The sequence below is a fragment of the Carnobacterium sp. genome (genome assembly GCF_040274945.1).
Classification (GTDB): domain Bacteria; phylum Bacillota; class Bacilli; order Lactobacillales; family Carnobacteriaceae; genus Carnobacterium_B.
Map to the genome: position 1 here is coordinate 173,015 of NZ_JBEMAR010000004.1, position 57,671 is coordinate 230,685.

51 protein-coding genes and 1 riboswitch (2 of these 52 running past the window's edge) are annotated in these 57,671 nt (G+C 34.5%); of the genes, 29 read left to right on the top strand and 22 right to left on the bottom strand.

Annotation, left to right across the window (positions count from 1 at the left end):
* From ABS916_RS05995 to ABS916_RS06015, 5 genes are all read right to left on the bottom strand, one after another.
* Window positions 1–694, bottom strand: partial view of an amino acid ABC transporter ATP-binding protein gene (locus ABS916_RS05995; protein WP_350451026.1) — the 5' portion only. 38 nt of this gene lie to the left of the window's left edge; only the first 694 of its 732 coding nucleotides appear in the window; the start codon lies at window positions 692–694; its stop codon lies off the left edge, out of view.
* Entirely contained in the window at window positions 687–2,144 is a 1,458-nt protein-coding gene (locus ABS916_RS06000; protein WP_350451027.1) for an amino acid ABC transporter substrate-binding protein/permease, read from the bottom strand. The genes ABS916_RS05995 and ABS916_RS06000 overlap by 8 nt, the downstream gene beginning before the upstream one ends.
* 188 nt (window positions 2,145–2,332) lie before the next feature.
* The gene (locus tag ABS916_RS06005) at window positions 2,333–2,890 is read right to left on the bottom strand and encodes a 3'-5' exonuclease (RefSeq protein WP_350451028.1); all 558 of its coding nucleotides are present in this window, start codon (window positions 2,888–2,890) and stop codon (window positions 2,333–2,335) included.
* Between the two features lie 126 nt (window positions 2,891–3,016).
* Window positions 3,017–5,653, bottom strand: coding sequence for a cation-translocating P-type ATPase (locus ABS916_RS06010; protein WP_350451029.1), 2,637 nt, complete (start codon window positions 5,651–5,653; stop codon window positions 3,017–3,019).
* 512 nt (window positions 5,654–6,165) lie between these two features.
* Complete coding sequence (locus tag ABS916_RS06015; protein ID WP_035020127.1) at window positions 6,166–6,927, bottom strand: exodeoxyribonuclease III; 762 nt, start codon at window positions 6,925–6,927, stop codon at window positions 6,166–6,168.
* A gap of 115 nt (window positions 6,928–7,042) precedes the next feature.
* On the opposite strand from ABS916_RS06015, the gene ABS916_RS06020 reads away from it, so the two are divergent.
* The 11 genes from ABS916_RS06020 to ABS916_RS06070 all read left to right on the top strand — a co-directional run bounded on the left by ABS916_RS06020 (window position 7,043) and on the right by ABS916_RS06070 (window position 18,699).
* Complete coding sequence (locus ABS916_RS06020) at window positions 7,043–7,975, top strand: Gfo/Idh/MocA family protein (RefSeq protein ID WP_350451030.1); 933 nt, start codon at window positions 7,043–7,045, stop codon at window positions 7,973–7,975.
* A 140-nt stretch (window positions 7,976–8,115) separates the two neighbouring features.
* Window positions 8,116–9,495, top strand: a complete 1,380-nt coding sequence (locus tag ABS916_RS06025) for a TrkH family potassium uptake protein (protein ID WP_350451031.1) — start codon at window positions 8,116–8,118, stop codon at window positions 9,493–9,495.
* Window positions 9,496–9,507: 12 nt separating this feature from the next.
* On the top strand, window positions 9,508–10,179 hold the full coding sequence (locus tag ABS916_RS06030) for a potassium channel family protein (protein WP_350451032.1): 672 nt from the start codon (window positions 9,508–9,510) through the stop codon (window positions 10,177–10,179).
* A gap of 230 nt (window positions 10,180–10,409) precedes the next feature.
* Window positions 10,410–11,348: a UDP-N-acetylmuramate dehydrogenase gene (murB, locus tag ABS916_RS06035; protein ID WP_350451033.1), complete on the top strand. Its 939-nt coding sequence runs from the start codon at window positions 10,410–10,412 to the stop codon at window positions 11,346–11,348.
* A gap of 178 nt (window positions 11,349–11,526) precedes the next feature.
* Window positions 11,527–12,069, top strand: coding sequence for a helix-turn-helix domain-containing protein (locus ABS916_RS06040; protein ID WP_350451034.1), 543 nt, complete (start codon window positions 11,527–11,529; stop codon window positions 12,067–12,069).
* Between the two features lie 72 nt (window positions 12,070–12,141).
* The gene (locus tag ABS916_RS06045) at window positions 12,142–13,236 is read left to right on the top strand and encodes an ABC transporter ATP-binding protein (protein ID WP_350451035.1); all 1,095 of its coding nucleotides are present in this window, start codon (window positions 12,142–12,144) and stop codon (window positions 13,234–13,236) included.
* A gap of 10 nt (window positions 13,237–13,246) precedes the next feature.
* Window positions 13,247–14,062 (top strand): ABC transporter permease, encoded by an 816-nt coding sequence (locus ABS916_RS06050; RefSeq protein ID WP_089976234.1) that lies wholly within the window; start codon window positions 13,247–13,249, stop codon window positions 14,060–14,062.
* Window positions 14,059–14,892: an ABC transporter permease gene (locus ABS916_RS06055; RefSeq protein WP_350451036.1), complete on the top strand. Its 834-nt coding sequence runs from the start codon at window positions 14,059–14,061 to the stop codon at window positions 14,890–14,892. Before ABS916_RS06050 ends, ABS916_RS06055 begins: the two co-directional genes overlap by 4 nt.
* Window positions 14,889–15,962, top strand: coding sequence for an ABC transporter substrate-binding protein (locus ABS916_RS06060; RefSeq protein ID WP_350451037.1), 1,074 nt, complete (start codon window positions 14,889–14,891; stop codon window positions 15,960–15,962). The genes ABS916_RS06055 and ABS916_RS06060 overlap by 4 nt, the downstream gene beginning before the upstream one ends.
* 617 nt (window positions 15,963–16,579) lie before the next feature.
* Window positions 16,580–17,251, top strand: a complete 672-nt coding sequence (gene rpiA, locus ABS916_RS06065; protein ID WP_350451038.1) for a ribose-5-phosphate isomerase RpiA — start codon at window positions 16,580–16,582, stop codon at window positions 17,249–17,251.
* A 146-nt stretch (window positions 17,252–17,397) separates the two neighbouring features.
* Window positions 17,398–18,699, top strand: a complete 1,302-nt coding sequence (locus ABS916_RS06070) for a pyrimidine-nucleoside phosphorylase (protein WP_350451039.1) — start codon at window positions 17,398–17,400, stop codon at window positions 18,697–18,699.
* Between the two features lie 43 nt (window positions 18,700–18,742).
* Here ABS916_RS06070 and ABS916_RS06075 read toward each other — a convergent pair whose 3' ends face one another.
* Complete coding sequence (locus ABS916_RS06075) at window positions 18,743–18,952, bottom strand: hypothetical protein (RefSeq protein ID WP_035020107.1); 210 nt, start codon at window positions 18,950–18,952, stop codon at window positions 18,743–18,745.
* Window positions 18,953–19,131: 179 nt separating this feature from the next.
* On the opposite strand from ABS916_RS06075, the gene ABS916_RS06080 reads away from it, so the two are divergent.
* From ABS916_RS06080 to ABS916_RS06090, 3 genes are all read left to right on the top strand, one after another.
* Entirely contained in the window at window positions 19,132–19,851 is a 720-nt protein-coding gene (locus tag ABS916_RS06080; protein ID WP_350451040.1) for an AzlC family ABC transporter permease, read from the top strand.
* The gene (locus ABS916_RS06085; protein ID WP_350451041.1) at window positions 19,844–20,167 is read left to right on the top strand and encodes an AzlD domain-containing protein; all 324 of its coding nucleotides are present in this window, start codon (window positions 19,844–19,846) and stop codon (window positions 20,165–20,167) included. Before ABS916_RS06080 ends, ABS916_RS06085 begins: the two co-directional genes overlap by 8 nt.
* 105 nt (window positions 20,168–20,272) lie before the next feature.
* On the top strand, window positions 20,273–21,058 hold the full coding sequence (locus tag ABS916_RS06090; protein ID WP_350451042.1) for a GNAT family N-acetyltransferase: 786 nt from the start codon (window positions 20,273–20,275) through the stop codon (window positions 21,056–21,058).
* 67 nt (window positions 21,059–21,125) lie between these two features.
* Here ABS916_RS06090 and fni read toward each other — a convergent pair whose 3' ends face one another.
* The 6 genes from fni to ABS916_RS06120 are packed head-to-tail and all read right to left on the bottom strand — an operon-like array spanning window position 21,126 to window position 26,967.
* Window positions 21,126–22,196, bottom strand: a complete 1,071-nt coding sequence (gene fni / locus ABS916_RS06095) for a type 2 isopentenyl-diphosphate Delta-isomerase (RefSeq protein ID WP_350451043.1) — start codon at window positions 22,194–22,196, stop codon at window positions 21,126–21,128.
* A 42-nt stretch (window positions 22,197–22,238) separates the two neighbouring features.
* Window positions 22,239–23,315, bottom strand: a complete 1,077-nt coding sequence (locus ABS916_RS06100; protein WP_350451044.1) for a phosphomevalonate kinase — start codon at window positions 23,313–23,315, stop codon at window positions 22,239–22,241.
* 44 nt (window positions 23,316–23,359) lie between these two features.
* Entirely contained in the window at window positions 23,360–24,346 is a 987-nt protein-coding gene (gene mvaD, locus ABS916_RS06105; RefSeq protein ID WP_350451045.1) for a diphosphomevalonate decarboxylase, read from the bottom strand.
* The gene (mvk, locus tag ABS916_RS06110; RefSeq protein WP_350451046.1) at window positions 24,330–25,283 is read right to left on the bottom strand and encodes a mevalonate kinase; all 954 of its coding nucleotides are present in this window, start codon (window positions 25,281–25,283) and stop codon (window positions 24,330–24,332) included. The genes mvaD and mvk overlap by 17 nt, the downstream gene beginning before the upstream one ends.
* 52 nt (window positions 25,284–25,335) lie before the next feature.
* Window positions 25,336–26,694 carry a tripartite tricarboxylate transporter permease gene (locus ABS916_RS06115; protein WP_350451047.1) on the bottom strand — a complete coding sequence of 453 codons (1,359 nt, stop codon included), beginning with the start codon at window positions 26,692–26,694 and terminating at the stop codon, window positions 25,336–25,338.
* A gap of 27 nt (window positions 26,695–26,721) precedes the next feature.
* Window positions 26,722–26,967, bottom strand: a complete 246-nt coding sequence (locus ABS916_RS06120; RefSeq protein ID WP_035020090.1) for a hypothetical protein — start codon at window positions 26,965–26,967, stop codon at window positions 26,722–26,724.
* A 217-nt stretch (window positions 26,968–27,184) separates the two neighbouring features.
* Here ABS916_RS06120 and coaA point away from each other — a divergent pair, with 217 nt between their 5' ends.
* The 4 genes from coaA to ABS916_RS06140 all read left to right on the top strand — a co-directional run bounded on the left by coaA (window position 27,185) and on the right by ABS916_RS06140 (window position 32,560).
* Window positions 27,185–28,108, top strand: a complete 924-nt coding sequence (coaA, locus tag ABS916_RS06125) for a type I pantothenate kinase (protein WP_350451048.1) — start codon at window positions 27,185–27,187, stop codon at window positions 28,106–28,108.
* A 115-nt stretch (window positions 28,109–28,223) separates the two neighbouring features.
* Entirely contained in the window at window positions 28,224–29,774 is a 1,551-nt protein-coding gene (gene guaA / locus ABS916_RS06130; protein ID WP_502880586.1) for a glutamine-hydrolyzing GMP synthase, read from the top strand.
* Window positions 29,775–29,941: 167 nt separating this feature from the next.
* Complete coding sequence (locus ABS916_RS06135) at window positions 29,942–31,402, top strand: AAA family ATPase (protein ID WP_350451050.1); 1,461 nt, start codon at window positions 29,942–29,944, stop codon at window positions 31,400–31,402.
* Window positions 31,403–31,405: 3 nt separating this feature from the next.
* On the top strand, window positions 31,406–32,560 hold the full coding sequence (locus ABS916_RS06140; protein ID WP_350451051.1) for an HNH endonuclease signature motif containing protein: 1,155 nt from the start codon (window positions 31,406–31,408) through the stop codon (window positions 32,558–32,560).
* 217 nt (window positions 32,561–32,777) lie between these two features.
* Here the strand turns inward: ABS916_RS06140 and ABS916_RS06145 are convergent, their stop codons facing one another.
* Complete coding sequence (locus ABS916_RS06145; protein WP_350451052.1) at window positions 32,778–37,514, bottom strand: ATP-binding protein; 4,737 nt, start codon at window positions 37,512–37,514, stop codon at window positions 32,778–32,780.
* 615 nt (window positions 37,515–38,129) lie between these two features.
* On the opposite strand from ABS916_RS06145, the gene ABS916_RS06150 reads away from it, so the two are divergent.
* On the top strand, window positions 38,130–39,668 hold the full coding sequence (locus tag ABS916_RS06150) for an ABC-F family ATP-binding cassette domain-containing protein (protein ID WP_350451053.1): 1,539 nt from the start codon (window positions 38,130–38,132) through the stop codon (window positions 39,666–39,668).
* 92 nt (window positions 39,669–39,760) lie between these two features.
* Here ABS916_RS06150 and ABS916_RS06155 read toward each other — a convergent pair whose 3' ends face one another.
* On the bottom strand, window positions 39,761–40,951 hold the full coding sequence (locus ABS916_RS06155; protein ID WP_350451054.1) for an NADH-dependent flavin oxidoreductase: 1,191 nt from the start codon (window positions 40,949–40,951) through the stop codon (window positions 39,761–39,763).
* A gap of 153 nt (window positions 40,952–41,104) precedes the next feature.
* Between ABS916_RS06155 and ABS916_RS06160 the strand changes: the two genes are divergently transcribed.
* Window positions 41,105–41,479 (top strand): winged helix-turn-helix transcriptional regulator, encoded by a 375-nt coding sequence (locus tag ABS916_RS06160; RefSeq protein ID WP_350451074.1) that lies wholly within the window; start codon window positions 41,105–41,107, stop codon window positions 41,477–41,479.
* 98 nt (window positions 41,480–41,577) lie between these two features.
* Here the strand turns inward: ABS916_RS06160 and ABS916_RS06165 are convergent, their stop codons facing one another.
* From ABS916_RS06165 to ndk, 3 genes are all read right to left on the bottom strand, one after another.
* On the bottom strand, window positions 41,578–41,754 hold the full coding sequence (locus tag ABS916_RS06165; protein WP_350451055.1) for a hypothetical protein: 177 nt from the start codon (window positions 41,752–41,754) through the stop codon (window positions 41,578–41,580).
* A 40-nt stretch (window positions 41,755–41,794) separates the two neighbouring features.
* Window positions 41,795–42,229, bottom strand: a complete 435-nt coding sequence (locus ABS916_RS06170) for a hypothetical protein (RefSeq protein ID WP_350451056.1) — start codon at window positions 42,227–42,229, stop codon at window positions 41,795–41,797.
* A 554-nt stretch (window positions 42,230–42,783) separates the two neighbouring features.
* Complete coding sequence (ndk, locus tag ABS916_RS06175) at window positions 42,784–43,185, bottom strand: nucleoside-diphosphate kinase (protein WP_350451057.1); 402 nt, start codon at window positions 43,183–43,185, stop codon at window positions 42,784–42,786.
* A 274-nt stretch (window positions 43,186–43,459) separates the two neighbouring features.
* Here ndk and ABS916_RS06180 point away from each other — a divergent pair, with 274 nt between their 5' ends.
* Window positions 43,460–43,912, top strand: coding sequence for a hypothetical protein (locus ABS916_RS06180; RefSeq protein ID WP_350451058.1), 453 nt, complete (start codon window positions 43,460–43,462; stop codon window positions 43,910–43,912).
* Between the two features lie 49 nt (window positions 43,913–43,961).
* On the opposite strand, the gene gpmA is transcribed toward ABS916_RS06180, so the two are convergent.
* Window positions 43,962–44,648, bottom strand: a complete 687-nt coding sequence (gene gpmA, locus ABS916_RS06185) for a 2,3-diphosphoglycerate-dependent phosphoglycerate mutase (RefSeq protein WP_350451059.1) — start codon at window positions 44,646–44,648, stop codon at window positions 43,962–43,964.
* A 237-nt stretch (window positions 44,649–44,885) separates the two neighbouring features.
* Between gpmA and ABS916_RS06190 the strand changes: the two genes are divergently transcribed.
* The 4 genes from ABS916_RS06190 (at window position 44,886) to ABS916_RS06205 (ending at window position 50,034) form a co-directional block, all read left to right on the top strand.
* Window positions 44,886–45,671 carry a glucose-1-dehydrogenase gene (locus ABS916_RS06190; protein ID WP_350451060.1) on the top strand — a complete coding sequence of 262 codons (786 nt, stop codon included), beginning with the start codon at window positions 44,886–44,888 and terminating at the stop codon, window positions 45,669–45,671.
* A 235-nt stretch (window positions 45,672–45,906) separates the two neighbouring features.
* Window positions 45,907–46,887 carry a glycosyltransferase family 2 protein gene (locus ABS916_RS06195; protein WP_350451061.1) on the top strand — a complete coding sequence of 327 codons (981 nt, stop codon included), beginning with the start codon at window positions 45,907–45,909 and terminating at the stop codon, window positions 46,885–46,887.
* Window positions 46,871–47,278, top strand: coding sequence for a GtrA family protein (locus ABS916_RS06200; RefSeq protein WP_350451075.1), 408 nt, complete (start codon window positions 46,871–46,873; stop codon window positions 47,276–47,278). Before ABS916_RS06195 ends, ABS916_RS06200 begins: the two co-directional genes overlap by 17 nt.
* Window positions 47,279–47,286: 8 nt before the next feature.
* Window positions 47,287–50,034 (top strand): YfhO family protein, encoded by a 2,748-nt coding sequence (locus ABS916_RS06205; protein WP_350451076.1) that lies wholly within the window; start codon window positions 47,287–47,289, stop codon window positions 50,032–50,034.
* A gap of 51 nt (window positions 50,035–50,085) precedes the next feature.
* Here ABS916_RS06205 and ABS916_RS06210 read toward each other — a convergent pair whose 3' ends face one another.
* From ABS916_RS06210 to ABS916_RS06220, 3 genes are all read right to left on the bottom strand, one after another.
* A complete protein-coding gene (locus ABS916_RS06210; RefSeq protein ID WP_350451062.1) occupies window positions 50,086–50,793 on the bottom strand; it encodes an MgtC/SapB family protein in 708 nt (235 codons plus the stop codon).
* Between the two features lie 136 nt (window positions 50,794–50,929).
* On the bottom strand, window positions 50,930–51,499 hold the full coding sequence (locus tag ABS916_RS06215) for a chromate transporter (RefSeq protein WP_350451063.1): 570 nt from the start codon (window positions 51,497–51,499) through the stop codon (window positions 50,930–50,932).
* A complete protein-coding gene (locus tag ABS916_RS06220) occupies window positions 51,496–52,074 on the bottom strand; it encodes a chromate transporter (RefSeq protein ID WP_350451064.1) in 579 nt (192 codons plus the stop codon). Before ABS916_RS06220 ends, ABS916_RS06215 begins: the two co-directional genes overlap by 4 nt.
* Window positions 52,075–52,344: 270 nt before the next feature.
* On the opposite strand from ABS916_RS06220, the gene ABS916_RS06225 reads away from it, so the two are divergent.
* Window positions 52,345–53,199 (top strand): glycosyltransferase family 8 protein, encoded by an 855-nt coding sequence (locus ABS916_RS06225; RefSeq protein WP_350451065.1) that lies wholly within the window; start codon window positions 52,345–52,347, stop codon window positions 53,197–53,199.
* Window positions 53,200–53,260: 61 nt separating this feature from the next.
* On the top strand, window positions 53,261–54,613 hold the full coding sequence (gene gorA / locus ABS916_RS06230; RefSeq protein WP_350451066.1) for a glutathione-disulfide reductase: 1,353 nt from the start codon (window positions 53,261–53,263) through the stop codon (window positions 54,611–54,613).
* Between the two features lie 163 nt (window positions 54,614–54,776).
* Here the strand turns inward: gorA and ABS916_RS06235 are convergent, their stop codons facing one another.
* Window positions 54,777–55,004, bottom strand: a complete 228-nt coding sequence (locus ABS916_RS06235) for a hypothetical protein (RefSeq protein ID WP_035020052.1) — start codon at window positions 55,002–55,004, stop codon at window positions 54,777–54,779.
* A gap of 285 nt (window positions 55,005–55,289) precedes the next feature.
* Window positions 55,290–55,390: riboswitch (purine riboswitch) on the top strand.
* 168 nt (window positions 55,391–55,558) lie between these two features.
* Here ABS916_RS06235 and ABS916_RS06240 point away from each other — a divergent pair.
* Together ABS916_RS06240 and ABS916_RS06245 are read left to right on the top strand one after the other, a co-directional pair.
* Window positions 55,559–57,022 (top strand): NCS2 family permease, encoded by a 1,464-nt coding sequence (locus ABS916_RS06240; RefSeq protein WP_350451067.1) that lies wholly within the window; start codon window positions 55,559–55,561, stop codon window positions 57,020–57,022.
* 191 nt (window positions 57,023–57,213) lie between these two features.
* Window positions 57,214–57,671, top strand: partial view of an AI-2E family transporter gene (locus ABS916_RS06245; RefSeq protein ID WP_350451068.1) — the 5' portion only. 19 nt of this gene lie beyond the right edge of the window; only the first 458 of its 477 coding nucleotides appear in the window; its start codon is at window positions 57,214–57,216; its stop codon lies off the right edge, out of view.

Below are 57,671 nucleotides of genomic sequence, written 5' to 3' on the forward strand. Positions count from 1 at the left end.
CATGTTGGGGATTACCAAAAACATCTTCTGGAGTTCCTTCTTCAACAATGTATCCGCCATCCATGAAAATCACGCGATCGGCTACTTCTTTAGCGAAGCCCATTTCATGAGTCACGACTAGCATAGTCATACCTTGCTCAGCCAGTTTTTGCATGACTTCCAACACATCGCCAACCATTTCTGGATCAAGAGCACTTGTGGGTTCATCAAAAAGCATAAGGTCGGGGTTCATTGCTAAGGCGCGTGCAATCGCGACACGTTGCTTTTGTCCACCAGATAATGATTTAGGGTAATCGTTCGCTTTTTCAGAAAGCCCAACGGTTTCCAACAGTTCCAATGCACGTTTTTTAATGTCTTCTGTGGAACCTTTTTTGAGTTCTTTAGGTGCTAATGTAATATTTTCTAAAACCGTTAAATGAGGGAACAAGTTAAATTGTTGAAAAACCATTCCAACATTTTCGCGTACTTTATTAATGTCTTGCTTTGGATCAGTGAGATCGAAGTCATCAATAATAACTTTTCCACCCGTAATTTCTTCCAAAGCATTCATACAGCGGAGAAACGTACTTTTACCAGACCCTGAAGGGCCAATGATACAAACAACTTCTCCTTCTTGGACTTCAACATTTAAGTCTTTTAAAACTTCTAAACTTCCAAAGTTTTTCTTTAAATGTTCCACTTTTACTTTAGTCATTTGACATTTTCCTTTCCAATACGTTTGATAACTTGGTTAAAATAGTAATTAAAATAATGTACATAATTCCAATAATCAACCACATATTTCCAGAAGAGTAGGTGCGGGCAATAATAATTTTTCCGGTTTGAGTCAATTCAACGATACCGATAACCGATAGAATAGAAGTATCTTTAAGGGTAATGACAAATTGATTAATAAAAGATGGAATCATTATTTTGATCGCTTGTGGTAAGATGATTTTTCGCATTGACGTTTGATAAGGTAAACCAAGACTTCTTGCTGCTTCTAATTGTCCTACAGCAACAGCTTGAATACCTCCACGAACCAATTCAGAAATGTAAGCCGTTGTGTTAAGACTTAAGGTAATGACACCTGCCACATAAGCGGATAATTGGATATTTAAAAATTGAGGAATCGAAAAGTAAACGAAAAAGGCTAGAACAATTAAAGGAATTCCTCGCATAATCGTTACATAAATAGAAGAAATGCCAATCAACAGTTTATTTGAAGTAGCGCTAAATAATCCTAAAATAACTCCAGCAACTAGTGCAATAGCAAAGGAGATAAGAGTCAATACTAATGTACGTCCAAGACCGGTCAATAATTCTTTGTAATTGTTTTGAATCAAGGCCAAGAAACCATTACTACTTGCAACAGCTTCTGAATCTTCACCAGTATATTTAGTTGTGATTTCTTCATGAATGCCATTTTCCTTGATATTTGCTAATCCAGCATTAAATTTTTCTAGTAATTCTGGGTTTTGATCTTTGTTAACGGCAAATCCGTAGACATCGCCAGCTTCTGGATCAAGGGGGAATTGAAGTTGGAGACCTTGTTGAACAGCATAAGCCATAACCGGATAATCATCGAAGACGGCATCCGAATGACCGGTAACTACATCTTCGTACATTGTAGCCGAGTCTTCAAACTGGTTAACATTAATATTAAACTCTTTTTTTAATTCCGCTACAAAGGCTGCTCCGGTTGTTCCTACTTTGACAGCGACCGTTTTCCCATCTAAATCTTCATATGAAGTGATATCTTCATTATCTTTTGCTACAGCCATAACGGTCCCAGCTTCGAAGTATGGGTCAGAAAAATCAAATGACTCTTTACGCTCATCTGTGATGCTCATAGCAGCAATCATTCCGTCAACTTGGTTACTTTCCAAAGCTTGTAATCCTGCGCTGAAAGCCAATGGCCGTAATTCATACGCGAATCCTTGGTCTTGTGCAATAGCATCTAAAATTTCTACATCAATGCCGACATATTCCCCATCTGCATTTTTAAATTCAAATGGAGCATAGGTGACATCAGTGGTAATCATGTATGGATCACTTTCTGTTCCTTTTTCTGCTGAAACTGAAAGGGGTGTTGCTAAATTTATGAATAAACCTAGCATAAGTATAAAGACAGCTCCTAAAAACTGTTTTTGTTTTTTAATCATGTAAATTCCTCCAAAGTATTTTTGCTATCATTTCAAAATATAGCTAGTATACTAAAAATACGGGAATCGTTTGAGCATTTCAACTAATAGCACTCGATAGAAATACAAAAAAAACGACTTATTTTTTTAATAAGTCGTTTTTTTATTGCTATAAAATGTCAAAAAAAAGGGATTAACTCTAATCAAAATTAGACATGCTTAACAAGTTTTTTTAAAGGATCTGTTCCAAAATGATCTTCTAAATACAGAAGAATAGCTGCACAAGCATTGCTGTCTTCGAGTGCATTATGATGGTTGTCTAATCGGATTCCTAAATGGTCACAAACCGTGTTTAATTTATGATTAGGAATTTCTGTGATCAATTTCCGACTCGATTGGACCGTACAAAGTGTTTGAAAGTGAGGTTGTTGCAATTGATAATAATCAAGACAACCTTGTAAAACACCACGATCAAATGGAAGATTGTGAGCAACAATCAGTTTATTTTCTTTGAAGAAAGGTTTTATCTTTTCCCAAACTTCTGGAAAAGATGGAGCAGTTTGAACATCTTCTTTGGTAATGCCATGAATTTGAACATTACGCCAAAAAAATTCAGTTTCAGGTTTAATGAGAGAGTAATAATGATCAACGATTTGACTATTTCGTACAACTGTCAGTGCAATTGAACAAGCACTGTGGCGTTGATGGCTAGCTGTTTCAAAATCCAATGCAACAAAGTTCATGTTTTTTCCTCCTCGAACAAGCATTCGGTTAATAGTATAAAGGATTTAAATGAAATTTGCTAGTGATAAATTTCAACAAAAAAGAAGAAAATCTCTCGTTGCTGATTTATCAGCAGACAAAAGATTTTCTTCTTTATTCAGTTAGTTGTCTTAAGCTTCTTTTTTATGAGGGAGAAATTTAGCTAATTCCATTAGAATAACGGCAACTAAAGCTAAACCTGCAGCAATTCCCCATTGTTCCCATCCAAAATTATCTGGAATATTAAAGATTGAACGAACACCTGGAAGAACTGTCACACCATATAAAACAGAACAGAATAAAACAGCATATATAGCATACATATTAGAGAAGAAACCTGCTCCAATAGAGGTTTGTGTATTTGAACGTGCAGGGAAAGTTTGTAAAGTACGAGCCAAGATAAGTGTAGTAAAGGCCATAGCAATACTCATTTCATTTGAATAACCTAATCCGACATATTGTGAGATGACAACAGCAATACCGATAAGCACACCACGATAAAGAACAGATCTTAAAGTATCACCTGCGAAGATGCCTTCGTTTGGATCTCTAGGTTTACGTTCCATAACATTTGGTTCGCCTTTTTCCATTCCTAAGGCAATAGCAGGAATAGAGTCATTAACTAAGTTGATGAACAATAATTGTAAAGCAGTGAATGGGTTAACCCAGTTCATTAGTAACGCAACAATGATTGCGATAATAGCACCAAGGTTACCAGCAAATAGGTAAGCAACTGCTTTTTTGATGTTATCAAATACATTACGACCAACTTCAACGGCACTAATGATTGAAACAAAGTTATCATCCGTCAATACCATTGCAGCTGCATCTTTAGCTACGTCTGTTCCGCTACCCATTGCGATTCCGATATCTGCTTGTTTCAGTGCAGGTGCATCATTTACACCATCACCAGTCATAGCAGAGATCTTGTCTTTATTTTGCCAAGCGCGAACGATTCTGATTTTGTTTTCTGGAGAAACACGAGCATAAACTGAAATTTTTTCTAGTTTAGCATTTAACTCGTCTTCACTTAGAGCGTCTAATTCTTGACCAGTCAAAGCGATGTCGTCTGGTTCTGAGATTCCGATATCACGAGCAATTGCACGTGCAGTTGTTTTGTGGTCACCCGTAATCATAACTGTTTTGATACCAGCTTTTTTAGCTTGTTCTACAGCGCCATAAACAGCTTCACGAGGTGGATCGATCATAGCAACTAAACCAACTAGAATCAAATCGTTTTCGTCTTCAAAAGTAATAGTTTCTCCTTCTGAAACAGGTTTATAAGCAAAAGCCAATACGCGCAAAGCACGATCAGAAAAGATTTCATTTTGATCAGCTAAAGATTTCAGGTTGTCATCTGTTAAAGGAACAACTTTTCCATCAATCAAGATTTTTGAACTGCGGTTAAAGACTACATCGGGGCCACCTTTTGTTAACATAAGGTTTTCGCCGTCAATGACATGAACAGTAGACATTAGCTTACGATCTGAATCAAAAGGCAACTCAGCTAATCTAGGGTAAGCATTACGTAATTCATGGTAAGGTTTGTTCACTTTATTACTGAAAGCGATCATAGCAACTTCAGTTGGGTCACCAAGTTCTTGACCTTGGTCATTGATGTTAGAATCATTTGCTAATACAGCAATTTGCATTAAACGAGCTTCATCAGTAGTCCATGTATCAGGAGCAGAATTGAAGTCGCCTGTTTGTCCATTTGGTAAAAAGTAATCAACGATTGTCATTTTATTTTGTGTTAATGTACCTGTTTTGTCTGTACAAATAACACTTGTTGAACCTAATGTTTCAACAGCTGGAAGCTTACGAATAATCGCATGTTTCTTAGCCATTTTGTTTGTTCCAGTAGAAAGAACGATAGTAACGATAGATTGTAATGCTTCAGGAATGGCAGCAACGGCTACTGCAACTGCGAACATAAATGCATTCAACAATTCAGTGTTTACATCTGTTGCTCCACCAAAGAAGATACGAGCGGCTTGGATAGCAAAGATAAGAATGGAAAGAATAAGAATACCAAATCCTAGTTTTTTACTAAAGTCGTCTAATTTTCTTTGCAATGGTGTTTGTTTAGCTACTGCGTTGTCTATTAAGCTAGCAACTTGACCGATTTCAGTATTATTACCTGTACCTGTAACAACTACAAGACCACGACCATAGGTAACTAATGTTCCACTATGAACCATGTTTGAACGATCTCCAACAGGTACTTCTTTTTCAACAATCTCAATATTTTTGTCTGCCGGAACAGATTCACCAGTTAGCATTCCTTCATTGATTTGAAGTGATCCTGCTTCTAGTAAACGTCCATCCGCTGGAACATAATCCCCAGCATCTAAGATAACAATATCTCCTACAACAAGTTCTTTTGCCGGAATGGTTACTTTAACACCATTACGGATTACTTTCGATTCAGGAGCAGAGAGACTGGACAACGCATCAAGTGAACTTTCAGCTTTTTTAGTTTGAATAACACTGATAACAGAGTTGATCATTAGAACAGCAAAAATGATCAATGATTCAACTACTGAACCTAAAGCCATTTGGATAACGGCTACTATTAATAGCACGATAACCATTGCGTCTTTAAAAGTTGCTAAAAATAATTTAAGAACGGAATCTTTAGCTTTTTGCTTCAATTCATTTAAGCCATCGCGTTCCTGACGTGTTTTGACTTCGGCATCCTGCAAGCCTTTTGGTGAAGTCTGTAATTCTGATAATATTGTTTCTTGGTCTTTTTGATAATTTTCCAAGTGATACACCCTTTCGTAAAAAAAATTAGACGGTTTACTAACAGACAATCAGAGTTGTCTGTAAAAACGGTTGTTAATAAGAACTAATAAAAATAATTTCGTTATAGTACCAGTATAGTACAGTTGCCAAAAATAGTAGCATATTCACTATCATCAAACAAGTTTTATGTTGATTGGCAATGATCTTGTAAAAAACTAGTCGAATCATTAGCTAAGCTTGTTTTTGTACGCTCAATATCCTCCTTTAATTGATGGTTAGTAAAATCGATAAAAAAAGAGACTTATGCAGGATTGTCCTTATAGAGAACAATGTGCATAAGTCTCACTATTTAAGACAACACCAGAAGATCGTTGCAAATCTACTTGTTGGTGACGTTGCCACAGCTGTTGCTGCCAGTTACTCCCTTATGAAAAACTATCGATTTCATCTTAATTAGTATATAGTTTATAAAAAAAATTTGCAACAAAAAAATTCTCTTAGATGATGGTATTTGGTTTTGCATAAAAATTGCTTATCTATTTTCTTTTAGAATTAATTCTACAGGACAATGATCTGAACCAACTATATCGTCTAGAATCCGTGCCTCTTGCAACTGATCTTGTAGGCGATTAGAGACACAGAAATAATCAATGCGCCAGCCGGCATTCGTCTTACGGGCATTAAATCGATAATTCCACCATGTATAAGCCCCTTCCAAATCAGGATAGAAGTAGCGAAAAGTATCAATAAATCCAGCATCTAATAAAGCCGAAAATTTCATGCGTTCTTCTTTGCTAAAACCCGCACTTAATTGATTCGTTTTCCAGTTTTTTAAATCGATATTCTCGTGAGCAACATTTAGATCCCCGCAGAGAATAACTGGTTTTTCGGAATCTAATGTTTTTAAGTACAGTTGGAAATCTTCTTCCCATTGCATACGGTATTCTAAGCGTTTCAGTTCGCTTTTAGAATTAGGCGTATAACAAGTAACCACATAGTAATCAGGATAGCTTAATGTGATTACTCGTCCTTCTTGATCGTGTTCGGGTTTTCCAATGCCATAAGCCACAGCTAATGGTTTATGTTTGGTAAAGATAGCTGTTCCAGAATACCCCTTTTTTTCTGCATAATTCCAATAATCATAGTAACCTGGAAGTTCTAGATCTATTTGTCCTTCTTGAAGCTTAGTTTCTTGTAAACAAAAGAAATCAGCATCTAATTCATTGAAAATTTCCATAAATCCTTTTTTTACAATGGCTCTTAAACCATTGACATTCCATGAGATAAATTTCATCAATAGATTCCTCCTAATGTAACATCGTATCTTTATTGTACAAAAGATAACTAAATAGTAAACTATAGCGCATTTTAAAAAGAGTAATCTTGTATATAATATGATAGGATAAGTAGTGAAAAAAGAAAATAAGAGAGAAGGTAAGGAAATGAAAATTGGAATCATTGGATTAGGAAATATTTCTCAAAAAGCATATTTACCAGTAATGATGGCAATGGATAAGGATATAGAATGGCATTTATTTACACGTGATCAAGAAAAGTTAGCCAAACTTGGTAAAAAATACCGGATATCAAATTTATATCCTTCAATAGATGAGTTATTGAGCAGCGGTATTGAAGCTGTGTTTATACATACGGCCACTCATACCCATGAAGCCCTTATCAGAGAATGTATCGAAAAAGGCATCCATGTTTATGTGGATAAACCAATCAGCGAAAATCTTGAAGAAGTAAAAGCGTTAATGGGATTGGCAAAAGAAAAAAAGACGTTATTGATTACAGGTTTTAATCGCCGATTCGCGCCGATGATTCAAAAAGTTAAAGAAGTTTCCAATAAAAATATGATTTTAGTTCAAAAAACAAAGCCAAACAGTTTAGGCAGTGTGAAATATGCGATTTATGATTTGTTTATTCATGTAGTTGACACCGCTTTATTTTTATTGGATGAACCCGTTACACAAACACACTTTAGCATTAAAGAAGAAAATGGCGAATTGAAAACATGTGTTTTACATCTTACTACAGAACATTCCGAGTGTATTGCAACAATGAATTATGTCTCTGGTGCTAATTTCGAATCCGTAGAAGTTCAGTCGCCAACTGGAACACATCGAGTAGTTAACTTAACAGATTATGAAATTGAAACTGCTGAATATAAGCAAATTGTACCCTTTGGTGATTGGGATCAAACTCTTGAAAAAAGAGGTTTTGCTCCGCTGATTCGTGCAACGATAGCAGGTATTGAAAATCAAGTCAATCCAGTGAGTATGGAATCTTCTCTTGAAAGTCATCGCATTTGTCAATTAATTGTAGAGGGTTATGAATAATAAATCGTATGATTAAACGCGTAAGATTGGCTTTTGCCAATCTTACTTTTTTTTAAAATTTAAAATTGCTTTACTTTTATTTTAGAAAGAATATAATACATTCGTATATGATAATTTAAGAAAGTTATGAGGAGAATAGAATGTTTTCTAAAAAGCTTAGGAGTATACCTCCGGCTGCTAAAATAGCAATCAGTTTTGCATTTGTAATATTTATAGGGTCTCTTTTACTAACATTGCCTATAAGCAATCTTGAAAGTTCAGAAACAACTTACTTTGATAATTTATTTACCACAGTATCGATGGTATGTGTAACAGGTCTCTTTATTTTGCCCGTTGCAACTTCGTATACCATTTTTGGTCAAATTATTTGCATCTTCCTTATGCAGATAGGCGGATTGGGTTTAATGACGATACTTGCAACCTTAATTACGAGAATGGGAAAGAAAATGCGGTATTCAAATACCATTGCAGTTAAAGAAGCCCTTAACCGAGAGGAATTAGGTGACTTTAAGACCTACTTAGGATCTATTCTTAAATACACATTTATAATCGAAGGAACCGGAATGTTGCTGTTAGCGATTAGATTTGTTCCCGAATTAGGGTTAGCGAGTGGGCTTTTTGTCTCACTATTTTTAGCAGTTTCTGGCTTTTGTAATGCAGGATTTGATAACTTAGGGGCTTATAGCCTTCAAGAATATGTTCATGATCCTTTAGTGAATTTAGTGATAACCTCATTGGTTATTCTAGGTGGTATTGGTTTTTCTGTATGGTTTGATGTTACTCAAAATATACAATCTGTTATAAAGAATAAATGTAGAAGTGGATGGAAACGTACATATCGGATGTTGAAAATCCATACTCGTTTAGCCATCAATATGACTATAGCTTTGATTGTCATTGGAACGCTTGTATTTCTAGTTGTTGAATGGAACAATCCAAATTCTATTGGGAATTTTACATTTGGAGAAAAAGTGTTGGCTTCTTTTTTCCAAACGGTCACGATGAGAACAGCAGGATTTGCTACATTAGATTATGAACTCATTGAACCTTTTTCTTTATTGTTTTTTGTGGGAACCATGTTCATTGGAGGTTCGCCAGGAGGAGCTGCTGGTGGGATCAAGACAACTACATTTGCATTAATAGCCTTATTGATTATTAGTGAAATTAAAGGACAAAAACATGTCAATTATGCGCATCATACCATTCCAATAGAAATTATTCGTCGAGCAATCGTTGTTGTTGCAACGTTTTCTTTGTTTTTAATGGCTGGTGTAAGTGTCTTAATGCTAGTAGAAGATCAGCCTTTCTTATTCTTGTTATTTGAAGCTGTATCTGCTCTAGCGACAGTGGGTGTTAGTGTGAATTTAACGCCAGAATTGTCACATATTAGTCATGTCGTATTAATGATCTTAATGTTTGTCGGCAGAATTGGACCTATTACTATACTATTGAGTCTGAGTAGAAAAAGTAAGCTTACAAAAGATCAATTATATGCTAAGACAACCATTTTAATTGGATAGGAGTACAAGAAAATGTCAGTAAAAACAATCGGTGTATTAGGCCTTGGAGTCTTCGGATCATCAATTGCGAAAGAATTAAATGAATTTGATTGTGACGTTATTGCGGTCGATAGAGATATGGATAATATTGAACGTGTCGAACCTTATGTAGCACAAGCTGTACAAGGGAATATCACGGATTTAAATTTTTTGCGTAGTATTGGTTTTGAAAATTGTGATGTAGCAGTTGTAGCAACAGGTACAAGCTTAGAAGCAAGTGTTTTAGCAGTTATGAATTGTAAAAAATTAGGCATCTCTTCTATTATTGCAAAAGCGAAAAACAAATCGTTTATGGAAGTACTTTATGAAATTGGAGCTACAAAAGTTATTCGCCCTGAAAAAGAAGCGGGAACTCGCGTAGCAAAAAATGTCTTAAGACGACACATTACGGATATCGTTGATTTAGATGAGGATTATGCAGTTATTGAATTTAGACCCCCGATTCGTTGGATCGGTAAAACATTCGATGAATTAGACTTACGACAAAAATATGAAATTAATATTATCGGAGTCAGAAAAACAGCTCAAAAACGAATGGATGTTTCATTTAGCCCAGACTATCGTATCGAAGAGGGAACGGTTCTTGTAGGAATAGCAGAGTCAGAAGTATTTGAACGTTACGATTATCTAAACAAATTGAAGTAACCTGAATTTTTAAATAGGATTGGGACACTCGTCTCAGTCCTATTTTTTTAAAACGAAAGTTATGTTAAAAAAGTACTAAATCTTTAGTTTAAAGGGAATCCAAACTACAAAAAAGAACAATTGCATGTTAAACTAGAGCTAATGATGAGATTTCTTGAAATAAGATGTTTGTTAAATCCATTAAAAAGTAGAGCAATAGGCTCCACTCATACGAAAGGGTATTAAATATTATGTTAATCGAAGAATTTAAGAAAGACTTCCCAAGTTTGATTATAAAAGAAAATGAGCCACTGTCACTTTACACCTACACTAAAACTGGTGGACCAGCAGATATTTTAGTTTTTCCAAAAACGACAGAAGAAGTTAATGATGTTGTTCAATGGGTAAAAAATGAAAAGTTACCCTTAACGGTTCTTGGCAATGCAAGCAATTTAATTGTTAAAGATGGCGGGATTCGTGGTGTTGTCATGATACTAACAGAAATGAAGCAGATCAAAATTGAAAAGAAAAAAATTATTGTCCAAAGTGGAGCTCGTTTAATTGATACCTCCTATGCAGCTTATGAAGCTGAATTAACAGGATTAGAATTTGCCTGTGGCATTCCTGGGAGTATTGGTGGAGCAGTCTATATGAATGCAGGAGCCTATGATGGCGAAGTGAGTGAAGTCATTGAATCTGTTACAGTATTGACTCGTGAGGGAGAATTAAAGACATTTAAGAATCAAGAGTTGGAATTTAGTTACCGTCACAGTCGTATCCAAGAAATACAAGATATTGTCTTAGAAGTTGTTTTTCAATTAAAAAAAGGGCAGTCAACAGATATAAAAGTTAGAATGGAAGAATTAACTTTTTTAAGAGAATCCAAACAGCCTTTGGAATATCCTTCATGTGGCAGTGTCTTTAAACGCCCGGCCGGTTATTTTACTGGTAAATTGATTCAAGAAGCTGGTTTGCAAGGGAAAATATGGGGTGGAGCACAAATTTCAATGAAGCATGCAGGTTTTATTGTGAACATCAATCAAGCAACTGCAACAGATTACATTGAACTGATCGACCACATTCAACAAGTTATCTTTGAGAAAAATAAGATTAAGCTTGTACCAGAAGTTCGGATTATTGGCGAAGAATTGTTAGTAGTAAGTCATTTCAAAGAAAAGAAAGCTTTATAATAGAGGATCATCAAAAAAAATCGTAATCCGTTTCTATGGATTGCGATTTTTTTATTGCATTTTATTTGAAAAAACTTATAATATAAAAGACTATAGTAAACATTAATCTTACTAACAGTAAACTTTAGTGAGTTGTAGTTTACTAGTGGTAAACAAGCGAACTCGAAGGAGATTTTTTATGGAAATTGGAAATCGAATTAAAAATTTAAGAATTCAAAAAAATCTAACACAAGAAGAGTTAGCAGAACGTACTAATTTGAGTAAAGGATATATTTCTCAAGTTGAAAGAGATTTAAGTGTACCTTCGATGGAAGTCTTTTTTGACATTTTAGAAGTTTTGGGATGCAGTCCAAAAGATTTCTTCGACGAAAAACAGGAAGAACAACGAGTGGTTTATACAAATGATGAGATGACTGTTTATGAAGATGATGAAAAAGGGTATGAGATAAAGTGGCTTGTACCTGAATCCAATGAAAATGAAATGGAACCTGTTTTTCTTAAATTTGCTGAAAAAGGTCAATTTAAAGAATTTAGTCCTTCATTATCCGAGACATTTGGCTATGTTTTAGAAGGCGAAATTTGTATTGAAATCGGATTAAAGAGGTATTTTGCTAAAAAAGGCGAATCGATTTATTTTCATGCTACTCAAAATCATCAACTGATGAATCAATTCAACGGTGAGAGTTTATTATTGTTAGTAGTGACAGATTCTTATCTTTAATAATTCCTTCCACTAAGGTTTTTGGAGCTATCTGGTAAAAAAGTTGAAATTCATTATAAGGGAGAAAAACAAATGACAAATAGTGCAATTATTACATTTGAGAATGTAAAAAAACAATACGATGATGATGAACCCGTTTTAAAAAATATCAATTTTGAAATTGAACAGGGAAAATTCTATACATTGCTTGGACCATCCGGATGTGGGAAAACAACCATTTTAAATTTGATTGCTGGTTTCACGGAGACATCAGAAGGTACGATCACATTGGATGGAAAAAAAGTAAATGATGTTCCTGCTAATAAACGTAAAGTAAATACAGTTTTTCAAGACTATGCCTTATTTCCACATATGAATGTTTTTGAAAATGTAGCTTTTGGCTTAAGAATCAAAAAATTAGATAAAAAAGTTATCAAAGATAAAGTAGAAAACGTATTGAAAATGGTTCAATTATCGGGCTATGAAGACCGTGCAATCAGTGAAATGTCTGGTGGACAACGTCAACGTGTAGCTATTGCACGTGCCCTAGTAAATGAACCAGAAGTTTTGTTATTAGATGAGCCTTTATCCGCACTTGATTTAAAATTGAGAACAGAAATGCAATATGAACTGCGTGAACTGCAACAACGTTTGGGTATCACATTTGTGTTTGTTACTCATGACCAAGAAGAAGCGTTAGCAATGAGTGATGAAATATTTGTTATGAAAAATGGCGAGATTATTCAAAGCGGCACTCCAGTAGATATTTACGATGAACCAATCAACCGGTATGTTGCAGATTTTATCGGAGAGAGCAATATTGTTAAAGGCACGATGGTCCAAGACTATGAGGTTTCTTTTGTCGGCCATACTTTTGAATGTGTAGATGCAGGGATGAAATCGAATGAAAAAGTTGAAATTGTTTTACGTCCAGAAGACTTAGCCTTAACAACAGTAGAAAAAGGGAAGTTAACGGTTAAAGTAGATACTCAATTGTTCCGTGGTGTACATTATGAAATTATCGGACATGACCGGGAAAACAATGAATGGATGGTACATTCGACTAAAAAAGCAGTCGTGGGAAATGAAGTAGGCTTGTATTTTGAACCGGAAGATATCCACGTTATGCGATTTAATGAAACAGAACAAGACTTTGATGCTCGTCTTGAAAGCTACGAAGAAGAATAGGAGGAGAACAATGACGAAAAAATCTAATGTGTTTTATTTTATACCGTACACTTTTTGGTTGCTCTTATTTGTTGTTGCTCCTTTACTCTTAATTGTGTATCAATCATTTTTTACTGTTGATGGACAATTTACTTTAGGGAATTATCAAACGTATTTTCAATCAGGTACATATCTTAGAATGACCTTAAACTCATTTTGGTATGCATTCCTCATTACATTATTTACTTTGCTAATAAGTTACCCAACTGCGTATTTTTTGAGTAAAACAAAGCACAAACAATTGTGGCTATTATTGATTATTTTACCAACTTGGATCAATTTGTTACTAAAAGCCTATGCGTTTATCGGAATTTTTAGTGCAAATGGTACAGTGAACGATTTTCTTTCTTTTGTCGGAATAGGAAGACAGCAGTTACTATTTACTGATTTTAGTTTCTTAGCGGTTGCAACGTATATCGAAATTCCATTTATGATTTTGCCTATATTCAATGCACTTGAAGAGATGAATCCTTCTTTTATTCGAGCAAGTCGTGACTTAGGCGCAAATAGTTTTGAAACGTTTAGAAGAGTAGTGTTTCCTTTAACGCTAAATGGTGTTAAAAGTGGCGTTCAAGCGGTTTTTATTCCTTCTTTATCCCTTTTCATGTTGACACGTTTAATCGGAGGGAATCGAGTGATCACTTTAGGAACAGCTATTGAGCAACACTTCTTAGTTACCCAAAACTGGGGTATGGGTTCGACGATTGGTGTTGTATTGATCATTGCAATGATCCTTATCATGCTCTTTACGGGAGAAAAGAAAAAGAAAGGGGCAGTTCGTAAATGAAAAAAAAGCGATTTAAATGGTCCAACCTCTACTTGATTTTTGCCTTTATCGTTTTATATGCACCGATTGCTTTCTTGATCTTTTACTCGTTTAATGATGGCGGAACAATGAATAGTTTTACAGGTTTTACACTAGATAATTATGTCTCAGTATTTGAAGATACACGATTGATCGGTATTGTTTTAGATACCCTTCTCATTGCGTTGCTGTCTTCATTATTAGCAACAACTATCGGAACATTTGGAGCAATTGGAATTTACTTTTTGAAAAAAAGGAAAACAAGAAATGCTGTACTAAGCTTCAATAATATTTTGTTGGTTTCTCCTGACGTGATTATAGGGGCAAGTTTTTTGATCTTGTTTACCTTTATCGGATTTCGTCTAGGGTTTATATCAGTATTGTTATCCCATGTTGCTTTTAGTATTCCGATTGTCGTGTTAATGGTTTTGCCAAAGTTGCAAGAAATGAATGATACGATGATTAAAGCAGCACGAGATTTAGGTGCAAATACTTGGCAAGTACTGACAAAAGTAGTTCTTCCCAGCATTACTCCGGGTATTTTAGCAGGTTATTTTATGGCGTTTACTTACTCGTTAGATGATTTTGCGGTAACCTTCTTTGTCACAGGAAATGGGTTCACAACCTTAGCTGTAGAGATTTACTCACGAGCTCGACAAGGAGTGAGCTTGGAAATCAATGCTCTAAGTGCTTTAATGTTTGTCTTTGCATTGATTCTAGTGATTGGTTATTACTTTATCCAACAGCACAATTTAACAAAAAAACAAAAGAACAAAAAAAGACAACATGCTGAGGCGGTGGGCATGCGATGAAAAAATTACTATTCATGGTTTTATCTATTCTTGTAGTTTGTGGGGGCTTGTACCTCGGTGCAGATCAACTCGAAAAGGCACAAGGAATTACAGGAGAAAATAGTTTGAATTTGTATAACTGGGGAGATTACATTGACCCAGAATTGATTACCAAATTTGAAGAGGAAACGGGCTATCGAGTAACCTATGAAACCTTCGATTCTAACGAAGCAATGTACACAAAAATAGAACAAGGTGGAACAAATTATGATTTAGCCGTTCCTAGTGAATACATGATTGAGAGAATGATCGATGAAAATTTATTGATTGAATTAGATCAGTCCAAAATTAAAGGACTCAATCATATTGATGCTCAATTCCTGGATCAACCCTTTGACCCAGATAATCAATACTCTATTCCTTATTTCTGGGGAACGTTAGGAATCATCTACAATGATAAATTTGTGGATGAAGATGCTATTCAACATTGGGATGACTTATGGAATCCAGATTTAAAAAATAAAGTCATGTTGATTGATGGAGCGCGTGAAATTATCGGTTTATCATTAGATAGTGAAGGACATTCTCTAAATTCAAAAGATGACGAACAACTAGCTGCTGCAGCTGAAAAATTAGGCAGTTTGACGCCTAACGTAAAAGCTATTGTTGCAGACGAAATCAAAATGTATATGATTCAAGAAGAAGCTTCAGTAGCCGTTACTTTTTCTGGTGAGGCATCTGAAATGTTATGGGAAAACGAAAATCTTCATTACGTCATTCCAAGTGAAGGCTCAAATTTATGGTTTGATAATTTTGTTATTCCAAAAACGGCTAAAAACTTTGATGCAGCTTATGCATTTATCAACTTTATGCTAGAACCAGAAAATGCAGCACAAAATGCCGAATACGTAGGCTACTCAACACCTAATAAAACAGCATTAGAACTCTTACCATCTGAAATAACAGATGATGAACAATTTTATCCAAATGAAGAAACTATGAAAAACCTAGAAGTCTACGAAGACTTAGGCTCCGAATACATCGGCATCTACAACGACTACTTCCTAGAATTCAAAATGCACAGAAAGTAAGGATGCGAAGTTCGACGTTTAGGCTTGAAAGAAAAACAAAGAATATCGTAGAGGATGTCTCATCCTCGCAGAGATTCTGTTTTTTCCGAGAGCCTGTCGAACGCAGCTCAACTAAACCAGGATGTGTAGCATACCGCTTAGACTTGACAGAAAAACAAGTAATTCTGTAAGGGATGTTTCATCCCTGCAAGAATTACGTTTTTTCCGAAAGTCTGGTATGCGCAACTCAACTAAAGGATGCGGAGAGACCCTGAAAGACACACAGTAAAAACAGGAAATCACAAAGAAGATGTTCCATCTTCGGCGTGATTTATCTTTTTTACAAAGTGTCAGGGTCTCGCAGCTCAACTAAAAGAATGCTGAACTTCCTTTTTAGATTCCGTAAAATATGAAGCAAACCCACTGAAGGCACAACCTCTTCAGTGGGTTTTACTGTTTAATGGATAAATAAAGCATGATTCTCGAAGATTTGTCCAATTTGAATCTAAAATTGAATGATTCATTAAAAAATAGTGACATCTTTTTTTATGCATTATTTTTAGTTGTTCATACTCTATAGAGTGGGCGTTATGCTATACTAATGTTGAATAAAAGTACGCATCAGGAGGGTCAAAAAGATGAATTTAAAGCAATTAGTTGGGGAAAAAGCAGCAGAATATGTAACAGAAGGTATGGTTGTTGGATTAGGAACTGGGTCAACGGCTTATTATATGGTTGAAGCTCTTGGAAAGCGCGTTAAAGAGGGACTAACGATTACTGGAGTAACAACTTCTACTCGTACAAAAGAACAAGCTGAACAGTTAGGTATTCCACTAAAAACAATTGATGAAGTTGAAAAAGTAGATGTAACGATTGATGGTGCTGACGAGATTGATGCTCATTATCAAGGGGTAAAAGGTGGAGGTGGAGCTCTTCTATTCGAAAAAATTGTTGCAGATTATTCAAAAAAAGTGATTTGGATTGTTGATGAAAGTAAAATGGTCGAAACATTGGGTGCATTTCCTTTACCAATAGAAGTATTACCTTATGGCAGTCAGCAATTGATGCGTATATTTGATGAAAAAGGATTCCAGCCGTCGATGAGAAAAAATGAGACTGACGAGAACTATTTAACAGATGGCGGACATTATATCATCGATTTACATATAGCTAAGATAGAAGATCCTCAGTCATTAGCTTTATGGTTAGACGGGTTAACAGGCGTTATGGAACATGGATTGTTTCTTGATCGTGTGAACACCATCATTGTAGGGCGTGAATCGGGTTTAGAAATTATTGAGGCACGCTAAAAATAAACGAATGATCCAGAAGATCACTATGGCTAAAAGATTGGCGAATGATGAGGAAATTGTTAGAATATATAAGTGATGAAAACGTTTTTTTGAAGATTGTGGTAAGATAAGTGAATCAATTTAAATAAAGGGGTATCAGCTAAATGAGAATGGTCGATTTGATTACAAAAAAACAACATGGAAATGCTTTAACTACTGAAGAGATCAATACCATGATCGAAGAATATACAGAAGGTAAAATTCCAGAGTACCAAATGAGTGCAATGTTGATGGCAATTTATTTTAAAGACATGGATGATCGCGAGAAAAGTGATCTAACGATGAGTATTGTTCATTCTGGCGAAGAAATTGACCTGTCAGCCATTAAAGGTGTAAAGGTAGACAAACACTCAACAGGTGGAGTAGGCGATACGACAACGCTTGTTTTAGCGCCTCTAGTAGCAAGTTTAGGTATTCCAATGGCTAAGATGAGCGGGCGCGGTCTTGGTCACACAGGTGGGACAATTGATAAATTAGAAGCCATTCCAGGGTTTAACGTAGAATTGACTCAAGAGAAATTTATTGAATTAGTAAATGAAAATAAAGTAGCTGTAATCGGGCAATCCGGTAACTTAACACCAGCAGATAAAAAATTGTATGCTCTAAGAGACGTAACAAGCACAGTTGAATCTATTCCATTGATTGCAAGTTCGATCATGAGTAAAAAAATAGCAGCCGGAGCAGATGCTATCGTATTAGATGTGAAAACAGGCGCTGGAGCCTTCATGAAGACAACAGATGATGCTAGATTGTTAGCTCACGCTATGGTTCAAATCGGAAACCGCGTTGGACGTAATACAATGGCCGTTATTTCTGATATGAGTCAACCACTAGGTTTTGCAATTGGGAATGCTTTAGAAGTTAAAGAAGCAATTGACGCTTTAAATGGTAAAGGACCTGCTGATTTAATGGACTTATGTTTGACGTTAGGCAGCCAAATGGTTCACTTGGCTGGCATAGGAAAAGATTTAGATGAAGCAAGATCTTTATTAGAAGAATCCATTAGCAATGGTAAAGCACTGGAAAAATTTAAAACATTTATTGCTTCTCAAGGCGGAGACACGAGCGTTATTGATAATCCAGAGTTATTGCCAAAATCAGATTACCAAATTGATGTTTTAGCAAATAGAGACGGATACGTTTCAGAAATTATAGCGGATGAGTTGGGAATTGCAGCAATGATGTTAGGTGCTGGACGAGCAACAAAAGAAAGCGAAATTGATTTAGCAGTGGGTATTGTCTTGCATAAAAAAGTAGGCGACGTTGTTAAAAAAGGTGAAGCGTTACTGACGATTCACACAAATCAAGAAGAAGTTCCAGATGTAGAACAAAAAATCTGGGAAGGGATCACAATAGCTGATTCAGCTACACCAATTCCTTTAATTCATGAAGTTATCTTAAATTAAAAAATGAAAAAAGAGTGTTGAGATTTTTCTCAACACTCTTTTTTCATTTTTTATGTGGATCCGAAAATAAATAGTAAAGAACATAAAGAATAATACCAAAAATACCAACGATTAAGATGACACCCATTAAAGCATGCAAGATAGCCCAAAAGCCTCCACTATAAACAGCATTTTTAAGTGCGGGTACAAAAAAGTACACTAAAAAATAAGCAATACTAACAAAGAAAGATCCAATGACTATTCTTTTTAACATGTATACTAACTCCTTTCATGCGTCATTCAATAGGTTTACATTATCAAAAGTGGGAAAGAGTTACAATCTAATTAAATTAATCCAATTTTTTCGTAGCGCTAATTAACGAGAAGTTCTACTAAAAAAACATGACAATGTGATATACTAGCTGTTACACGTTCGTTAGGAGGGATTGCAAAATGAAAAAACAAGATTGGATGGATGGATTAAAAGTGATTTATCCAGTCATGATCAGTTATGTGCCGTTGGGATTAGCCGGTGGTATGGTTTTATATGACGCAGGATTCAATGCGGTAACTATTTTAGCAATGAGTTTACTCGTTTTTGGAGGAGCAGCTCAATTTATGGCGGCTTCAATGGTAAGCATGGGAGCTTCAATTCCAGCAATTATTACAATGACATTCTTTTTAAATCTGCGACATTTATTAATGAGCTCCAGTATGTCTGGTTTTATCAAAAAAACGTCTCTACCATTTACTCTTTTTTTCAGTCACACTCTAGCGGATGAGTCATTTGCTATTAATTACAATCAATTTAAAAATCATGAATGGACTGCAAATAAAGCTTTATCAATCAATATCTTAAATTACCTTACATGGTCTTTCAGTACCTTTATTGGTGCAATTGTCGGAAGTGCTTGGGTTATTGATACAACAATTATAAACTATGTTTTAATCGCTATGTTTATCAGTCTACTGGTCAGTCAATTTGTATCTAAACTGTACGTTTTTGTGGGGTTAACAGCCGGAGTATTAGCTGTTGTTTTTACCATTCTTTTACAACATACGATTGCACTAGTGATTGCTGCAATCTTAGCCTCATTTATCGGCTATTTTGCTGATGAATACTTAACGAATAAAAAAGTAAGAATAGGAAATGAGGGGATAGATTATGACTAGTCAGCAACTGCAGCTGATCCTAGGTATGGCAATCGTTACCTATATCCCACGAGTATTGCCCATGCTTGTTTTAAGCAATCGTTCCGTACCGGATAAAATTTCAAAATGGATGTCGTTTATTCCTGTATCTATATTTGCAGCTTTAATATTTTCGGATATTTTCTTCTGGGAAGGCCAATTTAACGTTGATCCAATAAATAATATAAAACTAATCCCTTCTGTTATTGTCTTTTTCGTGGCCTATAAAACAAAAAGTCTTTTATGGTCTATGGTATTAGGAATCACTGCAATTACTTTAATGGTGTATATGGTTTGAAAAATGAAAGAATAAATGTTCAAATGAAGTGCAAAATGCTACAATTATTTTGCTGAAAAAGTATACTTAAGGGACTAAGGCCGTTATTGGAGAGGAAGAACGAAAATGATTTATAAATGTGATGAAAGTAAACGAGAAGATGTATTGAATTTTCTCTATCAGGACCCAAGCGTAAATTTGTTTGCTATTGGCGATATTGAAACATATGGAGTTGAGCATTTTGATGTAGATGTATGGGCTTATGTCAATAATAAAGATGACATTATTGGTGTCTTAGTGCGTTATAAAGAAAATCTTATGCCGATCCATGGAAAAGATTTTGAAGGATTCGATACTTTCTTACCCTTGATCCAAAGTTTGAGCCCTATGTATATATCTGGCAGTGAGGAAGTCATTGCTCAATATGAAGAAGAGTTTATAGACTATGAAAAAGAAGAAAACTGTTTGGCTGAGTGCAAAGAGCTGGAAATGGAAAGTCCGCTTCTTCAACAAGTTGTTCCCTTAGATAAAGAAGATATTCAATCCTATATCGATTCTCTAAAAGAAACGGGTATGAAGCATGAACAAACAATTGAAGAAATTGCAAATGACTTGGATTTAAACACGAGTGGGATCCAAGTGATCAAAGACGAAAATGGTAAAATTATTTCCTCTGGTCGAATTGCCATTGAAACAAAACTATCAGGTATGATACTAGCTGTTGGTACGATTGAAAGTTACCGTAAACAGGGGTATGCAACAGCTATAGTGTCTGCTTTAGTGAATTATTGTAACATGAAGGATAAAACGGCTTGTTTATTTTATTCTGATCCAGATGTCGGCCGATTGTATCAACACTTGGGCTTTAAGGATACACAAAAGTGGATCATGCTAAAAAATAAAGAAGATTAAAAAAAATTAGACAAATAAGGTCAGCCATTGAATTTAATGGCTGACCTTATTTGTCTTGTTAGTAGAATCAATAGTGTTGTGAAGAGCGATTAGCAAAGATAGAAGCATCGATCTTGCGAAGATCACACCAATCCTTTACTTCTCCAAGCAAGATAATATCAGCTTGACTTAGATCTTTAATCGATTTTTTCCCAAGTAGAGTCATAATCGATGCGATTTGATTCTTCCAGGCATTTACTTCTAGAATAGTAGCTTCTACACCATCTCTTAATGCCATATGCAAGAAGAGACCTGAAATGCCGACACCTTTTGCTCCCAGAGATAAAGCTTTAACGATGTCTAAGGGGTTGCGTATACCTCCTGAGGCCAATAGGTCTATTTCATTGATAAAAGGCTGAGCTTCTACTAAAGAAATAACGGTTGATTGTCCCCAGTTTTCTAAATAATCAAATTTCTCGGTAGTCCGGCGATAGTTTTCAATCTGGGCAAAATTTGTTCCACCTTGTCCACTAATATCAATAGTTTTTACACCAATTGAAGTCAATTGCTGGATAGTTTCTCGGCTCATTCCGAACCCAACTTCTTTAACGATGACAGGTACAGCTAAATGGTGAACAATGTTTTCTAATTCTGTTAACCAATTGGAAAAATCACGATCGCCTTCTGGCATAACAATTTCTTGCGGCGAGTTTACATGAATCTGAAGCGCATCCGCTTGAATTAAGTCAACAGCTTTCTTAGCATTTTCAAGTGTTTGACCTGTGCCTAAGTTAGCAAAAACCATCCCATTTGGATTCACTTCTCTGACAATGGTGTAACTGTCTTCAACAGAATGATCTTTAAGAGCCGCGCTGATTGAACCGGTTGCCATAGCGATTCCAGTTTCGCGAGCAATCAAAGCTAATTTTTCATTTACCTTTTTTGTCCAAGTGCTGCCACCAGTCATCGCATTAATGTAAAAAGGGGAAGCCATTTCTAGTCCTGCAAATGAAGTAGAGATAGATGCATCAGCTACGCTCATTTCAGGAAAAGAATGGTGAACAAAACGGAAAGAATCAAAATCTGATTTGCGGGTCTCTTTAGCAAATTTTTCGGCTAATGAAACATGTTCATTTTTTCGGTTATTCGTAGGTTTCATAGTGTGATCCTCCAACATTTTTTATCCATAAGAAAGGGGGCATTATTGATCCGATTTTTTGAATACGTGTAATGGAAGATTTATGATTCCTTCTTTTTCCCAATTTGTAATCAGTGACAATAAGCCTTCTTTTCGGTTGAAAATAACAATTCCACAATCGCCGCCGCCAGCACCTGATGATTTAGCAGCTCCTTTAAACTCTTCTGCCATTTCGCATAATTTGGTCAAAGCAGGTGTTTCAATCGTAACAGAGGTGTCTTGGCTCATTTGAAGCAGAAGTTGACGGTTTTTTCTTATTTGAAGCTGAATCTCATTTACGTTTCCTTCTTGAAAAGCATCTATCATCGCGTTAACACAGTGTTTGCTTTCTTTTAAAAAGGTCTCATATGCAATCGCATCTTGGCTGCGTTTGTTGGTTACTTCATCTACTAAGTGAGAAGTAGATGCCGGCGAACCAGTCCATCCAATAACTAAACGTAAATCTTTTGGAGGAGTTAGCGGCGTAAATGATAAATGAGGCCATTCCATTTCGATCAATTCTTTTACTGTGTTGTGTTCTTTTTGTTCCAATACCCATTTAGGATCAAAAGTTGTAAAGGCTAGCCATCCACCATAAACGCTGGCAGCAACATCTCCACATGAACCGTTACTTTTAACCGATAAATGAGCTAAAGCGGCTAATTTGAAAATAACGTTTTTGTTGTCTTCAATGCCATAAAAACGACACAATGCTTGAACAGTAGCAACGGTAACAGCTGCGCTTGAACCTAAACCGTATTTTTTACCTTGTGAGCTGTCTAATTCACTATCAACGGTTAAGTGGTAAAAGGATAATTCTTTTCCTTGTTCCTTTGCGTATTCTTCGGTCAAACGAATAGCGGCTAAAATGTAATGAAAAGGATTTTCACGTTTATCAAGTACTAAACGATCATTTTCACGTTTCCATAAAATGGGAAGATTTCCGTATTGGAAAGAGGTGATGCTTCCTACGCGTTCCGATTGTTCAAGTGATACGGTAATAAATTGGTCTACAGCTACTAAGATAGCTGGATGACCTGGTTCAACAACGGCGTATTCTCCCGCGATATATAACTTACCAGGTGCAGAAGCTTCAATCATACTGTAATTCCTCCTAAGTAATGAACACTGTTTTTTCCAGTTTGTTAGAGTGTAACTTCTTTTAAGTCACTTCCAGGACCAGAGATAATCAATTGTTCTTCATTAAAATAATTTAAAAAAGCTGTTTTTATTTTTTGGCTATCAGATAAACGGCAAAGAACTTTAACATTTGGGCCAGCATCCATTGTGAAGTAACAAGGAATTCCTTGCTTACGTAATTGCCTTACGAGTTGCATAGCTACAACACTATCCGGTTCCCAATAAGAAATTGGCGGGTTGGCTCCTAACATAGTTCCATGCATTTTCATGCCATTGCTTTCTGTGATTTCGCCGACTTGTTCAAAGTCTTGATCACGGATAGCGTTCTTGATATTCACAAGATCGACTGCGGTACTTTCGACCCATCCTGAATAAAAAGGAGATGTTGCAACGGTTTGTTTCATACCTTCACGACTAGAGAGTTCTTTTTGATTTTTATTTACAACCACAACGAGCATACCAATATCCCAAGCAGCATCGTCAATCTTGACAGCATAAGAATCCATTGAAGAGGTTCCTTTTTGCCATTCAACAAAGCCACCATAAATACTACGAGTTGCTGAACCAGAACCTTGTCTTGCGAAAATAGAAAGTTCTTGAGAAGACAGATTCAAGCCAGTTGCTAAGTTAGCAGCTCCAGCTAAAGCAGCCATTCCAGAAGCAGAAGAAGCCAGACCAGCAGCTGTAGGAACGTAATTGGTGCTTTTAATGATTGCAGGAGTTTTTACGTTGGCTGTTTCTCTAAACAAATTTAAAAAGCGGCTAACTTTCTGAGTAGCAGCTTCATCTTGAAGAGTATCATTTAAGTAAAACGTATCTTTTTTAATAGATTCATCAAAAGACACAGAAGTTTCAGTATAAAAAGCATCTAAAGTGAGAGAAAGACTACTGCTCGTAGGTAAAATAAGAGCATCATCGCGTTTTCCCCAGTATTTAATTAAGGCAATATTTGTATAGGCACGTACTTTTCTGGCATTACTCAACTGATTCATCTCCTAATTGGTGTGTCCATGTATTTACAGCACCAGCATCTACTAAAGCATTTGAAATGCTTGCAGCTGTATCTTTATCGGCTGCTAAAGCAATCATACAGCCTCCACGACCGCCACCCGTAAGTTTAGCACCTAAGGCTCCATTAGTTCTTGCCGTACTAACTAAATGGTTCAATCGTTCGTTGCTTACACCTAAAGATGAAAGTGTTTCGTGAGCTTCATTCATAACTAACCCTAATGTTACAGGATTAGCAGATTCAATTGCAAATTTTGCTTGTCGTGCCAAGTCGCCTAAACTATGAATAGCTTCCATAGTTGTTTCGGTATTCTCTTTATTTAATTGCGCAATACTCGCAACAGCATCTCTGGTTTGGCCTTTTAAACCTGTGTCAGCCACAATTAAATAGGCAGATAAAGATACTTTAAAAGGAACGAAAGGTTTTCCTTTTATATAATAAAGCGGATGTCTACCGCTCGTCATTGCAGCATCTAAGCCACTCGGATTTCCATGAGCAATTGTTTCTGAGATATTTGCTAATGTTAAAAGTTTATCATCTGTAAGAGGGACTGAATAATAATTAAATACCGCACGAACTGTTGCGATGGCTACTGCAGCACTTGACCCCATTCCTCTCTCAACCGGAATGGTACTTTTGATGGTCAATTTAAAATTATTAAATTCTTGTTTTAATTCATTCACTGTCGATTCGACAACAGCTATTAGATTTTCTAAATGTTGAGGAGCTGAAGCTAAGTCTCCTTGATAATAGACACAGTCTAATTGGACAGGCCCTTCCATAGGCGTTACCGTCGCATGAATGTGTGTTGCAGGAAAAGGAATAGCAATGGCGGGTTCACCATAAACAACAGAGTGTTCACCCATTAGAATGATTTTTCCATTAGCTTTTCCTAGTGCTGGTTGATTCAGATTCAACATGTTGTAACTCCTTTATTTCGTAATATAGTGTTCGAACTCAAATTAGGAAAGATTAAATTTGAGCGATTTTTTCAACTAGCCATGGAGCAGCATACAAGGTCATAAATTGAATACCGTAATTCATGCCCATTTTATTTAACGTGCCACTAGCAATTCCAATTAAAAGAACACCAAAGATGTTAATTAAACCAGCATCCATATAAGCTAACAACAGGATAAAGGAAATGAATAGACCTAAAATAGCTTCATGCGGAATTTTTAATAAAACGAATTGCGAAATTTTTCCAGCGTAACGATTGATCACAATGTAACTGATAAGTGCAGCAAGAATTGAACCAATTAAGATAGCAATGGTAAATTCGGTTGTACTCAAAATATGATGCAAGTTATGATCAACGGTAAAAACGGGAGGAGCATTAAATAAGGGACTTCCTGGCCCAATAGCAGTTGGAGATAAAGGAATTCCTAAAGCTATCAAGGGAATAATAATACCTGAAAGGTACGTTGATTGTGCTAAAGCACTCATCGTAATAATAGCAGTAGAAGCTTTTTCAACAGGATCCTGTTTTTTATTCGCAACTAATTCACCAAATAGAATAATCAATCCAACTGGACTTAAGACAAAAAGGAAATTTGAAAACAGTGCAGATAGAGAAGCGGGTTTTAACTCGCTTTTAGATAATACTTTGAAAGGATTGATTGTTTGATGAGCAGAAGTACTTTTAGGTAACGTAATTTTTTTATATTCATCGGTCAACATCTTTTCACGATTTACTTTATTTAACAGCGAAAGAAGAGAAATAATCAAAGGTCCTATTGTGATACCTAAAAAGAAGGATGTTGTAATATTAGTGTCTTTTGGCACAACACCAATTCCCCAGTATAAATAGCGCAACCCTTGGAACAGCATTGCCAAAGGAAGAATGCTCACTAACGATAAAATTTTGTTCTTACCTATTAAAGAAAGAAAAATAGCTCCAATAACAAATAAAAGAGAAGAATAAGGTTGAATGATTTCTGCAAAAGGTGTTAATAAATCAGCTAGCACTAAAGCAATTGGAACAGATATCAGCGTTCCAATCAAAGCTCCAGAAGCCATTTTCTTAATCGTAATCTCGGACATGCCTCGATTTTTTAAGTATAACGCATGTTCAATCATAGGGCTAGAAAGAACTCCACCGGGGAGCCCGACTAGAGCAGTAGGCATTGAATTGGTTAAATTTAATGTCACGATTGCTGCGATAAAAAAAGTTAATACAATAATGGGTTGTACCCCAGATAAAATAAGTGCTAACGTAACCGGCATTAATACAGATGTTTCATCGGTACCAGGAATGAAACCTATAAAAGTATACAAAACAATTGCTGCAAGAGCAGCTATAACCATTTGAACCAACAATAACAATTCCATAATTTTTGTTCTCTCCAATACTCGTTCTTAACTGTTCTCTTGTTCGTCTTCTATCGTCACGATTCTTTTTGGTTTAATGAAGAGAGTTGAAAGGATAAATCCAATCACTGCACCTGCTAGACCAAAAAAAAGTTGTTTCGTTTTATCATCGCTTGGAGCCAAAAAATAAGCACCCATAGTAGAACCACTAGATAAAAGGATGGAAATGATTAAGTCTCTTAATTCAACAACGTCTCCCCAAATTTCAAATTTTTCTTGTTTCCCTTTTTTCATTGCGATCTCCCTTAACTGTATCCTATTAGTAGGATGGATTGTAATCGTATAATGCTATACCAAAATATATAGTACACTATATATAAGATAAATGGCTAGTTAAGTTTCTTTTAAGATAAGTAGTTTCTAGCGATAAGGAAGAATAAAAACTATAAAACGAGTCATAATTTTGGTACAATAGTCCGGAAGTCTAGGAACTCGGGGGATCTATAATTATATGAAAGAGTCTGCTACATTTCATATCATTGAGCGTGAAGAATGGAAAAAATTAAACATTGATAGTATTGCTCCATTATCGTCCAATGAATTAGAAGAATTAAAAGGACTGAATGACCAAATTTCGATTAAAGACGTGGAAGAAGTTTACATACCAATCGTTCACGTGTTAGATGTGTATTTGAAAAATTATGAACAGCTACAAGCCAAAAAAAATAATTTTTTAAAGAGAGATACACTTCAAAAACCCTACATCATTGGAATTGCTGGAAGTGTAGCCGTTGGGAAAAGCACAACAGCACGTTTACTCCAAATGATGCTTTCAAGAGTATACAAAGACAAGTCTGTGGAAATGATTACCACTGACGGATTCTTATATCCTAATAAAATACTGTTAGAAAAAGGAATCATGAACCGTAAAGGCTTCCCAGAAAGTTACGATATGCAGCAATTGATTTCATTCTTAAGAGAAGTAAAAAATGGCAAATCATCCGTTGTTTCTCCCGTCTATTCTCATGAATCGTATGATATCGTGGAAGGTGAAGAACATGTCTTAGAACAGCCCGATATACTCATTGTTGAAGGAATCAATGTCTTACAACTTCCGGCAAATCAACAAATTTATATCAGTGATTTTTTTGACTTCTCCATTTTTGTAGATGCTGAAGCAGATCTAATAGAGAAATGGTACTTAGAGCGTTTTGGACTATTATTAGATACGGCATTAAAGAAACCAGAAAACTATTATTATTCTTATGCGCAAGGCGATCGAGAAGAAGCGTTTGAAATGGCTCGTGGAGTATGGAAAACGGTGAATTTGAAAAATTTGAAAGAATACATTTCGCCTACTAAAAATAGAGCTGAACTGATTATTCATAAAACAGATCATCATTACATCGATCAGCTTTTATTAAAAAAGTATTAAAATGGAAAAGGGATACATCTATTATGCTGTTGACCAATGTAGAAATAGTCGGTAGAATGAAAAAATATAGCAAAATTAGATTTGAAAATAATAATTTGGGGTGGACTGCGTGGTAATGGTTACAGATTTAACAAATGTTGAAAAAATGATAGTACTAGATTTTGGAAGTCAATACAATCAATTGATTACACGTCGTATTCGTGAATTAGGTGTTTATTCTGAATTGTTGTCTCACAAAGTGACTGCTGAAGAATTAAAAGGCATGAATGCTAAAGGGATCATTTTTTCTGGCGGTCCAATGAGTGTTTATGATGAAGGTTCTTTTTCTGTTGACCCTGAGATTTTCAATATGGGAATTCCTATCTTAGGAATTTGTTACGGTATGCAATTAATGACAACTGCTTTAGGTGGAAGAGTTGAAGGCAGCGAAAATAGAGAGTACGGTAAAGCAAGCATCAACATCAATGATCAACATGCTCCTTTATTTAACTCATTAGCAGAGACTGAAACAGTTTGGATGAGTCATGGAGATTTGGTGACTCAAGTTCCAGAAGGTTTTGTTATCTCAGCTACTAGCCCTCATTGTCCAATTGCTTCAATGTTTAACCCACAAAAGAATTTCCATGCAGTTCAATTTCATCCTGAAGTACGTCATTCAGAACACGGAAATGAAATGTTGAAAAACTTTACTTTTGATGTATGTGGCTGTGAAGGGAACTGGAGTATTGCTGATTTCATCGATTCTGAAATTGCCATCATTCGCGAAACAGTCGGCGACAAAAAAGTATTGCTTGGATTATCAGGCGGAGTAGACTCAAGTGTTGTTGGAGTTCTTTTACAAAAAGCAATCGGCGATCAATTGACGTGTATCTTTGTTGACCACGGCTTGCTGCGTAAAGGCGAAAGCGAACAAGTAATGGAGAGTTTAGTTGGTAAATTTGGCTTGAACATCATTCGTGTAGATGCGAAAGAACGTTTCATGGCTAAATTAGCTGGCGTGAGCGATCCAGAAACCAAACGTAAAATCATCGGTAATGAATTTGTTTATGTCTTTGATGATGAAGCAACAAAACTTGAAGGTGTTGATTTCCTAGCGCAAGGCACGCTTTACACGGACGTGATTGAAAGTGGAACAGATACTGCTCAAACAATTAAATCACATCACAACGTAGGCGGACTTCCTGAAGACATGCAATTCAAACTGATCGAACCTTTGAATACTTTATTTAAAGATGAAGTTCGTGAATTAGGAATTCAATTAGGCATGCCAGAAAGCCTTGTATGGCGTCAACCATTCCCGGGTCCTGGTCTAGGAATTCGTGTAATTGGTGAAATAACTGAAGAAAAACTAGAAATCGTTCGCGATAGTGACTTTATCTTAAGAGAAGAAATCGCTGCTGCCGGTCTTGACCGTGACATCTGGCAATACTTCACCGTTCTTCCTGGATTCCGCAGTGTCGGAGTAATGGGAGACGGACGTACGTATGACTACACAATTGGAATTCGTGCCGTAACTTCAATTGATGGCATGACAAGTGACTTTGCACGTATCCCATGGGATATTTTGCAAAAAATCTCTGTTCGTATCGTAAATGAAGTAAAACACGTTAACCGTATTGTGTATGACATTACGAGCAAGCCACCAGCTACTATTGAGTGGGAATAAACTATTAAAACTAATTATGAAAGTTGAAAGTATATAATAGTTTTAATCAATTAGATGTGAATAAATTGAAATTTTTTATTTAATCACTCTACTCCAAAATAAGACTTTCTTTTTATTCATATTTTATGAAGAAGGGGGTCTTTTTTTGTTATTAAAGGAGGAGCACAATGTTTTATGTTACTAATTTTTTTGAAAAGAAAGATAAAGTAGGGTTCCATTTAATACCAGATAATTGGAATGATTATGGATTTCGTACATTGTATAGGGTTGTTTATGTAAATAATGAATATAAAGAAATAGAGATAGGTAATGTTAAAATCGGATTTAAAGATCAAGAGGATAAAGATCCTGATTTAATATTAGAATCTTCTTTTGAAAAAATACCTAGTGGATTTTTCTCTGTTGGACAAAGTGCGTCGTATTATAGTAGTCTAAAAAATTTAGGCGATGATATAAGAGTAAAGTATTTGGATAACTTAAATGATACTGCATATGATAATGAACTTTATGAAGCTGTTAAAGATGAAGAGGTTTTTAAAACTTCTTTAATGAGAGAAGTAAACTTAAGCACCTTCAGCAACCAATATACTAGGATAGCACATGGCGGGGCTATATTAACAGATTACAAATTTGAATATTATATTGATAGAAAGGAATCTCCTAAAGCAAAATTTAAATTTGAAGTAACTCCAAATAAGTTGCCTCCAACAAATATACACGCAATAATTGGAACTAATGGTGCTGGTAAAACAACTTCTTTGAAAGGAATTATAAATAAATATTTGAATAGCAAATTCAATGATACTTTCTCAAATGCGATTTTTATATCATTTAGTGTTTTTGATAAAAATATAAAATATGGAAAAGATGATAAGGATAATGAGTTTTATTATGTTGGAGTAAAAACCGATGAATCACGGACTAAAAGTTATGAAGAATTAAAAAAAGAATTTTATGATTCAGTGCTTAAAATATTTTCAAAAAAGAGATATTATTATTTACATAGGATGTTTGAAATATTAAATGCTGATTTCAATCTAAGTAATCTGAATTTATTAAGTATTATTGAAGAGTATCTTGAAACAAATCGAAGTAGAGAGAAGGCAGAGGAATATAGCAAAAAGATAGCAAATATATTTATGGATTTAAGTTCAGGACATCAAATTATTTTATTATCCGTTACCAAAATTGTAGAGTTAATAGTTGAAAAGACTTTAATCTTAATAGATGAACCTGAAACACATTTACATCCGCCCTTATTATCAGCTTTTATCAGAGCAATTTCAGAATTAGTAATTGCTGAGAACGGTGTGGCAATTTTAGCAACACATTCTCCAGTAGTTTTGCAAGAAGTTCCTAAATCTTGTGTATCTATTATAAGAAAATACGGAGGTAGCGTCAAAATAGAAAGACCTAGATTTGAAACATTTGGTGAGAATATAGGAGTGTTAACAGAAGAAGTTTTTGGTCTGGAAATTAGAAACACAGGATTTCATCAGTTATTGAAAAATAAAGTAATGGAATATAGAGATTACGATGAAGTTATAAATGTATTTAAAAAAGAATTAAGTATTGAAGCGAAATCTATAATTCGTACGTATATTAATGAATTGGATAGTGAGGAATGATTAATGTATCCTATTGAATTTCCAAATTATAGTTTAGAAGACTTTTTTGATGAAATGATAGCTAGCAAGCAAGGAACAGCTTATAATTTTTTAAAAGGAAGACTGACTCTGATTAAAAATCAGCTTATAGAAAAGGAAAATGAATATGTAGAATTAACATCTTCAAAGTCAGATAGTGGATTATATGATATTGAAGAGAATACAAAAATTTTAATATCAGATAAAGAAAGTATAGGAAATATTATGAAGTTATCTAAAAACATTTCCCAAGAAGAACTAATTAATTTATTAAACGAAAAAAAATTAAGTTCAATATTCCAAGAAACTAAACTTGATGAAATGAGTTTAGTTGAAATAAAAAGTACTCTTAACAATACCAGTATAAAAGAAGCTTTAAACTTAATCACAGATTCAAATCTTAAGAATATATTAAGCTACATTGATTCTGAGGCTATGAAAAAGGTTTATGAAAAATATTTAGTTAATACTAAAGAGAGCCAAAATATTGGTAGAAAAGTATATGAACACGTAATGCTTTTATCTGAGAATAATCTTTGTCCGTACTGTTTGCAAGGTACCGTGAGCACTGTGGATCATTATTTGCCCAAGGCTTACTTTATTGAATATGCAATTACTCCGATAAATTTATTACCATGTTGTTTTGACTGTAATAAGAATAAAAAAGATACTAGATTGTTACAAGAAGATAAAATGTTTATTAATCCTTATTTTGATAATCTTAAAGATACAAGATGGCTTGGATGTAAAGTAAATGAGCATTGGCCTATTACTTTTACATATTATGTAAGAGAGGATATAGAAGATGATATTTTAAAGGAACGATTAAAAACTCATTTTCGTAATTTGAAATTAGGCTCTTTATATGCTAGTAATGCTGTAACTTATTTTAGGGGAAGAATAAAAGAAATAGTAAATGAATATAACTCAAATGATTTAAAACCACCTATTGAGTCACTTCGAAGTAGTAAAGAATCAATAGAGGATTATAATCTAAATTCTTGGGAAGCAAAAATATATGAAGCGTTGTTGAATTCAAATTGGTTTTTAGAGATAGCTATTGAAGAGTTGCAAGAAAAGTATAAGGTAACTAGGGAGTACAAAGTTAAAAATGAACTTTATGAAAGATGGCATGGTTGATGTTCCATATGCTTATCTAACTTTTTGTTTTACGGTTTAATAAAACTCATTTGTTTAACATTTTTTTAAGATGGAGAATAACCCTTAATTTCTTATTTTTCTATTTCTGAAATACCATATCCTTGCAAAAGTGGGTAAAAAAATAGACACTTTTTTAGTGTCTATTTATATAACAACATTATATTTATTTGTGGTATTAAATATTATACTTTAATTTTTAAAAGAACTCTTCTCTGATAAAAAAACCTATTGTAGACCCACGCAGTACTAAAAAATTGAGAACACAAAGTAGATCTTTTCTTAAAGTAGGATTTCTTTTAACTTGATCTTTGAATTCTACTGATATTCTAATTACTAATTCTTCTAAATAGAATAAAGTATTGGTTTGTAAGCGACAATTAACTAAATGATCATTTTCGGAAATTATCTTTGAAATCCATTTTAACCCTTCTAGAACAAATGAGTAACCAACGCTATTAATAAATCTTGAAATAGAATATAAGGTTATCGGTAAAAAGCCTATATCCTTCACAATGTTATCAAAAAATGTCAAATGTGAAATTTGGACACCAATCCACTCTTTTTGCTTATCTCCCCAGTATAACCATGCAAAACAATAAGTAGATAATACTTCATCAATTTCATGTAGTTCTCTGTTAACTTTAATGTTTTCCTTATATGGAAGACATAATCTAATAATTGGATAATATAACTTATTCCATATTTGCCAGAATACTTTATTATCTTTTTTTGAATCATGTTCGATTAAAATATTTGATAGGAAATTTTCCATCTGGTCAGATATGCAAAGAAAAGGTTCTAAAGAATCTACTAAACCCATTCTAATTTGATCTTTAGTATTATAAATATATTGGGATAACCACTTAATATATGATGCTTCTAATTCATAATTAATATTTTTGTCATATCCTCTACGGTGATTATTTTCGAAAATATCCCTCCAAACTGAAGGTGTTATTTTTTTTATTAAATGAAAATGTTTGTTGCTATAAACATCCAATAGCATTGTTGCACTTAATATCGAATCACTGTCTAATAATGAATAACTAAGCTCTTCTAATTGAATAGGATTCTTGAAAACTTTATTCAATAGTTTTTTATTAGACTTTACAAATTTTTCTATGGGTCTATCAGAGTTCTCTCTTCTCCATTTTTCAAAGTTTGGTTTTAATGATACAAACATTTTAAAAATATTTTCGGCATCATCAGGACAATATTCCCACATTGTATTAGAAAACGTTTTATGATGACTTCTATCTCTGGAGTAGTCCAAGAATATTGCAAAAAGAAATACTATATTTAAATTAAATCGCTCTTCATGGTTGCTAGTATTTCTTATTAAATATGGTAGGCTCGCTACTAATGCTTGGTTACCATTTGTTGAATCATTGATATTATATGAGAGTAGTAAATCTAAATTGTTCAATAGTATTTCTTTGCAATATTCTTTTTGTGTGATTGCTAAATCTGATTCATAGAAATTTAGCAAAACAGCTGAAATATAGATAGGTGCACTTTTAGTGAAAAGGTCATAATCATTGCATTTTTCTAATTGTTTTTGGATTAATATCATTTCTTCAAATGCCTTTAAAGGATTTATTTCATAAATATCATATTTTTGAAATTTTTCTAAATCATTTTCAAATTTTGCTCTAGCCCATAAAGAGACATTTGAAAACCGATAATATTCATTGTCATGACTTTGCCTTTCTTCGCGTAACAACGTTAGATCATCTTCCTCTTCAACTTCCAAAAATACATATTCTTTACCATCTTTAACAAACTTATTTTCTAAATTTGGTTTAAACCGCCTAAAATCTATTCTATTTAATGCATAGCGTAAAGTTGTATTTTCAGGAGTCGCTTTATCATCTAATAAATCAATACAACTATATAATTTTTCTAGTCTATTAATATGCATCTGTTGTGAGATATCATCAGATTTTAATTGATAATCCCAAAGTACTTTTTCTAGTGTTGTTTTTCTAAAAGGTAAATTATTTGAGTTGATTCTTTCTTGATCATAGAACTTATTGTTAGGTAAACCTCTAAACCAATTATTTGTAGATTCACTTACTAATCTCTGATTGTCAAGCAAAAAGATAACTTCACCTAGAGATATAAGAGAACAAGCTGTTATAAACAATTCTTTCGGATGGGCAAGAACTATACTATTTATTACAGAAGTAATAGCCACTGACTTAGAATTTCTTAATAAATAGTCACATATAGAATTTGCTTGTTTTACATCCATAATCGGAATATTATTTAGTAGCCATTTTTCCAAAGCCATAAGAATACATTCTAGTAGGTTTGGTCCAGATGAGCCACCTCTATGGACCATCCATAGTCGATTACTACATATCTGATTAATTTCGGTTCCATCTGATAATATTAAGGTAACTGGGTAAGTTTCAAAATATTCACTATTCAAATTTGATTTTTCATAATTTTCGGTAACAGAATTAACAAAATTTATTACGAAATCAATACCTATTTTAGGTGAGGATTGTAACAACATAAAAACTGGTGTCCAAAGTGCGCTTGTAGGGTGATAATTATGATGTGTTTTTTCTGATACACCAAAAGCATCCTCAACAGTATCCCAACTATTATAGGGCAAATAATGAGATGTTTTGTTATTAGATCTCTTCCAAAAAAATTGACAAATTTTTACCACTATCTCCGGCATAACCTGACAGGGTACAATGCTGTTTGAAACATTTCCTAAAAGTTCTTCAATTAAAACAAAGTAGATATCTCTATGGTCTATGTCATTTTCCATAGCTTCATTAAAAATAATTAGAAGAGAATCCTCTAATTCGAATGATGACTCTAATATTGTTACACTTAGCTTTTTCTTTAGATCTCTATCTACTAGGTATTTAATTTCTTCGTTTTCAAATAATCTGTACATATGTAGTGCTATGGTCCCAGCTTGTTTGGTGGTATGTCCTTGCTTAAAATCTTTTATCCAACTAGCAATAATATCGTAAACAAGTGTTATAAAACCTACATCCCACTTCAGGTTAGATAAGTTTTTATAAACGAAATCTATAATATACTGCCATCCAACTCCTGAAGGTTTAGTAAAACGATATAATAAGCTAGTTTTAGCATCAATCTCATTTGGCGTCAGAATATTAGAAGCAGAGTCATAATTGATTACTTTACACGTAGTATTAACTAAAAAGATTACACGTTTAAGTAATTCTGTATCACTATCCAATAAATCACTTAACAATAATAGAGATGTAATATTGTTTTCAGACTCCATTAAAGCTATTAAGAGTTCATCTTTCCAAATTTTATTTATAGAATGGTTAGTTATTGATTTTATTATAAATCTGTTTAACTTAGTATCCTCGTCGTCGTGTAGTTTGTCGTGTATCCACGAGCGATAGTGCTTGCGCATAGGCATATTTATACTCAGTGAATTATGAAACTCTAACTCACTATTTTGATAATATTGATATTGATAATTAATAAAATGCCATGCAGCTAATTCTTCATAAATATCATGAGCAAAATAATAGCCCTTATAAACATCATCATAATCAATTACTTCATCAAATCGTAAACTTTGTAGTATAGAGATATCCCTATCAAACTTGTTGGAATTAAAATATGAACTTTCGCTTGTGGTAGTTTTTAACATATCGAATATCAATTGTTCTCGAATAATTGAATTCGAATCAGTGTTATGGGGTATTCCTTTTACTTTATAATTCCAGATATGTGTTAAAAATAAACCACGAGACTTTGAATAATCAACACTTTCATCAAACGTGTTAATATACAAATTTAGATAGAACAGGTTGCAAATTAAATCTTTCATCTTTACGTTTTTGGGAACAGGTATGTTACATTGACTTAATAAACCATTAATCTTTTCAATTGAATTCATCTTCATTGGATGCTCTAAGAATTCTTTTGTTTTTAATATAAAGTTTAAATAATTATCTTTATACAAAGATCTAATAGTGTGAATGATCTTCCAGTTATAGCGTACAGCGGTATTTAAAAAAGTATCTAGAACTGTCTGTGACATAGAAAATCTCTTTTCAGCAGAATCTATTATAATTACTTTATTTTTTGCATCACTAAACGCACTCAAAAAGTCATTTATAGTACAGTCTCCAAATTGTCTACCAAATTCTGAAAGGTTGTTAAAACCAAAATCTGTTGCTTTAAAAATAAAAATTGGCATTTTGGAGAACGAATTATTATAAAATGATTTAATCAATCCCGATTTTCCGGTTCCAGAATAGCCATGTATTACTAAATGGTCATTTTCTGATTTTAAAAAGTTCAAGAAGATAGAATCAGAATAGTCAATTTTAATTTTTTCCTTATTATAAGAAATAGAGTTGTCAATGGAGTTAACTAGTGTTTCTGTATGTAAGTTTATTTGTTCAATAAATTTTCTAATCCCTTGTTCAGGGTTAAAAAAGAAATCTCTTATAAAAGAAGGAATATCAGCAGAAAAAAGCATTCGTTCTATATGACTTGGTACTCTCCATTCAATAATTATATTCTGAATTTTGGCATAATCTTCAATATCTTCTTGATACTTTGGTTTTTTCTTGTTTAGAGAATTACTCTCTGACATCTCTTTATTTACATAAACATGGATTTTAGTCAATTCTGGGTTTTTCTTCTTTGCAGTATCGACCATTCTAGTGAACTCGGAAACTTTACTACTAAATTTAGTAGAAGAATCATAGTATTTTGCTTGAAATCCGATAATTTCTTTTCCATTCTTAATAGGTTGTGTTTCTATACCGGCTTGATTAAAGTATCTGAAAACACCTTTTTCTTGGTTGAATTCGTGGCAAAACAAAATGTATGCCAACTGTTCAAATGCGTATTGGGTACTACCTGAAAAAATATAGTTAAATGATTCCCAGTTTATTCCGATGTTATGATACATATAGACTCCTCCAAATAATTTCAGTTATTCATGCAAAAAATGAGTTATATCTGTATTCAAAATAAAAAAGTATAATATCGATTATATTATACTACAAATGAGCATAGAGCTATGGTATTAATTAATTATAAAGGGAAATTGTTTTTATAGTGTAACTACTTTCAATAAAATACAAATATTTAGGTTGCAGTCTAGAAAAATAAAGAGATATAATTGAGTACAAAAATGTACTTTTATTATCAATACGGACATGGAGAGCACGTAAAAGTAGTTTTAGGCAATAGATATGATAAAAAAAATTCTTAGTAGATTTGCACATACGCACTTATTGTACAAAACACATATCCTTGCTATAATACACCTAACAAATCGAAAGGTTGTGCTTAAATGTACACTATCTAAAACAAATCGTAATTGAAGAAGAAACTTTTTTCTGCCAATAGGGTAGGTTTCTTTGCAACGGTTTTTTTAGATAAATCATTTAAACAACTTTTTGAATCGGTAGAGTTGCCATCTATAGGCATACTAGGATTCTCTCTGTTTAATTGAAATTGACCAACCGTCTGCAGAAACTTGCTGGCGGTCGTTTTTATTTATTAGATAGGAGGAATCAGTATGTTACAAGTGAGAAATTTGACCTTGCACCACTTAATGGATTTAAAAGAAATCATCAAAGACTTGAGTTTTACAGTCAATCCTGGAGAAAAGGTAGCCATTATCGGGGAAGAAGGAAATGGTAAGTCAACATTATTAAAATGGATTCTTGAAGATAAAAGTATCGAATCTTATATTCAAGCAGAAGGGGAATTGATTAACCAGTTCAGTCGCACAGTCTATTTGCCGCAATCCTTACCGCAAGAATATATGGAGTATACTGTTGATCAGTACTTTTTCAGCCAAGCTGATGCTATGGACATCGACTACCAAATGCTATATCAATTAGTGGGGCAACTTGGATTTGATGCTGATCGGTTAACAAGTTCGCAAACATTAGGCAGTTTATCTGGTGGCGAAAAAATCAAAGTTCAGCTACTAAAAGCACTCTCAACAGATCCTGATTTGCTATTGCTTGATGAGCCTTCTAACGACTTGGATCTTGATACAGTCAAATGGTTAGAGCACTTTATAAAATCTACACCACTAACGATTATTTTTATCTCGCATGATGAATCTCTGCTTGCAGCGACAGCTACCAAAGTCATTCAGATCGAGCTATTAAGGCATAAGACAGTACCCGTCTCGACTGTGTCCAAGTTATCGTATAAAGAATACATTGAACAAAAAGAAGCACGCTATGAACACCAATCTCAAGTTGCCAACAAGCAGCGGGAAGAACATCATAAGCAAATGGAGAAATACCGACAAGTTGAAAGCAGTGTGCACCATGCACAAGGAGCCATTTCAAGACAAGATCCGTCTGGAGCAAGGTTACTAAAAAAGAAAATGCATGCAGTAAAATCAATGGGAAGACGATTTGAACGCGAAAAGGAAAGTTTTGAAGATATTCCACTAAAAGCAGATGCTATCTTAGTGAAATTTTCAAATACTAAATCCCTTCCTACAAATAAAACGATAATCCATTTGGAAGACGAGAGTGTGAAACTGGGGGATAAGGTTTTAGCACACTCACTGAATTTGCTAGTGAAGTCTCCACAAAAAATAGGAATCATCGGGCAAAATGGAGTAGGTAAAAGCACACTGCTGAAGCAATTATGGGCAGAATTAAATCAGCGTACAGATATTGCAGCTGGATATATGCCGCAAAATTATGCTGAGTATTTACGGATGGATGAAACACCAGTTGAATTTCTGAGTGAAACTGGAGACAGTGAGGAACGTACTCAAGTGATGACTTACCTAGGAAGCATGCGTTTTACGACAGATGAAATGCATCATCCAATCCAGTCACTATCAGGAGGACAGCAAGCAAAATTGTTGTTATTGAAAATCGATTTATCGGGACAGAATGTATTGCTTTTAGATGAGCCTACACGAAACTTCTCACCGTTATCTCAGCCAGAGCTCAGAAAATTATTTAAAAATTTTGAAGGATCGATTATTACTATCTCCCATGATCGGATGTTTTTAAAAGAAGTCTGCGACCATGTCTATGAAATGAAAAACGATGGATTGATTCTGGTAGAGATGGAATAGATTAATGTAAATGAAAAAAGCCTGATCCTATTGTTAAATCAACAGGATCAGGCTTTTTTTATGGAATAATAGTACTTTTTAATTAAATAGTCTTATAGTTTTTTCTCGTAGCCTTCCATAGGAGCAAATTGGCCTGAATACTCATCATTTACTGTAGCTGAATCTGTTGTAAAGTGCATAACAGAACTGAACGATTCGACTAGATACACTTGCATAACGGAAGGGATCGCTAATTCATCCATATCAAGTGGGCTGAGTTCTTTACGAATGCTGCTTTCATCATTGGAAGCGACTTTTTGTACCCATTGAGGTTCACGGATTAATTCTCTTCCCACTGCAACCAGATCAGCACCGTTTGCTAAAACATCATCTGCGTCTTCAGGATTTTCTACTGAACCAACTCCAATTAAAGGAACACTATTTTCTGTGATTTTAGCAAATTGGTTTAAAATTGGAGTGACATCAGTTTTATCATTTAACGAGGTACGTTTATAACTTGCGACTGATAAATGAAGATAATCTATTTTTTCTTTAATAGCATCTGCAAAATAAAGAGAATCTTCTAAACGAATTCCAGGAGTTTCAATTTCCTCTGGAGACATTCTGTAGCCTAAAATGAACGGACTTGTTGCGTAACGTTTAATCACATCTGAAGCGTGATCAATGACTGCTAGAGGAAAAGTAAGTCTCTTATCTCTTGATCCGCCCCATTTATCGGTTCTTCTATTTGAATGTTCTGAGTAGAATTGTTGTAGAAGGTAAGTGTTAGCACCATGCAACTCAACGCCGTCAAAACCAGCAGCTATTGCTCTGCGGATTGCTTCTCCAAAATCAACAATGATTTGCTCGATCTCTTCATTCGTTAATTCTTTTGGTAGTTCAGAATCTGTTGGGTAAGGAGCAGCGATGGCACTTGCGCTTACGGGCTGATCGCCTTTTAAGATTCTTGAATACGTTTTTCTACCAACATGAAAAATTTGCAGAACTGCTTTTGTGCCTTTTTGTTTGATAGCTGTCGCTAATTTCTCAAGACCTGGAATCATAGAGTCATCTGCAACGGACAATTCACCTTCAAATCCCTTACCATTATCACTCACATAAGCAACTCCAGTAATAATCATTCCAGGGCCACCAGCGCGTGCTGCATAGTAATTGATTTCATCTGTAGTGACCATTCCGTTATGAAAACTAGTCATTGTGGTCATTGGCGCCATAACGACCTTGTTTTTCAATTGTTGTCCATTTTTAAATTCAAAACCATCTAAAAAATTATATTTACTCATTTGTGTTCCTCCAACTAGTTATTTGAGAAATGAATTCTTCCCATCAAATCTTATATATGTTAGTATACGTATTACCAATAGATAATATAAGTACGCACTTTAAAGTGCTATAGGTACCTAAAAGTGCCTATTAGAGAGATAGGGGAAATGAAGTTGGAAAAAGTTTATAATCTGGGTGTGGAAGCAACACTTGAAGTGATTGGCGGAAAATGGAAACCCATTATCTTATGCCATTTAGGTCATGGAGCATTACGAACAGGGGAAATGAGAAGAAGAATTCCTGCCATTACTCAAAAAATGTTGACGCAACAATTAAGAGAACTTGAAGAAGATAATATTATTGCTAGAGAAGTATTTAACCAAGTGCCCCCTAAAGTGATTTATTCTTTAACAAAAGAAGGAAAGTCATTAAGAGAAGTTTTAATTGCCATGTCTGTCTGGGGCGAAGAACGTATAAGTAACGATCAGAAAAATGGTAAAAATGTTCAAATAATTAGTCAAGATTATACCGGATTTGTAGAAATGTAAGAACTATTTATAAAATTATACTAATTAAAGAAGCAATCAAACTATTGAAATGTTTGGTTGCTTCTTTTTTTCTATAAGAATTACTTAGACTCAATAGACTAGTAGATTTTCTTTTTTCTTTTGTTCATCTGCTTATCTTTAAAATAAAAATATAAAGCATAAAATTGTATGGCTAAACCGATAAAAAAAATAAACTTGGTGTGCTCTTGAACCAACAAACCAACAGCTGTAATTAGTCCACCAATTAAATTATACTTATAAAATTTATCTTTCATTTAATCGTCCTCTTTTCTTTTCGAATAATACGGACAATAGTTAGTTGCTTTCTTGAAGAGCTACTTCTACTTTTTCTGTTACTTGCTGATTATCTTTTTCATAAACAAATTCAATAAAAATATTTTTTCCAGGTTCGATATTTTTAGAAGGGGCAATAAAGCCAACTAAATCGTCATCTAATAGAGTGGTACGTGTATCCAAGATTCCGTCTTGGTTTGCGCCAGTATTGATAGAGAAAAAAAGATTATTCTCTTCATCATAGAAACTCATATTGGCCTGTTTAGCTAAATCAGCAGTATCGCTATTCGTATGTTCAATAGCAAATAGTTGATAAGTTGGCTGAATATAGGATTCCATTCCATTTGAAACAATTATCAGGTTTTCAAGAGCAACATCTTTTGTTCGGGCATCAACTGAAAAACTATGTAAGGTATTGGTTGTCGTACAGGCACTTAAAAATATAGAACATATCACAAATAAGACAGTTTTTTCATTTTTTGCCTCCTATAGAATAAATTTACTTAAGTATACAATAAAGAATCATTAAATAAACCAGTTGTTTTTTTATAATTTATACAAATTAACTATCGAAGAAGGACTAAAATTTTGTCAGAATTACTATTAACTAAATAGCACATAAATTTCTGGAGGAATAGGAATTGCTTGTAGCCGTGTCAAGGATTCAATGCGAATTAAAGAGCGTTAGTGCTTCAGCAATTACTCTCTTTTTAAGGCTTGAAAGCCTGAAGACTTAAAGGCTTCAGGCGGTCCCATGGCTTTCCACAAGCAAATCCGTCCATTCCAGAAGAAATTTTAATTATTTTGAATTCTGGCCCTTTTCTAAATAATGTATTCAATAGAAAAAAATCTATTATATAAGTTTATTGATTAAATAGGTGTCAGGTAAATCTTTATTTGACTAATAAGATGGCTTATTGATTAAATGAGCATCAAAGAAGTTTTCATTTGAGTAATAAATACAGACTTATCGGTTAATACCAAAAGATGTTTTTATTTAGGCCGATGTTTTAGCCAAACCAGATGGATCGTTCTCTAACAGCACTTTCTTTTGAGTCAGAAGCGTGAACGGTATTTTCAGATAAACTGAGACCATAAAGAGCACGAATGGTATTGTCAGGGGATGTTTTAGGATCTGTGTTCCCATTCAATGCCCGAACTCGACTAATGGCATTTTCACCTTCCAATACGAGAGCCACTATTGGACTTCTTGTAAGGTAAGAAACCAAGCGGTTAAAAAACGGTTTTCCATTGTGCTCTGCATAATGTTTTTCTGCTAATTCTGTAGAGGCATGAATGAATTTCATATCAAGAACTTTTAAATCATTTCTTTCATATTCTACTAAAATTCTTCCAATTAGATTTCGTTCTACTGCATCTGGCTTGATCAATACGAGTGTTTTTTCTGTCATTTTTAATCATCCCCCTAGAAGTATATTTATTATGAGTTTAACATGTCCTGTTTCTTTAGTGTAGGAGAGTGTCTTTAATAAGTAAGTAAAGTGAGTGGCTGTAAAATAGGTAGCATAATATAGCATTGCGCGGTTAAAAATAGTGATAATTAGCTAATGATGATATACTTATCTTAATATAATGAAGATAATCTTTGGTGTATGGAATTTAAAAAGGGTGTAATAGGTGTATCTAATAGCCTGTTAAATAAAAAACGATGGAGGGGGAAATAATATGGGATTGATGTTGTCAGAAAAAGAGATATTAGCAAACTTAGAAGATAACGGGTTATTGAGTCCAATGACAGAAAGCACAGCCGTGTGGGCACAAATTATGCCTTCTACAGGATCTTTAGTACTATTTGGAGCATATGCACAGTTGGCAAAAGGATCTTATTTTATTTTATGTATGGAACAGGATAAAGTTATTTTGTTGCCCGTTCATAAAGTAACTGGAAAAATAGATGCAAAAAAAGAACCAATCATCATGCCTTTTGAAGAATTAGACTCGGTCGAAGTGGGTAAGAATGCGTTATTACACAAGGTAACCTTTACAGCGGGCGAACGAGTTATGCCTTTAAAAATAAACAAAATTGCTGCTGGAACGAAATGGCACAAAAATAATTTAGAAAAGGCTTTAGCAGAAATAAAAAAATGCCAAACACTTGTAGTCCAACAGACTACATAGGAATAAAATAAATAATCCATCCTTTCTTTCGAGAAGGGATGGATTTTTATTAGTCTAAATAATATTTTTTAGTAACGATTAATTCTTCATTTAGTTCATAAACAAGCGGTTGACCAGTAGGAATCTCCACTGCCATGATCTCATCGTCTGATATTTCTTCCAAATATTTGATCAAAGCTCGAATGGAATTTCCATGAGCAGCGATCAATACGGTCTTGTTGTCTAAAATAGCTGGAGCGATATGATCTTCCCAAAAAGGAATCACGCGTTCCAATGTGACTTTCAAACTTTCACCCATTGGAATGGTCCGTTTTTGGAGGTTAGCATAGCGGCGATCGTTTAATGCAGAGTTTGGATCATCTGGCTTCAACAATGGCGGCAAAGTGTCATATGAACGGCGCCAAATGAGAACTTGTTCTGATCCGAATTCTTCTGCTGTCGCTTCTTTGTTTAACCCTTGCAATGCTCCATAATGACGTTCATTTAACCGCCATGATTTTGTTTCTGGAACCCATAATTGGTCCGATTCTTCTAAGACAATATGGCAAGTCTTGATGGCTCTTTTTAAGACAGACGTAAAAGCAAAATCAAAATTAATGCCAGCATTTTTGATCTTTTGCCCAGCTTTGCGTGCTTCTTCATACCCTTGTTCGCTTAAATCAGCGTCCATCCAGCCTGTAAATTGATTTAATTTATTCCATTCGCTTAACCCATGTCGCACAAAAATAAGTTTCAACTTAAACACCGCCTTCTTCTGTTATAGAATGTAAACTTCCTCTTTATTTTACTCTTGTTTTTTATAAAAGCTAATCATATGATAGTAGCTCTTACTGCATAGTGATGAAGAATTTCCCTTGTAATGAAAGAGATGAGCTGTCGAGTGTTGAAAATAGACGCTCCTTTTTTAATGAGCTATACTTATTTTGAGTATGTACTATGTATAGAGTAGTTAGTTAAAAATGGGAGGGATTAGATGTACACTGATTTAAAAGGGAAAGTAGCCGTTATTACAGGTGGTTCAAAAGGAATTGGAAATGCAATTGCTAGACGGTTGTCAGAAGAAAAAATGAAGGTAGTCATCAATTATCATAGTGATAAAGAAGGAGCCGAAGAAACGGTAGAAGAGCTCAAAAAAGTTGGCGGAGAAGCTGTGGCAGTCGAAGCTGATGTCAGTAGTGAAGAAGGTATAAAAGCTTTATTGGATGCAGCGATTTCTAATTTTGGCGATTTAGATCTGTGGGTCAATAATGCAGGCATGGAAAACAAAGTGTCCACTCATGAACTGACTTTGGAAGACTGGGATAAAGTCATCAATGTGAATTTAACAGGGGTTTTTCTTGGTTCTAAAGCAGCATTGAATCATTTCTTAGAAAACGATAAAAAAGGAAACATCATTAACTTGTCTTCTGTACATGAACGTATTCCTTGGCCAACATTCGCGCATTATTCCGCTAGTAAAGGTGGAGTGAAATTGTTCAATGAGACCATTGCACTAGAATATGCGCATAAAGGAATTCGAGTGAACAGCATTGCACCAGGAGCAATCAATACACCGATCAATGCTGAAAAATTTGAAAATGAAGAAGAAAAAGAAAAAACGTTAACCATGATTCCAATGAATTACATTGGAAAACCGGAAGAAGTTGCAGCAGCTGCAGCTTGGCTAGCTTCAAATGAATCAAGTTATGTAACAGGTACCACGCTGTTCATTGATGGCGGTATGACGTTGTATCCATCTTTTGAAAAAGGTGAAGGTTAAAAAATTGTCAGAAGAGTCTTGAATAATGTAGTTTTTAACCTAGTAAATAGCCATTTATTGGGGTAAGAATAGCAATTATTCAGGGCTTTTTTATCAGAATAATTAATGCATTTAAAAGAAAATTCTCATTTAAGGGGTGCAAAATTAGACGTCTATTTTACTGTAAGATATACTAGTTAAGAAACGAACGTTTACAACTATGGGTTCGATGTACGATAATGAAGGGTTAGATTGAATGAAAACTATTACAATATTGATTCCTGCTTATAATGAAGAGGCAGTAATTGACAAAATGTATGAAAAGTTAGATAGTGTCTGTGGAGGTTTATCTCAGTATACATTTGAATTTTTATTTGTGAATGACGGAAGTACCGACAGAACGCTTGAGCAGATAAAAGCTTTTAAGGAAAAGGATTCACGCGTACAATATGTAGACTTATCCCGTAATTTTGGGAAAGAAACAGCCATGTTGGCAGGTTTTGATTATGCTAAAGGAGATGCCTTGATCATTATTGATGCCGATCTTCAACAACCTCCAGAAACATTTGCTGAAATGATTCATTGGTGGGAAGAAGGTTACGATGATGTTTATGCGGTGCGTAAAGATCGCGAAGGGGAAACGTGGTTAAAAAAATGGACCTCTAATATGTATTACCGTGTACTACAAAATGTTGCTAAAGTAAAAGTTTATCCGCAAGCAGGTGATTTTAGATTACTAGACAAAAAATGTGTAGCTGCTTTGACTCAGTTGAGAGAGCATGAACGTTATACAAAAGGAATGTATGGCTGGATAGGATTTAAAAAGAAAGAAATTTCTTATATAGCTGAAGCTAGAGTAGCAGGAGAAACGAAATGGAATTTGTCAGCTTTGATGAATTTAGCTTTAAATGGCATAACTTCTTACAGTACAATGCCTTTAAGAATCTGGTCAATTATCGGATTCATCATTTCAATGTTTGCCTTTGTCTATTTGACGATTGAAATTATTCGAACGATGTTATTTGGGACGAGTGTTGCTGGTTACCCTTCTCTAATTGCCGGTATCTTATTTTTAGGTGGTATTCAGCTGATATCGCTTGGTATTATTGGGGAATACTTAGGTCGAGTTTTTGTCGAAACGAAGGAACGGCCGGTGTACTTTATTCAAGAATATTCAGAAAATGAAACGAAGAAAGAGAAGGAAATAAGTGATGACAAAGATAAAGAATCTCGTTAGTAAATACGAAGAAATAATTGGTTATTTGATTTTTGGAGGATTGACAACGGTAGTGAATATCGTTGTTTTCTATTTATTTGATTCCGTTTTTGAAGTACATTATTTAATTGCAAATGCAATTGCTATTGTTGTATCTATTTTATTTGCTTTTTTTACCAATAAAAAATATGTCTTTAAATCTTCCACACCTACAGTCCAATTATGGTTAAAAGAATTTAGTTTATTTGTATCTTTCCGTTTACTATCAGCTATTTTTGATATGGGAAGTATGTGGCTGTTGGTTGACGGTCTAAATTTGAATGCAAATGTTGCAAAAGTCATTACACAATTTATAGTTGTGGTATTGAACTATGGATTCAGTAAATTTTTTATCTTTAAGCAAGGAGAGTGATTCAGTTGATGAAAGACCTTGGCGAGAATTTATTTGAAGAAAAAAAAATCACTAAGCTGACATTTGCTCTCTTTACAGGTTTGTTTTTTATTATGATCACAGCGATTTATAGCTATTTTATCGTGTTGCAAAAATCATTTATCTGGGAAGGTGATGGCTTTTCGCAGCATTATTTAATCTTTAAAGATTATCTACATCTGATAAAAACATACTTTGCAGATCCTTCAGCGGGTCTCCAGTTTTGGGATTGGACAAATGGCATGGGTGCAGATGTATTAAGTGCGTATGGGTATTATGTAGTAGGTGATCCGTTTGTTTACCTAGGATTGTTATTTCCTGCAAGCATGACGGAATTTGCCTATCATGTGCTCGTTTTACTGCGTGTATATGTTATAGGAATTGCTTTTTTATTCTATTGCCGCAGAATGCAACTAGCGAGTTCAGGTGCTTTAGTTGGTTCATTGATGTACACCTTTGCTTTTTATGTGGTATTAAATGTTACACGGCATCCTTTTTTCTTAATGCCAATGCTCTTTTTTCCGTTATTGTGTATCGGTATTGAAAAGATTTTGCACAATGAATCCAATACATTATTCATTGTAGTTATTTTTCTTAGTGCATGTAGCAATTTTTATTTCTTTTATATGTTGAGTGTACTGATTTTTATTTATGCGGTTATCCGATATTTTAATCTGTATGGTACAAAAAACAACAAATTACTTCTAGCTTATGTTTGGAAAGCTGTCTATTCTTATTTAATAGGGCTGTTACTGTCGAGTATTTTATTCGTCCCGATTGTAGGAGGGTTCTTACAATCATCGAGAGAGCCGGGAAGTTTTGCCAGTGGGCTGCTCGTCTACCCCGTTAAGTATTATTGGTCATTATTCTTAAACCTATTTATTTCTGAACGTTACTTATGGACGGTCTTTGGCTACTCATCATTTGCATTATTAATGGTGCCGATGCTTTGGATGCAACGCAAAAAGTTTAGCTTTGTTCCAGCCATTTTAGGATTGTTCGCAGTGATGTTGACACTGCCAGCATTTGGTTCCATTATGAATGGTTTCGCAGGTCCTTACAACCGTTGGACATTTGCTATTCCGTTGTTTGTTTCATTAGGAGCCGCAATACTTTACAATAGTCGGTTTAGCTTAAAGAAAAAAGAAGTTTTAGCTATGGGCTGTATGATTCTGCTTTATGGAGGAGTATTGTTTGTAGTTATTCAAGTAATCGATTTTAGAACAGCTTTTATTGCTCCTTTGATTTTTGCAAGTTTGATGTGGCTGGTATTACTTTTAGCAAATAAACAGCAAAATAAAAAAGCCTTAACAAAACGTTCTAAAGGATTTTATTCTGCAGTGTTATTACTGCTTATCATGGCGAATTTAGGCTACAATGCAATGGATTATTATTACTCATGGGGACAAAATACGATAGAGTTATCAGTAGATTATGGAACGATTGATGACGACTATTTAACGACTTTTGATCGTTTAGAGAAACAACTTCCACAAGATACAGATATCTCTCGCATTGGAGTAACCAGTAAAGACAATCATATAAAGAATCAATTCATTATTTTAGAAGAAATGGGACTGAATTCTTATCTATCTGTTTCAAATGGTTTTATCTCAAATTTTGCCCGCCAATTAGGAACAGGCCAATTTCAGCTTATTCAACCTTTACGAAATGGATTTGACGACCGACAAATTGTAAATAATTTTTTAGGTGTTCGCTATATTCTGACAGAAAAAGAAAATGAAATTTATCTTCCATATGGGTATGAAGTAGTGGAAAACCTTTCTGATAAGAGTTCAGATTTTATTGTTGCTGAAACAAAAAATTACTTTCCTTTTGCATCTGCCAATCCGACATACCTAACTTATGAATTGTTTGAAAAAATGAATCCTATCGAAAAAGAGCAATTTTTATCTTACGGAGTTGTGGTTGATTCAAAAGAGGTTGAGACAACGGATTTGACAGTGTTTAACCAGCCGTTAAACGTCAAAAGCGAAGGATATCAATTGATATCCGAGGATAAAAGTAAAGCTGACATTGTAGAAGATGGACTAACGATAAAAGAGGATAATGGAAAAGTGGAACTGCTACTGGATGATCCTACCATGTTGCAACAGGCTGAAGTGTATGTTTATTTGGAAGGATTAGATTTTACACCTAGTGTAAGTGATCCTTTAACAGGCACACCTACTGCTTTTAACGCTAGAGTAAAATTAGGGGAACGAAAAAAGACGATTCGTCAATCAGATGTATTGAGTTTTAGTTCTTACTTTAAACGAACAAATATGTTGTTCAATATGGGGTTTCAAGATGAAAACAGTAAAGAAGAGACAATTTCTCTTCAATTTTCTAAAGCTGGAAACTATAAGCTAGAAGATATTACCGTATTTGTTGTTCCTCTAGATAAGGATTATTCAGACAGAGTGATGGAGAAGAGAGACAATCAATTAAATATTGAAACGTTCAGCAACAAAATGATCAGGGGCTCAATTACTATGGCTGAACCGTCGATCTTAGCTACTACGATTCCATTTACTCAAGGTTGGAAAGCAGAAGTCAATGGTGAGAAAGTTGACACGATTCTTGTTAATGAAGGTTTTATAGGACTTCCATTGGAGTCAGGAACTTCAGAAGTAACGTTTACGTATCAACCACCATTTTTAATTCTGGGAGCTTTTCTTTCTTTAGCAGGAATCATCTTATTGGCATTAAACCATGTATTTTGGAATAAACACTAAAGAGAGGTAGAAAAAAAGAACAAAAGTGAGTAATGTTCACTTTTGTTCTTTTTAGTTTTCTCTTAACGTATGAACACGATGAATGTATTCAAATTCTGAGAGATCTTCTACTACAGAAGCAATCGATTTAGTATCCGGCAAACTAAGTGTGTAAAGGTTAATGTAACTGTTTTTCTCTACATTATTAGTATCCACACTATAATCTAAGCCGAGAACATTGATTCCCATACTAGCAAAATAACTAGTAAGAAATTTTTTTGTTTCTTCACGATTTACATAATAAATTTCGATTCTTTTTGAACTTTGAACACGAAAGAGTCTTTTGATTACACGTAAAACAAGTAAAATGACTAAACAACCCATTAGAGCTAAGAAATAGCTTCCCATACCAACGGCTATGCCTAAACCAGCAATCGTCCAAATAGAAGCAGCTGTTGTCAGTCCGGTAACACTTTTTTTAGTCACGATAATTGTACCGGCACCTAAGAATCCGATTCCGCTGATGATTTGAGCAGGCATCCGAGTCATATCTGTATTTAACACTTGAGCCAGATCTGGTTGACTTAACCCCATTTCAACTGTGCTGTACGTAACTTGTAGTTGGACTAAGGTAATAATACAGGCTCCAGCACACACCAAAATGTGTGTGCGTAAACCAGCATCATGGCCTTTGATTTCTCGCTCATAACCAATCACGCTTCCAAATGCAACAGCCAAGATCAAGCGGAGAAAAATTTCGCTGTATTCTAATTCAAACATTTAAACACCTGCTTTCTAGAGGAACTATGCAAAATGAAAGTGCTTTAATTGACTCTTTTTCTTTAGTATAAAGCAGACAAAAAGATTCACAAATGATTTAACTTTAACAGTGCTATAATTTTTTTGTATTAGTAGTTTAGAGTGTCGTTACTCCATAAATCACTAGTCTCACTAATCCTGCTGCCAACATAACAAAGATAGGTCCTATTTTTGTTTTTCGCAGTAAAATTAAGCCAATACCAAACAAAATCAAGGAAATCCAATCTAATTCAACCCATTCAACTGGAAGGGTTTCGCTGTTAAATAAAGCAGTCAAAAGAATAGACAATCCAGCAGAAGCAATCAAAGCAACGACAGCTGGACGCAAGCCTTTGATAACTCCTTGGACTAAAGACAACCCTTTGTATTTATAATAGAGTACTGCTAAAAGCAGAACGATAATAACAGAAGGCGTGATACATCCTAACGTGGCTATCAGTGAACCAGGGATTCCGGCTACTTTTGTCCCAACAAAGGTAGAAGCATTTAAAGCAATCGGGCCAGGTGTCATCTGTGAAATCGTTAGAATATCAATGTATTCAGTACTAGACAGCCAATTGTTTTGCTCGACTACTTGTTCTTGAATCAATGGCAAGGCTGCATAACCGCCTCCAAAGCTTAAAGCTCCAACTTGGAAAAAGCTCCAAAATAATTGCAAATAAATCATCTGTTTAGCCCTCCTTTTGTTACATGTGACTCTCTATAGGTTGTATAAGCACCTATTGCGCCACAAATAAATAAAATAACGACAATATTAATTGATGTAAAGGCGGCTGCTAAGAAAGCAAGAATCATGACAATGATGGGTAGTATCTTTTTATTTTTAGTAATTCCTTTGACCATGTCAATAACGACATTTACGATAACAGCAGCGACTCCAGCTTGCATACCAAATAGCACAGCATTTACAATAGCATTGTCACGAAAAGCCAAATAAAAATAAGAAACAATCGTGATGATCACAAGTGGAGGTATAGAAGTTCCCAATACTGATAAGAGAGCTCCTCGAATGCCAGCCATACGGTAACCAATGATAATCGAAGCGTTAACCGCAATTGGTCCTGGAGAAGATTGAGCGATAGCTACTAAATCGAGCATTTCTTCTTCTGTGATCCATTCTAACTCTTTTACAAAACGTTTTTGCATAAGTGGAACAATGACATAGCCTCCACCAAAGGTAAAGGCGCTCAATGTGAACGTGGATAAAAATAATGTCCAATAAAATGATGCATCTTTTTTCATAGTACTCTCCTTTTTGTTATAAAATAAATTTCATTAATTTAAGTATACATTAAATCAAAGTAAAAAAAAAAATGTACGATACAATGTACATTTTTTTTCTACAATAATAGTTTTTTTAAAACTACTTTGATTGCAACTTCAGCTCGTTTAATTCATACTTTAATGTAGCTACTAAGGTGATGAAGAAGGAACGTTTGAAAACAGCATAAGGTAGAGAAAAATAGGTGACAAATAAACTATAAATAAGTAGTAAGGTATAGGAGAAATGGTATGAATTTATTATTTACACTTAATGAAAACTATTTAGAGCCACTCTTTACATCTCTTCGCTCAATCTTTCGCTCAAATGATAAAGAAAAAATGACGATTTATTTGATGCATCAAAATATACCACACAATAGAATAATCGAAGTAGATGATTTTGTAACAGGGAATGGACATACATTCTTTCCAATAGATTGTAAAAAACTTTTTTCAGAAGAAGCAGTTGTTAATCGCTACTATTCGATTGAAATGTATTATCGTCTGCTGGCTCCATTCGTGTTGCCGTTAGAAATAGATCGGGTTTTATATCTTGATCCTGATATTATAAATTTACGTTCTTTTTCAAGCTTTTATAAGCAAAATTTTGATGGGAAGTTGTTTGTAGCGACAACACATGACTATGCTACAAAATGGATACAACCGATTAATAACATTCGCTTAGGAACTCTATCATCTGAAGATTACTTCAACACGGGGGTTATTTTGATGAACCTCACTTTAATACGGAGCACTCGCAATCGCGAAGAAATAATAACAGCAATCAAGATTAATAAAAATCGGTTAGTTCTTCCGGATCAAGATATTTTTAACCATTTATATTGGGATGAGGTTAAAGAAGCTGATTGGCGAATTTATAACTTAGATGCTCGTTTTTATTCTCAATTAAAACGCGTTTTTCCACGTAAATTTTCGATTGAATGGGTAGAAGAAAAGGTCGTATTCATTCATTATTGTGGAAAACACAAGCCTTGGATCGAAAGAGAAAGTTACCGACATGAACTAGGCGGTTACTATCATTATTTTGAGGATATCTTAAAACAAGAAAATGAGTTAAACTTAATGATAGAAGAAAATGAATAAGTGATAGTTTTTTGAAAAGACTATAGTAAATTGAAAACAAAAAAGAAAGTAGGAATAGTTAATGGTTAAAAAGTATGATTATATTGCAATTGGTGGAGGAAGCGGCGGTATTGCTTCAGCTAATCGTGCTGGAATGCATGGAGCGAAAGTGGCTTTGATTGAAGGCAACGCTATTGGTGGAACTTGTGTCAATGTAGGATGTGTTCCTAAAAAAGTTATGTGGCATGGAGCTCAAATAATGGAAGATATGGAACTATATGGAGAAGACTACGGTATTACAATTAAGGATCGTCAACTAAATTTCGGAAAATTGGTAAAAAATAGAGAGGGATACATCTCTCGATTGCATACTATTTATCAAAAAAACTTAAATAATAATAAAGTGGATTTGATCAACGGTTATGCAAAATTTGTCGATGCACATACTGTCGAAGTGAACGGGGAGCATTACACAGCGGATCATTTCTTAATTGCTACTGGTGGTCGTCCAGCTTGGCCAGAAATTCCAGGAGCAGAATACGGGATGACCTCAGATGGTTTCTTTGAACTAACGGAACTACCTAAACGGGTAGCAGTTGTAGGAGCTGGATATATCGCTGTTGAATTAGCAGGTGTTTTACATGGGTTAGGTTCGGATACGCATTTATTTGTTAGAAAGCATGCGCCGTTACGAAATTTTGATTCGATTATTGTCGAAGGACTTGTTGAAACAATGGCTAGAGAAGGAGCAGCTTTACATATCCATGCTGTTCCTAAAGAAGTGAAAAAAAATGAAGATGGTTCTTTAACCATTCATTTTGAGGACGGTTCTTCACATACAACAGATACTGTCATTTGGGCAATTGGTCGTGAACCAAATACAAAAGATTTGAATCTTGCGGTAACGGATGTTGAATTAAACGATGGTGGGTATATTAAAGTAGATAAGTACCAAAATACGACAGCTAAAAATATTTACGCTATTGGAGATGTAGTCGGTCGTATTGAATTGACTCCAGTTGCTATTGCTGCAGGACGTCGATTGTCTGAGCGATTATTCAACAATAAACCAAATGAGTTTTTGGATTATACAAATATTCCAACCGTTATCTTCAGTCACCCGCCAATCGGAACGATTGGAATGTCTGAGGAAGAAGCAAAGGAAACTTATGGTGAAGCAGATATTAAAGTGTATACATCCATCTTTACCTCTATGCACAGTTCTATAACAGCTAACAGACAAAAAACGTACATGAAACTAGTGTGCCAAGGTGAAAATGAAAAAGTAGTTGGTTTGCATGGGCTTGGAAGAGGTCTGGATGAAATGATTCAAGGATTTGCAGTAGCCATAAAAATGGGTGCAACAAAAGCGGATTTTGACAACACAGTGGCTATTCATCCTACTGGATCGGAAGAGTTTGTTACAATGAGGTAATCAAAAAATAAATTGAATACAGCAAAATAAGGTTGAGGCATATTGCTCAACCTTATTTGCTTATGTCAAAAATTTTAAAAGTTCAATACCAAGAACCATCAGCTGTATAGTGAAAAAATTTACCGATTTTGAATGATGAAAGTCAATTAAATAATGTAGTATGCTATTCGTACGTCCATTTACCAGTGCTATCGTAATGCACAAGTTCACCATTATTAAAATGAACATCTACGGTTTGAAGACTGTTGTTCCATACGACTTCTTTAATATTTTCCTTATCATATTTAATGGGATCATCTAACGTATCCATGTGTTGCGCGTAAACATTTGCTAACAAGCTGATCTGACTTGAATCTAACTCGCTGTAACCTTTTACTTGTGTGAAATCCATACTAATTCCCCCTTGTTTATGATAAATCTATTGTAACTCAATCTATGCAAAATAAAAAAGAAAACCCTTTAGTATAAGAAGTTGAAATTAGGTAGCATGGTCAATAAAATAAATCTAGAAAAAGAAAGCGGTTAAGGATTAGAAACAAATAAGAGGGAATAAAGGTTATTTTTTTAGGATTTCTTAATTTAACTGATTTTTTCAAACAAAACACGAACAATAATCTAATTAAATTAGTGGAATATTTCTTTTGTGGTTGTTTTATACTGAGCCATCTTCTATAATTAACATGCAATGTTTAGAACCGAATATAATTAAGCGATATGGGCTTTAAGTTTCTACCGGACACCGTAAATGTTCAGACTATTGGTTCTAAATAAACTCATTTAGGTTTATTTAGAGTTTCATTAGACACATTGAAATAACTGCGATTATTTATACTTGTATTTTTGTACTTATATCTTTTACGAAGCAGTTAGGTAGAAAATTAAAGACTCTGTAGGTTTAACTATTCAGGTTCACTTGTAATACAAATAAAGTGGGGAAATAGTAAAATGGAAAAGTTTTTTAAGTTGAAAGAAAATGGCACTAAAGTAAGCACTGAAATCACGGCAGGTCTAACAACTTTCTTTGCGATGTCTTATATTATTTTTGTTAACCCAGCAATTTTATCTTTAACGGGTATGCCTACACAAGCTGTTTTCTTATCTACTATAATAGCAGCTGCTATTGGTACATTAGTGATGGGATTATTTGCAAATGTCCCTTATGCACAAGCTCCTGGAATGGGATTGAACGCATTCTTTACGTATACAGTTGTTTTTGCACTAGGTTTTTCATGGCAAGAGGCTTTAGCAATGGTGTTTATCTGTGGGATAGTGAATATCTTGATTACAGTAACAAAAGTACGTAAATTGATCATTCATTCAATTCCAGAAAGTCTGCAACATGCAATCAGTGCTGGAATCGGCGTTTTTGTTGCTTATATCGGAATTAAGAATGCAGGATTTCTTCAGTTTACTTCTGAACCTGGAAATATCCAAACGGTTAACAATGCTTCTTTTGATGCAGCAGCTTCTTCTTATCCAGATGGTATTTCAAGTGTTGTAACTGGTGGTGGAATTGTCCCTGCATTAGTTAACTTTACAAGTCCTGGATCATTATTGGCCTTGATTGGCTTGATCATTACAGTGATTCTACTAGTTAAAAATGTTAAAGGTGCTATTTTAATTGGAATTATCCTTACAACGATTATTGGAATTCCAATGGGAGTTGTTGATTTATCTGTCGTATCTAATCCAGCTAATTCACTAGGAAATGCTTTATCAGAATTAGGAACAACTTTTGGTGCAGCATTCGGTAATGAAGGAATGATTTCATTATTTACAGATGTAGCACGTTTACCTCTAGTTATTATGACGGTTTTTGCTTTTAGTTTATCGGATATATTTGATACTATCGGAACCTTTATTGGGACTGGTCGTAAAACAGGAATATTTAGTGCTGAAGACGAACTAGCACTAGACAATAGTGCTGGATTCAAAACAAAAATGGACAAAGCATTATTTGCAGACGCAATTGCAACTTCTGCAGGAGCTATTTTTGGGACTTCAAATACAACAACTTATGTTGAAAGTGCGGCCGGCATTGGTGCTGGTGGAAGAACTGGTTTGACAAGTGTTGTGGTAGCTGTATTATTCTTATTAACAAGTTTATTTTCGCCACTAGTAGCGCTTGTACCGACTCAAGCAACCTCTGCTTCTTTAATATTAGTAGGTGTAATGATGATGTCATCGTTCTTAGAAATCAATTGGGAAAGCTTGGAAGAAGCCATTCCAGCATTTTTTGCTTCAATATTTATGGGATTATCGTATAGTATTTCTTATGGTATTGCTGCAGGATTCATTTTCTACGTTATTGTTAAAGTTGCCAAAGGAAAAACAAAAGACATTCATCCGGTATTATGGATCTCAACTGGACTGTTCGTTCTTAATTTCGTAATTATGGCTTTCATTTAAAAAATGAAAGAATAAAAGGCGTTTAACCTAAAGTTTCTAATATATTCTCTAAATCACCTTAATCAATACAGGAGAGACTGTTATTGTTAAGGTGATTTTTTTGTAGTTTAAAAAAATACTACTCAAGTTGGGTTGCATCAACTTAATCTTGTTGTACAATAGAAGCAATGAATGAGAAATGAGGAATAAAAATGAATGATTTAAAAGAAATTTTATCTCAATCAGTAAGAGGGATCAAAGGATATTTTAAAGCGGAATTGAAATTATCGGTATTGACCTTTATCTTACTATGTATTGGGTTTGTTATTATTGGAATTGATTATTGGGGATTAAAAGCTTTAGGAATTGCTATTGTAGACATGGTTCCTATTTTAGGAAGTGGAATTATTATGATTCCGTGGGCATTAATTCATTTCTTTATGGGAAATACCACATTGGCTTGGCAAATCGGTTTATTGTATATCGTTATCAACGTTATCCGCCAAGTTGCTGAACCGTTTGTTACAGGCAGAGAAATTGGTGTAAGACCTCTTTACACCTTTATTTCGACTATTGCTTGTATCCTGCTATTTGGTCCATTTGGAGCTATATTAGGAGCGCTCGTAGCCATAGTAATAAAAGCAGTTTACGAAGTGAAAATGGTCCGAAA

Coding starts and splice junctions, on each gene's coding strand:
- ABS916_RS06000 (WP_350451027.1), bottom strand. CDS start 2,144: ATGATTAAAAAACAAAAACAGTTTTTAGGAGCTGTCTTTATACTTATG.
- ABS916_RS06005 (WP_350451028.1), bottom strand. CDS start 2,890: ATGCTTGTTCGAGGAGGAAAAAACATGAACTTTGTTGCATTGGATTTT.
- ABS916_RS06015 (WP_035020127.1), bottom strand. CDS start 6,927: ATGAAATTTATCTCATGGAATGTCAATGGTTTAAGAGCCATTGTAAAA.
- ABS916_RS06025 (WP_350451031.1), top strand. CDS start 8,116: ATGTTTTCTAAAAAGCTTAGGAGTATACCTCCGGCTGCTAAAATAGCA.
- ABS916_RS06030 (WP_350451032.1), top strand. CDS start 9,508: ATGTCAGTAAAAACAATCGGTGTATTAGGCCTTGGAGTCTTCGGATCA.
- murB (WP_350451033.1), top strand. CDS start 10,410: ATGTTAATCGAAGAATTTAAGAAAGACTTCCCAAGTTTGATTATAAAA.
- ABS916_RS06040 (WP_350451034.1), top strand. CDS start 11,527: ATGGAAATTGGAAATCGAATTAAAAATTTAAGAATTCAAAAAAATCTA.
- ABS916_RS06045 (WP_350451035.1), top strand. CDS start 12,142: ATGACAAATAGTGCAATTATTACATTTGAGAATGTAAAAAAACAATAC.
- ABS916_RS06050 (WP_089976234.1), top strand. CDS start 13,247: ATGACGAAAAAATCTAATGTGTTTTATTTTATACCGTACACTTTTTGG.
- ABS916_RS06055 (WP_350451036.1), top strand. CDS start 14,059: ATGAAAAAAAAGCGATTTAAATGGTCCAACCTCTACTTGATTTTTGCC.
- ABS916_RS06060 (WP_350451037.1), top strand. CDS start 14,889: ATGAAAAAATTACTATTCATGGTTTTATCTATTCTTGTAGTTTGTGGG.
- rpiA (WP_350451038.1), top strand. CDS start 16,580: ATGAATTTAAAGCAATTAGTTGGGGAAAAAGCAGCAGAATATGTAACA.
- ABS916_RS06070 (WP_350451039.1), top strand. CDS start 17,398: ATGAGAATGGTCGATTTGATTACAAAAAAACAACATGGAAATGCTTTA.
- ABS916_RS06075 (WP_035020107.1), bottom strand. CDS start 18,952: ATGTTAAAAAGAATAGTCATTGGATCTTTCTTTGTTAGTATTGCTTAT.
- ABS916_RS06080 (WP_350451040.1), top strand. CDS start 19,132: ATGAAAAAACAAGATTGGATGGATGGATTAAAAGTGATTTATCCAGTC.
- ABS916_RS06085 (WP_350451041.1), top strand. CDS start 19,844: ATGACTAGTCAGCAACTGCAGCTGATCCTAGGTATGGCAATCGTTACC.
- ABS916_RS06090 (WP_350451042.1), top strand. CDS start 20,273: ATGATTTATAAATGTGATGAAAGTAAACGAGAAGATGTATTGAATTTT.
- fni (WP_350451043.1), bottom strand. CDS start 22,196: ATGAAACCTACGAATAACCGAAAAAATGAACATGTTTCATTAGCCGAA.
- ABS916_RS06100 (WP_350451044.1), bottom strand. CDS start 23,315: ATGATTGAAGCTTCTGCACCTGGTAAGTTATATATCGCGGGAGAATAC.
- mvaD (WP_350451045.1), bottom strand. CDS start 24,346: ATGAATCAGTTGAGTAATGCCAGAAAAGTACGTGCCTATACAAATATT.
- mvk (WP_350451046.1), bottom strand. CDS start 25,283: ATGTTGAATCTGAATCAACCAGCACTAGGAAAAGCTAATGGAAAAATC.
- ABS916_RS06115 (WP_350451047.1), bottom strand. CDS start 26,694: ATGGAATTGTTATTGTTGGTTCAAATGGTTATAGCTGCTCTTGCAGCA.
- ABS916_RS06120 (WP_035020090.1), bottom strand. CDS start 26,967: ATGAAAAAAGGGAAACAAGAAAAATTTGAAATTTGGGGAGACGTTGTT.
- coaA (WP_350451048.1), top strand. CDS start 27,185: ATGAAAGAGTCTGCTACATTTCATATCATTGAGCGTGAAGAATGGAAA.
- guaA (WP_502880586.1), top strand. CDS start 28,224: ATGGTTACAGATTTAACAAATGTTGAAAAAATGATAGTACTAGATTTT.
- ABS916_RS06135 (WP_350451050.1), top strand. CDS start 29,942: ATGTTTTATGTTACTAATTTTTTTGAAAAGAAAGATAAAGTAGGGTTC.
- ABS916_RS06140 (WP_350451051.1), top strand. CDS start 31,406: ATGTATCCTATTGAATTTCCAAATTATAGTTTAGAAGACTTTTTTGAT.
- ABS916_RS06145 (WP_350451052.1), bottom strand. CDS start 37,514: ATGTATCATAACATCGGAATAAACTGGGAATCATTTAACTATATTTTT.
- ABS916_RS06150 (WP_350451053.1), top strand. CDS start 38,130: ATGTTACAAGTGAGAAATTTGACCTTGCACCACTTAATGGATTTAAAA.
- ABS916_RS06155 (WP_350451054.1), bottom strand. CDS start 40,951: ATGAGTAAATATAATTTTTTAGATGGTTTTGAATTTAAAAATGGACAA.
- ABS916_RS06165 (WP_350451055.1), bottom strand. CDS start 41,754: ATGAAAGATAAATTTTATAAGTATAATTTAATTGGTGGACTAATTACA.
- ndk (WP_350451057.1), bottom strand. CDS start 43,185: ATGACAGAAAAAACACTCGTATTGATCAAGCCAGATGCAGTAGAACGA.
- ABS916_RS06180 (WP_350451058.1), top strand. CDS start 43,460: ATGGGATTGATGTTGTCAGAAAAAGAGATATTAGCAAACTTAGAAGAT.
- ABS916_RS06190 (WP_350451060.1), top strand. CDS start 44,886: ATGTACACTGATTTAAAAGGGAAAGTAGCCGTTATTACAGGTGGTTCA.
- ABS916_RS06195 (WP_350451061.1), top strand. CDS start 45,907: ATGAAAACTATTACAATATTGATTCCTGCTTATAATGAAGAGGCAGTA.
- ABS916_RS06205 (WP_350451076.1), top strand. CDS start 47,287: ATGAAAGACCTTGGCGAGAATTTATTTGAAGAAAAAAAAATCACTAAG.
- ABS916_RS06210 (WP_350451062.1), bottom strand. CDS start 50,793: ATGTTTGAATTAGAATACAGCGAAATTTTTCTCCGCTTGATCTTGGCT.
- ABS916_RS06215 (WP_350451063.1), bottom strand. CDS start 51,499: ATGATTTATTTGCAATTATTTTGGAGCTTTTTCCAAGTTGGAGCTTTA.
- ABS916_RS06220 (WP_350451064.1), bottom strand. CDS start 52,074: ATGAAAAAAGATGCATCATTTTATTGGACATTATTTTTATCCACGTTC.
- ABS916_RS06225 (WP_350451065.1), top strand. CDS start 52,345: ATGAATTTATTATTTACACTTAATGAAAACTATTTAGAGCCACTCTTT.
- gorA (WP_350451066.1), top strand. CDS start 53,261: ATGGTTAAAAAGTATGATTATATTGCAATTGGTGGAGGAAGCGGCGGT.
- ABS916_RS06235 (WP_035020052.1), bottom strand. CDS start 55,004: ATGGATTTCACACAAGTAAAAGGTTACAGCGAGTTAGATTCAAGTCAG.
- ABS916_RS06240 (WP_350451067.1), top strand. CDS start 55,559: ATGGAAAAGTTTTTTAAGTTGAAAGAAAATGGCACTAAAGTAAGCACT.